Here is a 57,671-nt window from a genome sequence, read left to right as displayed (position 1 = left end):
TATGGAGCCTATAAGATGCGTGAGACCTCTCCCAGACGGCACAACATTGCCGTGATACTGGTAATTGTAATTGCATTGATAGGTTTCAGTATCCCTACGCTGATAAAGATGGCTACCCCCAAACAGAAAGAAGTGATGACCGAAGTGACTACCCTTTCGCAGCTGGAAGAACCGGAAGTGAAGCAGGAAGAGATGAAGCGGATAGAGCCCGTGGCCCCACCGCCGCCTGCATTGAAAAGCTCCATTAAGTTTACCGCTCCCGTCATCAAAAAGGATGAGGAAGTGAGGGACGAGGATGAAATAAAAAGCCAGACAGAACTGACGGAAACGAAAGTTGCCATCTCCATTGCCGACGTGAAAGGTAATGACGAGGAACACGGCAAGGACATCGCCGACTTGAAACAAGTGGTGACGCAGGCCGAACCGGAACCTGAAAAGGTTTTCGATATGGTAGAGCAGATGCCCCAGTTCCCCGGTGGTCAGGCCGAGATGATGCAGTTCATCAGCAAGAATATGAAGTATCCGACCATTGCCCAGGAAAACGGTACGCAAGGGCGTGTAACCTGCCAGTTTGTGGTAGGTGCCGACGGCAAGGTGCGTGATGTGAAAGTGCTGAGAGGTGTAGACCCCTATCTGGATAAAGAAGCTGTCCGTGTGATTATGTCCATGCCCAAATGGATTCCCGGCAAGCAGAATGGTAAGGCCGTATCGGTGAAATATACGATACCGGTGATGTTTAGATTACAATAAGTGTGTGTGTTATGAAAACGGTGAAACAACTTCAGCTTTCAGGCTTGCTGGTGCTGCTGACTCTGCTGTCTGCCTGCCAAAGCAAGCCCAAGGACGGACAAACGGATACGTATACCTCCGGTGTGATTGCAATTGCTGCGGACGAAAGTTTCCAGCCTATTGTGCAGGAAGAAATTGACGTGTTCGAAGGACTGTTCCCCTTGGCAGGAATTGTGCCCCGTTATGTGACGGAAGTCGATGCCGTCAACCTCTTGCTCAAGGACAGTCTGCGGTTGGCAATAACCAGTCGCAGACTGACTCCCGAAGAGATGAATTCCTTCAATAGCCGGAAGTTTTTTCCGCAGGAGATAAAGATTGCTACGGACGGGCTGGCATTGATAACCCATCTTGGCAATCCAGATTCATTGATTAGTGTGAAGGACATCTGCCGCATCCTGACGGGTGATGCGAAGCAGTGGAAAGATATCTATCCGGCTTCCCGTCTGGGGGATATCAGTCTTGTGTTTGACAACAAGAACTCCAGTACCGTACGTTTTGCTGTCGATTCCATCTGTAAGGGTGTACCGCTTTCCAGTCAGTTGAAAGCGTTGAAAACCAATAGGGAGGTGATTGACTACGTGGCCCGCACGCCTGATGCCATCGGTATTATCGGCGTGAACTGGCTGAGCGACCGGAATGACAGTACGGGGCTCTCTTTCAGTAAAGAGGTGCGGCTGATGTCCGTCAGTGCTGCTGACAAGGCCATGCCGGACAACAGTTACAAACCCTATCAGGCGTATTTGTATTACGGTGATTATCCGTTGGCACGCAGCATCTATGCCTTGTTGAATGATCCGCGGAGCGCACTTCCGTGGGGATTTGCCTCTTTCCTCGCTTCCGACCGGGGACAGCGGATTATATTGAAGTCGGGATTGGTCCCCGCCACCCAACCGGTGCGCGTGGTGAACGTCAAGGATGAATAACTAAAATGAATGCTAACATGAAACGTAGATTTGTATTTTGTTTGGGAGCGATGCTGTTTGCAGGTACGCTCGCCGCACAAACGCCGGTGCCCGAATGGCAGGCGGGGGTGGATAAAGTAAAAAGTCTGATAAAGACGAATCCGGAGCAGGCTTCCGACGCAGCCGGAGAACTGCTGAAGGGCAAGAACAAGAAAAATGTGGAGCTTGTGACTTCCGTGGCCCGTGCCTATCTGGATGTAGGACAGCTGAAAGAGGCGGAAACCTATCTGGAGATGGCAAGAAAGGCCGACAACAAGGCTCCGGCAGTTTCTGTACTCGAGGGTGACATCGCTTTTGCCCGGAAAGATATCGGAAAGGCATGCCAGCTTTATGAGCAAGCCATCTATTTTGATTCGAATTATAAGGATGCGTATCTGAAATATGCGCAGGCATACAAGTCTGCCAGTCCTTCGCAGGCCATAGAGAAGCTGAACCAGCTGAAGGCCATAGCTCCGGATTGCCTGGAAGCAGACAAGGAGCTGGCGGAAGTGTATTACGCCACCAACCGTTTTGGCAAGGCTGCCGACACCTATGCCAAGTTCATCGATACTCCCGTGGCTACGGAAGATGACATCCTGAAATATGCTTTTGCACTATTCCTGAACCACGACTTCGAGAAATCCTTGGCGGTGGCGCAGAAAGGTTTGCAGAAGAATGCCCGCCATGCCGCATTCAACCGGCTTGTGATGTACAACAATGTCGACCTCAAGCGTTATGACGAGGCAGAGAAGGCTGCCGATGCTTTCTTCAATGCTTCGGATAATGCCGATTATTCATGCTTGGATTACCGCTATCACGGTGCTCTGTTGAGTGCTCTGAAGAAATATGACCAGGCCATTGAGGAATATGGTAAGGCATTGGAGAAGGATGAGAGTCAGGTGGATTTGTGGCGTGAGATTGCCGATGCTTATGAATTGAAAAACGACTATACCCAAGCCATTGCTGCTTATAAAAAGTACTATGACTCGCTGGCACAAGATAAAAAGACGTCCGAAAACTTATTCCAGTTAGGGCGTCTGTACTACGGAGAGGGTACGTCCTCGGACACTCTCTCCGTTCAGTCTGCCGACCGCATGGCGGCATTGCAGGCTGCCGACTCTGTGTTCGCACTTGTTGCCGAACAAGCTCCCGACAGTTATTTGGGAGATATGTGGCGCGCCCGCACACACTCTGCCATGGACCCCGAAACTACAGAGGGATTGGCGAAACCTTATTACGAGAAGGTGGTGGACGTACTGCTTGCCAAAAACGAACCGAGGTACAACTCTGCATTGATAGAGTGTTACAGTTATCTGGGCTACTACTATCTGTTGAAGAGTGACTATGCTACTTCGAAAGAGTACTGGAATAAAATTCTGGCTATCGACCCCACCAATGCCACAGCAAACAAGGCATTGGACGGCATCAAATAGCAATAATTTTAGTTGTTTGTCGTGTCGGGAGGAGTGGAGAGTGATTCTTAGCTCCTCCTTTTTTGTTGCAGGGTCCCCCTTGGAGGCAGTGATTGCTTGCGGTAGTCCGTGGGTGAAGTGCCTAAGTGTGTCTTCACATACTTCCCGAAAAAGGAGATGTTGGGGAAATCCTGATGCTCGGAAATCTCCTTGATAGACTTATTGGAATACTTCAGAAAATATTTGATGTCTTCGACCACATAATCGTTTATCCACTCGAAGGCTGTCTTTCCGCTGACCTTTTTGCAGACGGTGGAAAGATATTTGGGAGTAACACACAGCTTACCCGCATAATAGGAAATAGAACGTTTTTTCACCTCGGTGCAGGCCAGCAGGTCGAGGAATCTCTTGAATAGAATGTTGCTCCGCTTCACCATTTGGCTTTCGGGAGGGGTGCTCAACTGGTTTAAATCTGCCAGCAGCTCATACAGCATGGTGCGTATCAGCGACCTGATGACTTCTTTGTAGTAGGGCTGCTCCGCTTGTTTCATTCGGGCACGTATCACCTTATAGTATAAATCGAACAGTTGCACTCTGTCCTTGTCAATGCGTACTACCGGATTCTGGCTGATATAGAAAGCCTTGTTCCATATGTCACTACTTTTATGAAGGTACTTCTGTGTAATCTGGGTCGACAGACAGAACATGGCGCCCTTGAAGTCGGAACTGGTTGTGCAATTGCTCAGAATCATATTGGGCATACAAATCAGCATCTCACCGGGGTAGATAGCATATTTTTGGGTATTGATGTTTATCTGCAGTCTTCCTTTTACACAGACCACATAGATGTTTGCATTCAACTTGAAATACTTGTTGAAAAGCAAGTTCTTGAAATCTCCAAGTATAGCAATATCGTTGTCGGTATAGTCCGTACTTGTATATTCTGCTATATTGTATGTGTTAAGTTGGTAAATCTTTTCTTCGTTTTTCATATTCATGTCTTTAGCTCCTTTGCAAATGTAAAGCAAGTGGCAGGAAATATAGAGTCCTAAATGGATACAGAAGTGTCCTAATCTTCTTGCGTGTGAGGCTAATTTCGAACCAAAGAATAGAATTGTTCCTTTTTCTGAGCATTTTTTTTCTTGAAACGCTTGTCGTATTGAAAAGAATGTCTACTTTTGCGGTGTACTATTATACTAATACACATAAACAATAAGATATTTAATTCATCCAAGCGTATGTTACAAGTAGAAAACATTTCATTTAGTTATCGCAAGGGGCGGAAAGAAGTCCTGAGCGATTTTTCACTTTCGCTGGAAGCCGGCCGGGTTTACGGTCTGTTGGGTAAGAACGGAGCCGGCAAGTCTACGTTGCTCTATCTGATGAGCGGTTTGTTGGCTCCCAAACGTGGGAGAGTGATGTATCATGATACCGACATGCGCCGCCGGTTGCCCGTCACGTTGCAGGACATGTTTCTGGTACCCGAGGAGTTCGAGCTGCCTCCTATTTCCTTGGTCAGCTATATTGAACTGAACAGTAAGTTCTATCCCCGTTTCAGCAAGGAAGACATGGTGAAGTACCTGCATTTCTTCGAGATGGATATGGATGCTGATTTGGGAGCCTTGTCCATGGGGCAGAAAAAGAAAATCTTCATGAGCTTTGCGCTGGCCACCAATACTTCCCTGCTGCTGATGGATGAGCCTACCAATGGACTGGATATTCCGGGGAAGAGCCAGTTCCGTAAATTCCTGGCTTCGGGTATGTCGGACGACAAGACGATTGTTATCTCCACCCATCAGGTGCGTGACATTGACAAAGTACTGGACCATGTGCTGATTATGGACAACAGCCGCGTATTGCTGGACGAATCCACTGCCAGCATTTGCAGTAAGCTGTTCTTCTTGGAGAGTGACGACCGGGAGTTGGCTGCGACTGCCTTGTACACGCTTCCCTCCGTACAAGGCAATTTCTTGATGCTGCCCAATACGGAAGGTGAGGAATCGGAGATTAATCTTGAACTGCTGTTTGGCGCCGTGCTTGCAGAGCCTGGGAAGATAGCGGAAATGTTTCACACTAAAACAAATGAATAATGATACGCGATACCTTTTTTAGTTTGCATCGCTTTGTGAACGTATGCCGCAAAGAGATGGTGGAGAATTGGAAGACCTATATACTCCGCTCGGTGATGGTCTACGGAATGTTGGCCATAGTCTTTGTCTGGAATGGATACTATCAGTATCACAATCTGGAAGCGGGAGCTGTGGGCATGGACCCTATCTGGGAGTTTGAGTCCAGATTCTTTCTTTGGGGACTTGTCATTTGGGGATGCATTAGCGCCTCGTTTGCCATGGAAAGGATGAAAAGCAAGACGAGTCGTACCGTTGTGCTCATGACACCTGCCACCATGTTCGAGAAATTCTTTGCCCGCTGGCTGGTGGCTACCTGCGGCTTTATCTTGGTCTTTCTGATAGCTTTCAAGCTGGCGGACTTGACAAGAGTCGTCTTCTATCTTCTGGCCTACCCGGAGCTGCATGTCGTTCACTCCTTTCCGTTGTGGGAATTCTGCTGTAACACGAACTGTTTCTATGAGACGATAGGAAGCGGACCGGCTGTGGTGGGGATATTCCTGAGCTGCTACTTTTTCCTACAGTCTTTCTTCCTGCTGGGTAGTACGGTCTGGCCCAAAAATGCACTTATCAAGACTTTTGCGGCCGGTGTCTGCATCTTCGTTTCATATATCCTGATAGCTGTATTGTGCCTGAAGGCCATTCTGCCTAATAACTTCTTCATGACTGAGCCCTATATTGACAGAGAGGCATCGGGCGGCTGGCTGATTTTTATAACTTCGTTTTTCGCCCTTTTCAACTGGGTGCTTGCCTATTTCCGTTTCAAGGAGTCCGAAATCATTAATCGCTGGTAACTATGAACTTTAAGGAAAGCAAGGCCATCTACCTGCAAATAGCAGACCGCATTTGCGACGAGGTACTTCTCGGGCAATATCAGGAGGAAGAACGTATTCCTTCGGTACGGGAATATGCGGCTGTGGTAGAGGTCAACGCCAATACGGTGATGCGTTCGTACGACTACTTGCAGACGCAAGGAGTGATTTACAACAAGCGGGGTATCGGCTATTTTGTGTCGGTAGGTGCACGTAAGCTGATTCTTTCGTTGAGGAAAGAGTATTTTCTGAAGGAGGAAGTGGATTATTTCTTCAAGCAGATTTTCACGCTGGGCATCTCTGCCGAGGAGTTGTCCGGGATGTATCAGGAGTTTATCAAGAAACAAAAATAAAAGAAGACAGTTATGAAACGAACGACTTATATAATGATAGGAATGCTGGTTACCGGTGTGGCAATGGTATGCGGACTCATGTTCTATGTGGTGGACCGCAATGTCACTCAGAAAGATAATTTTATGGAAATCGGCGGAGAACGGAAAACGGTGCAGCTGCCCTCGTGCAGGGTGTTGAAGCTGACACAGCCTCCGGTGGTGTGGAAACAGAAAAAAGAAGGTATTGTGGAGGCAGAGCGTATGTTCTCGTTCGGGGAAGTGCCGTTGGAGGTAACTGCCGGAGACTCTTTGCAGCAGGGCAGTTTCTCCTATGCAGGGGATATGGAGGCTTTTATGTCGATGACTTCCGTTGGCGATACCCTGCTCGTCACCTTTGACTTTCCGGAGGATAAGCTGGAACAGCATCTTCAGAATGACATTTGGATAAGGGTTCGTTCAGAAGGGATGGAATTGCGGTTGCCTGCGGAGGTACAAGCGGTTGTGGTAGATGTGGAGGATATGGAAACCAATTTCTACGGACTCCGTTGCGATACGCTCTCTTTCCGCACGCGATACCTTGCCCGGCTGGAAGATTGCCATGTCACTGCGCTTGCGGCGCAGGCGCAGAGCTTGCATCTCAACAGCGGCACAGTGCGCAACCTTTATCTGAATCTGGACGAGATAGCCGACTGGGATGTCAATACCGGTTCCTTCCATATCGATACGGAGCATCTGTCCGGCAGTCGCTATCATCGTTGTCTTTTGCAGAAGAATGAATGCCGCCGGGTGTTCTGGACACCGTTAAAGGATGATGCCTCTTTGAGTGTGGAGTTAAAACAAGCAGTTAAAATAGAAGTAGGTGAGTAGCCATAATACGAAATGACTTATCTTTGCACATGAATCAAAAAGTGTAGAGTATATGGCCTTGCAATTGGCATTCGTATTGGTAGCTATCATTATAGGCGCCCGCTTGGGCGGCATTGGACTAGGTGTAATGGGAGGGATAGGTCTGGCAATTCTGACGTTTGGTTTCGGATTGCAGCCTACATCACCTCCCATTGACGTTATGTTGATGATAGCCGCCGTCATTTCTGCCGCATCCTGTATGCAGGCGGCTGGCGGACTGGATTATATGGTAAAGCTGGCAGAACGGTTGTTGCGGAAGAATCCTTCGCAGGTCACCATCTTGAGCCCTATTGTGACCTATTTGTTTACTTTTGTTGCCGGCACGGGACATGTGGCATATTCGGTGCTTCCCGTGATTGCCGAGGTTGCCACGGAGACCAAGATTCGTCCCGAGAGGCCACTGGGCATTGCGGTGATTGCTTCGCAGCAGGCTATTACGGCAAGTCCCATTTCGGCTGCCACCGTCGCACTGCTTGGGTTGCTGGCGGGATTTGATGTCACCTTGTTCGATATTCTGAAAATAACGATTCCTGCTACCATTATCGGGGTACTTGTGGGCGCCTTGTTCTCCATGAAGGTGGGCAAGGAGCTGGCAGACGACCCGGAGTACAGAAAGAGGTTGACCGAAGGCTATCTTGATGTCAAGAAGGTGGAGATAAAGGATATACACAATAAACGGCATGCCGTCTTGTCCGTGCTTATCTTTATCCTTGCCACTGTTTTTATCGTGTTCTTTGGTTCGTTCGACAGTTTGCGTCCTGCCTTCGTGATAGACGGCGAGACGGTGAGACTCGGCATGTCCGCCATTATCGAAATCGTGATGCTCTCTGCCGCCGCCCTCATCTTGCTGCTGACTCGCACCGACGGCATGAAGGCAACGCAAGGTTCCGTCTTCCCGGCAGGCATGCAGGCGGTGATTGCCATATTCGGCATTGCCTGGATGGGAGATACTTTTCTTCAGGGAAACATGCTTCAGTTGACCCAGTCCATCGAGGGAGTGGTGAGGCAAATGCCGTGGCTGTTCGGGATAGCCTTGTTTGCCATGTCGATTCTGCTTTATAGCCAGGCCGCCACTGTGCGCGCACTGATGCCTTTGGGCATCGCTTTGGGCATTTCGCCTATGATACTGGTTGCTCTGTTCCCCGCTGTAAACGGTTACTTCTTTATTCCCAATTATCCCACCGTAGTGGCAGCCATCAATTTCGACCGTACCGGGACTACCCGTATCGGCAAGTATGTGCTGAACCACTCGTTCATGCTTCCCGGACTTGTTTCGACTGGCGTTGCCATCGGGCTGGGGTTGCTTTTCATCAGGATATTCTAAGGGAAACCGCTGCTTTCAATCCGTTGTATATAGGGCTTTGTTTACTTGTGTATAGGGGAGTGTTCCCTTTTACTCATTGCCTTATCAGCGCCTAATGGTCGTGCGGCGATCTGCTGACGGCTGTTAAGCGGGTTGTTGATGGCCGTTAGGCGATTGCATCATGGCCGTTGCATACTGTTGATTCCTTATGTCCGACGTAATAAATACCTTCATTCTCTGAATAAAGCACAGAGGAAAACAGTATTGAAGTCTTGGCTTTGTGTGGCTGTACGCATTTGTTCTGATTGCATTTGAAGGGGGAGGAGATGGAATTAATACCGTGTTTGCAGGATATTGATTTCGTGCAGGTACGATATAAATAAGATGTGATACAAGAAATTAATAACTTGTGTTACTTCATGTTAGCTTCTTGTGTGTCAGTATTTCTGTTTGTGAAACGGTGTGGAAGCAAATTTTGCTTCCACACTTTTGAGTTGCTTCCACCGCATCTGTAATGCCGATGAATAAAGGGATGTGGAGAGGAGGTGGAAGTGTGGAAGCAATTTGCACAAACATTATTTGCGCAAACATTTTTTTCTGTCCTTGATGGGAATTAAAAAAATGAGGATAAACGGTCTTTAAACCTTTTATCCTCATTGTAGTTGCGGAGATCCGACTCGAACGAATGACCTTTGGGTTATGAGCCCAACGAGCTACCAACTGCTCCACTCCGCGATGTTATCGTTTTGTGGGTGCAAAGGTACGGCTTTTTATTTAATATGCAAATAAAATGCATGATATTTTTGAGGTTAAGTGGATTTTAATGAGTAATATGTTGATAAATAGAACGATAATAAGCCTACTTTTTTTCTTCCTTTTTAGGGCTGTTCATTAATAAAATGAATGTTTTCTTGTAAGATATGCGGAAATGTCTTACTTTTGCTCAAATAATAAAGCAATGTGCAATTAATCTATGACCGTATCGAAGACAAAAGCTAAATTAGTGGACGTTGCCCGTCAGCTGTTTGCAAAGATGGGCGTTGAGAATACCACGATGAATGATATTGCCCTCGCTTCGAAGAAAGGTAGGAGAACGCTCTATACCTATTTTAAGAGCAAGGAAGATATCTACTTGGCTGTTGTCGAGTCGGAGCTGGATATTCTTTCGGATATGATGAAGCACGTGGTAGAGAAAGATATTCAGCCGGACGAGAAACTGATGGAGATGATTTACACCCATCTGGATGCGGTAAAAGAGGTTGTCTTTCGAAATGGTACTCTTCGTGCCAATTTCTTTCGGGATATTTGGAGAGTGGAGAAAGTGCGCAAACGTTTCGATGCTACAGAGACCCAGCTTTTCAAGGAGGTTCTGCGTGAAGGTATGGAGAAGGGCGTTTTCCAGATAGATGACTTGGATATGACTGCCGAGATTGTGCATTACAGTGTCAAAGGTATTGAAACACCTTATATTCGCGGTCATATAGGAGCCAATCTGGATGATGCGGTACGCGATACTTACGTGACCCGTCTGGTACTTGGTGCATTGGGAAAGAAGTAAGAATACATTTTATAAATAATTTTAAAATAATATGGGATTATTAGATGGAAAAACAGCCATTGTGACAGGTGCTGCACGCGGCATCGGCAAGGCTATCGCTTTGAAGTTCGCTCAAGAAGGAGCAAACATCGCATTCACTGACTTGGTGATTGATGAAAATGCCGAGGCTACGGCAAAAGAATTGGAAGCTTTGGGAGTAAAGGCAAAAGCTTATGCCTCCAATGCAGCAAATTTTGAAGACACTGCCAATGTAGTGGCAGAAATCCATAAGGACTTTGGACGTATTGATATTCTGGTAAACAATGCCGGTATTACACGTGACGGTCTGATGATGCGTATGAGCGAACAGCAATGGGATATGGTTATCAATGTCAACCTGAAATCGGCATTTAACTTTATCCATGCCTGCACACCCATCATGATGCGCCAGAAGGCGGGTAGCATTATCAATATGGCATCTGTGGTAGGTGTTCACGGCAATGCCGGCCAGGCCAACTATTCTGCTTCCAAAGCCGGTATGATTGCTTTGGCCAAGTCTATCGCTCAGGAGCTGGGTTCTCGTGGAATCCGTGCCAATGCCATTGCTCCGGGCTTCATCATGACAGCCATGACCGACGCCTTGTCTGAAGAGGTGAAGGCTGAATGGTGCAAGAAGATTCCTTTGCGTCGTGGCGGCACACCCGAAGACGTGGCAAATATCGCTACTTTCCTGGCTTCTGATATGTCTTCTTATGTATCCGGTCAGGTTATTCAGGTAGATGGTGGGATGAATATGTAATTTAATGATTAATGATTAGTGATTAATGTTTAATGAGAAGTTGGGTGTTAGTCATTAATCATTAATCACTAATCATTAAACATTAACAACCGATGACTGTCGTATACGAAGACAATCATATCATTATAGTCAACAAGACCGCTTCCGAGATAGTTCAGGGAGACAAAACGGGTGATACACCGCTTTCGGAAACTGTAAAGCAGTACCTGAAAGAGAAGTACAGCAAGCCTGGAAATGTCTTTATCGGTGTCGCTCACCGGCTGGACCGCCCCGTGAGCGGTCTTGTTGTTTTTGCCAAGACCAGTAAGGCACTGTCGCGTCTGAACGAGATGTTCAAGAATAGCGAGGTGAAGAAGACTTACTGGGCAGTAGTGAAGAACTTGCCCCGCGAGGAAGAGGGGGAATTGGTGAACTATCTGGTGCGAAATGAGAAACAGAACAAGAGTTATGCATACGACAAGGAGGTGCCGGGCAGCAAGAAAGCGATTTTGCATTACCGGCTCATCGGGCGGTCGCAGAACTATTATCTGTTGGAAATAGATTTGAAAACCGGACGCCATCACCAGATACGTTGTCAGTTGGCAAAGATGGGCTGTCCCATCAAGGGAGATTTGAAGTATGGTTCGCCCCGCTCCAATCCCGACGGCAGCATCTGTCTGCATGCGCGGTATATCCGTTTTGTGCATCCGGTGTCCAAAGAACTGATAGAAGTGGAGGCGCCCGTTCCTCCCGGAAATTTATGGAATGGTTTTGAAACGATTTAATCTTACAGTAATGAAGAAAATCACAGTTTTGTCGGGTTTGCTGCTCCTTGCGGGATTGGCTGCCCAAGCTCAGGAAAGAGTTGCTGAGTATAACGTGCGTCCGGCCGTTACGGTGCGCACTCCCCTCCAGGGCGATAGTATCAACTTCAAGGGAGACAAGTTTACTACCGGCAATCTTCTGAAGACGAAGGTCAGTCTCGACTTCGACGGAGGTCGGTACGAACGTATGGTTGCTGATACGGCTGGATATGTAACTGTGGCAAAGGCGGACAAGGACAATCTGTTCTATCTGTTTGCTACCAATCTGCGTGCGGAGCGTTTCATGAAGGGCAAGCTGAATGTATATTCTCCTGCCCGTTTTGAGGTGTTTGTAAACGGTGAATCCAAGCAAGTCAAGGAGACAGCGGAGGACAGCTTGTCGCAAGTCCGTCCTACGGCTGTCAGTTTGCGTATGGACCCCGAAGCGGATTATGAGATTGTCATCAAGTTGCTTTCAAGCGCGGACGACAAGATGCAGCCGATGCTGAAATGCGAATTTGAAAAGGAAAAGGACTTTGCCGATGTAGCCTGCCGGATGGCACCGGACATGAAGAGACGTTTCTCTTTGTTCAACACCAATTTCGGCTCCCGAGCGAGCAGGGTTTCTCTTTCGCCCAACGGCAAGTATCTGCTGACCCGCTATTCGGACAATTACGACGTGAAGCGTTCCAGGACCCGTTGTGAGCTGACCGAGGTAAAGACCGGCCGGGTGATATTGCCCAATGCCAATGAAAAGATGAACTGGATGCCCAACAGCAACAAGCTCTATTATACGGTTATGGGCGAGGAGCAGAATGACCTGGTTGTGTTCGATCCTGCCACGATGCGTGAGGAAGTGCTGCTGAAGAATGTTCCCGAAGGATATTTCAGCTGGTCTCCTACAGAAGACTATCTTATTTATATGCTCACGGACGAGGGCGAAAAGGTGAGTGGCCCGTTGAAACGTCTCTTGCATCCGGACGACCGTATCCCCAATTCTCGTGACCGCTATTATCTCATGAAATACGATGTGGCGACGGGACTTTCCGAGCGTCTGACCTACGGTAGTCACAACGTCTATCTGAATGATATTTCCCCGGATGGCAAGAAACTGTTGTGCAGCACTTCCAAGCCGGACATCACTCGATGCCCTTTCTCCCTCTCTTCTCTTTTCGAGATTGATTTGGCCACCTTGCAGGCAGATACGCTGGTCGCCTGGGATGCTTATCTGGGAAGTGCCTCCTACTCGCCGGACGGGAAACAGCTTCTGGTGACCGGCAGTCCGTCCGCCTTCGGAGGCATCGGCAAGAACTGCGGTGAACATCCCATTGCCAATGACTTTGATACCCAAGCATTCATTATGGATTTGGCTACAAAGAAAGTGCAGGCTATCACGCGCGATTTCAATCCTACGGTGTCTCCCGTGCAGTGGAACCGTGTGGACGGATGTATCTATTTCGATACGACCGATGGGGATTGCAGGCATATCTACCGTTATGTTCCGAAGACGGGAAGCTTTGAAATGCTTCCGCTTGAAGAGGATGTGATTACTTCTTTCACGCTGGCAAACGATAATCCGGCAGTGGCTGCCTATGTGGGTGGCGGGAATACCAGTACGGGCGTAGCTTATACGTATGACACGAAGAAGAAAGTCTCTACTTTGCTGGCTGATCCGATGAAACCTGTTCTCGATAAGATTGAATTGGGGCAGATGGAGGAGTGGAATTTCACAGCTTCGGACGGTACGGAGATAAAGGGAATGGTTTGTCTGCCGCCGTCTTTTGACCCGAACAAGAAGTATCCGCTTATCGTATACTATTATGGAGGAACGACTCCTACAACCCGCGGTATAACTTCCCCGTACTGTGCACAGTTGTTTGCGTCACGTGACTATGTGGTTTATGTTATCCAGCCCAGTGGTGCCATCGGGTACGGCCAGGAGTTCTCTGCACGCCATGTCAATGCATGGGGTGAGCGTACGGCCGATGAGATCATTGAAGGTACGAAGAAATTCTGTGCAGCCCATCCGTTTGTCAACGATAAACGTATCGGATGCCTGGGTGCCTCTTATGGAGGATTCATGACGATGTATCTGCAGACTAAGACGGACATGTTTGCTGCCGCTGCCTCGCATGCTGGCATCAGCAATGTGACGAGCTATTGGGGCGAGGGTTTCTGGGGATATTCCTATAACTCTGTTGCGGCAGCCGATAGCTATCCTTGGAATAATCCCGATTTGTTTACGAAACATGGAGCGCTGTTCAATGCAGACAAGATTAAGACTCCTCTGTTGTTGCTGCATGGCACGGTGGATACGAATGTACCTATCGGTGAAAGTATCCAATTGTATAATGCGCTGAAGATATTGGGTAAGCCGGTGGAATTCATTACTGTGGATGGTGAGAACCATTTTGTGCTTGATTATGCAAAGCGTGAATTGTGGCACAATTCAATCATGGCTTGGTTTGCCCGTTGGTTGCAGGATAGCCCGGCATGGTGGAATGACCTTTATCCGGAAAGACACTGGTAATCCGGTTCCTCCCGAATTTGAATAGGTGATAGGCTGCGGAACTGTTTTGATGCTTCGCAGCCTATCTTGCGCCATAACGTGTTTATAATGAATGGGATGCTGCTTTATTTTCTCTTTACTCGTTTTAAAGTTCCACTTTATCGCTGATAAAGCGACACTTTAGTCGCGATAAAGTGATGCTTTAATGGTGATAAAGTACTGCTTTATCCGCGATAAAGTGGCACTTTAATGCCGATAAAGAAAAATAAAGTTCCTTCCTGTTGGTAATGAGTAGCTTAGGAAGATGAAATGAAAAAAGCCGTTTCCCAGAATAGACAAGGGGGAAACGGCTTTTTTGTTGTAGTGTGCTTACTGTTATTGGGCCACTTTTGCTGTGTCTTGGACGTTCTCGGCTTTCTGCAAAGTATCCGTTACCACAGTGTCGTTAGACAAGGTGGTTGTCTTACTCGGCTGTTCTACCGGAGCCTTAGCTTGAGCCAAGAACGATCCGCCACAAACAAACATAAACAGGGCTGCTACTAATACTAATTTTTTCATAATTCATTTGCTTTAGGTTGATAATATATTGTTGTTAAGTCTAAGTGCTTGCTTGTTGTAGCGCTTGTGGCTTACGCTTAATATAGGTCAAATGATGTGCCAAAAGATGTGCGTGCTGATTAAGATGTTGAAGATTAGCTGCATACGCTTTTGCGCGCTGTGTGGTATAGTGTGGAAAAGTGTGGAATGTGTGGAGGGGAGTGTGGAATAATTCTACGCTTTTTGTTTTTATAACTGAAGAAGAGAGGAGAATAGCGGAATTACCGGCTTATATTCCCCTCTCTCTCAGAGGCTTTTAATAATATCAGTCTTTGTTCATAGTAAAGAAATAGAAGGCATCAGTGAAACCTTCATTATTGGCTCCATTGATTTTTGAACCTTCTTTAAAGAGAGATAATTGGAAAGCTATTTGTGTATAGTTTTTCCATTCACCGGTGTCTATCATATTCATAGAGAGACTGGAAGTGACTTCATCCCATTCAATGGCGAAAACTATTTCATATTTGGCCAGATAGCTTGTGGCAATCAATCCGCTTTTACCCTGTGCCACGGTGATGGCGCGCATTTCATGGCGCTTTCCGCTTTCATCGACTATCATGTCGACAAAGGTTGTATTCCCGATTTTCATGATACGCTTGTTCTCGTCGTATACCAATGGAACCTTTATGCCTTTTATACGACTCAAATCCTCAAAGTAATAGAGGGTGGGGTTGTCATCGTCGCGAGTCAGTCGTACCCCACTTTGTACACGTTCCTCACGTTCTTTGGCGTTTGTGCCGATAGGCCGTTCATATTTGGCTGTATAGGTGCCGGCATAACCGTGGGGACCTAATTGTACGAATATATACTTTTTGTCTCCCAGTACTGATTTGAAGGTGATGCTCCCGCTGCGCAGGTCACCGGTATTCTGCCCTATGGATACGGTGTAGGTATCACCCTTCAATTCTCCGTTCATCCAGGAAGGGGCACTGAAGTCTGTGTCATACTCACAACTGATTTTGGCAGGTATCTGTACCTCGTTGGCTTCGGCAGGGACAAAATAGAGTCTCTCGCCTTGAAGCCCCCAAATGATGCCTGCTTGGTGGACGGTGACTTGAGCTTTCTTTACGCCATCGCTAAGGGTGATAAGAGCACTTCTGCCTTCACGGGCAATCAAGGACTCGACATGAACGGTTACTATATTTCCTGATATACTGGTGGTACACCATTCCTCGCTTGAAGTGGCATTCAGAGTACGGTCGGTTTTCACTTCAATGACGCCTTGGGAGGCTTCGGCAGAGAAGTTCACATCGGATTTTACTATTTCCAGTTTTTGGGAGCTTGTCAGTTCTGAATAATCCTCTTCACTGCAGCCGGTTGCTAGTGTGAGGAGTCCAGCAAGCAACCATAATAGATGTATTTTTTTCATTATTGTTCAATTTCTATGGTTAATACTTCTTATCGGGCAATCTTGAACCAGGTATTGCTGTCGGATATACTGCTCATGACTGCTGATGTGGGGTTGTCTATGTCGTCAAATTCCACTTTGTAAGGGCTGTGCTCTTCGATGAATGTAGCGAGGGGTTGCATGAAATTGTATAACTCGAAATCATAACCGGGACCCAGCAGAATGATGCTCACCTGATTGTCCGTCCCGTCAATGGGGCGCATGTCAATACCGTAGGAAATATCGTAGTCATCCATGAACCAGCTGCTTGTCCATCCTATACAGATAGGATAGGTGTCACCTGCCGGGTAGCTGGGATTCTTTCCTATGAACATGCTTGTAATGTCTTCTCCCATTTCGTCCCTATCTTTTTCGTTGATCTCCTGAAGCAATGTCCATAAATTGTCACTCATTTCGGCTTTTTCATCATCAAAGTCGAAACTGAAAGACCACTTCATAGTACCGGCGCAGAACACCTCCATTTGATTAGGACGCGGAAAACTGACATTGGAATCCACTGCTTTCAGTTGCATATCCTCTTCCAGTATAAATTCTTGGAAAGTGCTGCCGTCAATGCTCACCGGCTCATAGAGACGGATGCCCTTATCCGTGAAGAGGTAAGGTCTGTTGGTGCGTTGGGTAACATTGTCTTGTTCGGGGTAATAGGTGAACTGTTTGGCATTCAGCAGGCATGCATGTGTATTGCCATTTACTTCAAGTCTCAAACGTGGACTGGCAGACAGACGGTCGCTCATATCCAACACTTTCTTTATATAAGTACTGGCGGGCTCTCTGAGACGGGTCAGCATCATGCGATTGCCGTGTTTTTTCCCTTTCAGTAGAATGATGTCTTGTCCTACTTCCTTAAAGGAAAATTCATAGTCGCCTTCAAAGCCGGTTGGGTTGTCACTGTCAGTCGGCTCCGACCAATAGTGCAGAAGTGGGTTGTAGGAATCGAAAGTAAGGATTACTTCCTGCTCGGCTTTTACTTGATAGAGTGAGGTGACCTCAGTGCCTGCCGGCCAACTTTCTCCACTGTCGTTGGCATAGGATATCTCGGAAGCAATGGCAGATTTCCCATTTTTGAACACGACGGTGAGGGTATAGCCACCCAGGGAACCGTCAGAAGGATAATAATCCATAATCCAGCCGTTTTCACTGTTCTCAAGCAGGTCGGTATACTCTGTCACTGCTTGGTTGAGTCGTTGGGCAGCTGAAGAGTCGAATAAGTCTGCCTCTTCATTTACGCATGAGCAGATGCAGGCCAAGTTGCATAGTAAATAGAATGTATATATAAACTTCTTCATATTTTTCATAACGATTGATAGTAATTAATCAGTTTCATCAAGTGTAGCGACGGGGCTTAGGTCTAATGTCCCATCGGTAACGTCACTCAGACGTCGCTGGGTGACGTTGCGAAGCTCGTCAAGGTTGATATTCCATGTTTCGCTCATATACTGTCTTGCCATGTTAAGCTTGCGGACGATGAGGCTTGCTCCGTTTTCGCCTGCTTTGGATAACAGTTCTTTCCACTCCGTGGGTTTTATGGAAACGTATATGGCAATTGTTTCTGCAAAATCTTCGTCAGGCTGGCTGCTGGCGTATGCATTGACAAAACCTTTTGCTTGTGCTTCTTCATCATCGGATAGGTACCAGTCATTGTCTACGTAATTGCCTTCGGAGATACGCTGGAACTCTGTATCATAGTTCTTTGTCTGATGAAGGATGTGGACAAATTCGTGGTGCATGGTTTCAAAATAGAGTGAGTTCAGGGTAGCGGCATCGAGAGTAAAGTAGTTCACCATGTAGAGTGTAATCTTCAATCCTCCTTCTGCTTGACCCAGTACGACAGACCCTGTCTCTTCATAGGCAGGAGAGCCTACCATATGAATGATTTTAGGAACATAAGTACAAGTGAAGTCCAGTCCTGCTACTTCGTCATACGCTTCTAGCCAAGTGTACTTCACCACTTTGGCCAATTTCTGTGCCATAATGAAATCGGCAGGTGCAAGTGTATAGTTGAAGTCGGTTTCCATATCTTCCAGCCGATATATCAGCTTGATATTATAGGTATCTGTATAGTTCTTTTTCAGCCATTGGTCGAAGCTGTTCTTTTCCGTGGTCGGTTCGTCGGTGAAAATACTGTTACGGTCCAGTTCTTCTTCCTGGCAGGAAGTGAATTGTAGTAATGCGAACGCCATGGCAATGATATAAAAGTAGATTCTCATAATGTTCAATATCTAGTTGTAAAGGTTATTAATTGCGAGGATTGGGTTCCATGCCAGCGTTGATAACACTTTGTGGCAGTTGGATGGCCCTGCGTGGGTCGTCGGTTTTCAGCTCATCGGTAATAGTGATTTGACTGCCCAATACGGTACGGCGGTAGATTTCAATGCCGTAGCGCTTGATGTCAAACCAACGTTTGCCTTCGTGCAGCAGTAGGATACGGCGTGCATGCAGAATGGCATGGATGAAATTCTCTTGCGTACCCGCTGCCACAGTAAAGTCGGGATGAAGTCGTTTTTTGGGAGTGGCAACTTTCGAAGTATAGTATTCCATACCCGAAATAAGTTTACCTTTGGAGTCGTATACCGGAGTACCGTAAAAGGTATTGATGTCTTCTACTGTAACGTCAGAGGTGGATTCATAGAAAGCCTTTCCCCAAATGTTGAGATCTGCCAGTGCCTTGTCATATTCTCCCTTCATGGCATAGGCTTCGGCACGTGTCAGCAAGATTTCATCAGTGGTAAGTGCCGGATACATGACATGAAGATAACCGATTCCGTTAGTCATGTCCGTAAGTTCCATGTATTCGGCCATTTTAGCCATAATCACTTTGGGTATAGCCGGATAAGACGGGATTCGGAAATAGAATTCTTCGCGGTTTCCCCAGGGGGTGTCGGCGCACGATTCAGAAGAGGCAATGGTTACATTGTGCGTGTAGCGTGAACCGGTTTTATAGGGCCCATAGGTACGCGCCCATACCGAAAAGGTGGAATAAAGCAGGAGGTTGGCCCTATCCTTGACGTCTGCATAGGCTTTGGCACGTACGGAGTTGTTACTTTCTTTAGCGCCTATGGTAGCCCAGTCACGCAATACTTCTGCAGGGGTATTGCCTAAAACTTCACCGGCATATTGAATTACTTTGTCATAGTTTGATTTGTCTTTTTGAACGTAGAACAAATAGAAGCGTGCAGCAAAGGCATAAGCAGCTTTGCGGTTGAAGTGGTATTTGGGAACGGAGAGATGTTCATCATTCATTAGGGGCAGTGCCTCTTCTATATCATCTGCCATTCTTTGATAGTCTTCCGCTACTGTGCCGCGGCTGTAGTGGGGAGATACAGCACTTTCTGATTCCGTCATGTAAGGAATGCCAAGATCGGTAGTGCTGCTTTGAGAGTTATAATTCAGGCAAAAAATATTGGTAAGTACCCAATGAGCATAGGCACGGCACATTAGTGCTTCTCCTTTTTGTGGGAGTAAGGATGAGGGAGTTCCCATTTCTTCAATGGCTTGCAGTGCAAGGTTGGCAGACGCTATAGCCTTGTAGCAGTCATTCCATAGGTCATATGGACTATCCATCTCCTTTTCGGTGATGTCTTCCCATAGAGCTGCCTGTTCTTGTAATTTGTTGATGGCGGTATAGGAGGAAAGTCCGTTTTTATCTGTGTTGTCCGAAGACATTTCGGCTATCAGTGCATAATGGCTGTTGGGATATGCCGATACCAATAGGCTGGTAATTTTCTCTTCGGTGTCAACGGTTGCCCGGTTGTCCGGCATTTTGTCCAGATAGTCGCTGCAGGAAGTACATAGGGCGGTACAGATGGCTGCTGCTGTATAAAGTATGATATGTTTCTTTTTCATGCCTAGTATTCTGATAAAGTTTTTCATTAAAAATTAAATACCGAATTTCAGTGTCAGTGTAAACTGTTTGGGTACGGGAGCGGATACACCACCAGTGCGGAAGAATTCCGGGTCTTGTCCATTCAGTTTGTCATCTGCATAAATCAGGAAAAGGTTGGTTCCTTGCAATTTCATGGAAAGGTCGCTTATTCCTATTTTACTGGTCCATCTTTTGGGAAAGTCATAGGAGAACGATATTTCTTTCATGCGGATAAAGTCTCCTTTGGCTACACGCGCTGTGGAATAGTTGTAGGCGTTATAGAGTACTTTCAAATAGCGATCATTGGTGTTCTGGCCATTGGATACAATAACCGGAACTTGGGTCACGGTTTCGTTTCCGGCGGCAATCCAGCGGTTTTTGAACTCTTTTGGCATGGCATCCAAGTCGGAATAGGAGCTGCTGAATACTGGATCAAGACGGATAACATTTCCCATGGAGTAGGTCATGAAGACATTCAACTTGAAACCTTTGTAGCTGAATATATTGCCGAAACTTCCGGTTATGGTAGGGTCTGTAGGTCCTTCGTATACCAGATGTTCCAGATTTTGACTTTGAAAATTAATATCTTCTCCGTTACAAGTCAAATTACCGTCTTGGTCGATAAATGTAGGTAGACCATCTTGGTTCAGTCCTTGGAAATTGTAGGAAAACAGACTTCTTACCGGATATCCTTTCAAGGCAAATCCGCTGCCGGATACTACGGACATGACCTCTGTTTCGGAATCGAGTTTGGTGACTTCGTTTTTGGCATGCGAGAAGATGAAATTTGTGTTCCAGGAGAAATCACGCGTCTTGATGTTGCGGGTAGAAAGGGTGAATTCTACACCATGTGATTTCATGCTGGCCACATTGGCAAATTTGCTGATTTGTCCACCCACACCTTCTGTTTGGATAATTCCTATTAAGTCATAGTTGTTACGTTTATACCAGTCTGCAGCCAAGTTGATTCGGTTATCTAAAAAACCGACTTCCATACCGATATTCAGTTCATGCTTCTTTTCGTAGGTCAGTTCGTCGTTGGCCAGGTTCAGTATCTGGAGTCCGCTTTCCTGGATATTTGTTCCTGGTCGGTAAGGTTTGTAACTGTTAATTTCAATCAGAGAATTGCTGACTGATGATGGGCCCGGGTCACCGGTCAACGAATAGGAAGCTTTGAGGGAAAGGTGGGAGATGGAGTTGCGCAGTGATTCCCAAAAGACCTCTTCGTGTACATTATAGGCACCGGATATATTCCAGGTAGGTAACCAACGGGCAGTCCGGCTTTTTCCCAGACGGTTGGTCCCCTCGTATCGAATGGTTCCATTTACAGTATATTTCCCTTTATAGGAGTAAGTGGCATTCCCGAAGAAAGCAGTTGAACGGCTGGCTGTATTGGCAAGTGAATAATAGTCTGCACCATCTTCAATGCTTTTTTTGAAGAACTGGTAGACGTAGAAAGGAATTTCTCCCATGGAATATTGCATACCCCATCCATTAAAGTAGGTCTTGTTGCGGTCAATGGAATTGGCCTCAGTACCGGCAAATAAATTAATGATATGATCTTCACCGAAGTTGGTATTGTAGTTCGCTGTAGCCCGGAAGTCATAACTTAGCATTTTGTAGGTGGTTTTTTGGTATATACCTCCTTGTGGCAAAACAGAGATAGGTAAGTCATAATCATAATCCGGGTCGTCGTATAGGAACGGATTGTTGTCACGAATGGTAGCATCGTCCATAGCCCGGTAAGCCATAGCTTGATTGGCGTCATCCTTTATGATATGTTCATTGCCGGTTTCTGAAAATTTGGCGGCTCCTAACACTCCGAGTTCCAGTCCCTTTATGGGTTTCCATTTCAGTTCGCCTTGGAATTTAAGGTCTACCACATCCAGGTTCATGTAATTATTATCCAATTCGTGCCGGATGTTGAAATCTGCATAGTTACGGGTATAGAAGGTGTGTGCATCCAGTGTACGCGATGTATTCATGGAATAGGAGTAAGGGTTGATGTCAAAATCGCGTCTTACTTCACCGGACACAGGGTCTATACTCTGACTTAATGTGCCAGGGGCTTTCTGCTTACGGTAGGAAGCTGAGGATATCAGATTCAAACTCAGTTGTTGGGAAATAGTGTAAGTTGTGTTTACATTAGCGGTATAACGGTTTACTTTGCTTTGTTGGTACCATCCCGGGTCGTTCATGACACTCAATGAAGCATAGAACGAGACCTTGTCTGTACCGGTTGAAACGCTGACCGAATGATTTTGTGTGAAGTTGCTGTTAAAGAGCTCGTCGAACCAGTTTGTATTCCGGTATTCTGCGGAGCGTAGGTATTCATTTTCTGCGGCGGGAGTATTGGCCAATGCAAAGGTACCGGTTATCGGGTCGTAGCTATTCTGGAGCTGGTACATTTTACCATAGACGCCGCTTTGGGAGGCACGGTAGGTTTCGGCGAAATTCAGCCAGCCTTTTTGCCTCATTTCCTTGTAGACACCCATCTGTTCTTGTGAATTCATGATGTTGAACTCGGAATAACTTGGAATCAAGCGGAGGGAGAATTCACCGGTATAACTGATTCTGCTCTTTCCGGCCATACCTTTCTTGGTAGTGACAACAATCACACCGGCCATGGCTCGTGCTCCGTAAATGGAGGTTGCTGAACCGTCTTTCAGAATCTGAAAGCTTTCAATATCATCGGAATTCAATCCTGCAATGGCTGAGCTGATTAGTGTTTCTGCATCTCCTGATGAGAGATCGTCGGCGCTGACTTCTGTCACATCTTCCATAATCACACCGTCCACTACCCAGAGTGGCTTGCTGTTACCATATATGGAGGTGGCACCGCGTACGCGGATTTTAGGAGCTGTACCGAATGTGCCGGATACATTCTGTACAGATACACCGGCTGCCCTGCCCTCAAGCGAACGGCTGATGTCAGGCAAGCCGCTTAATTTCATCTCTTCGCTTTTCAAACGGGTGGAAGCGCCGGTAAATAGACGTTTGTCCATTTTCTGCATGCCAGTAACAACCACTTCTTGCAGTTCTTGGGCATCTTCGTGCATCACCAGATTCATGAACTGCTCGGAGGCCTTAACCATTAATGGCTGCATACCTACATAGGTAAGGTTGATAGAGGTTGCTCCGGCTGGCAACTGAAGTTTGAAGTAGCCGTCTATGTTTGTGATGACTCCTGTTGTGTTGTCGGGGGTACTTACGGCCACACCGGGTAATGGTTGGCTGTTCTCATCTGTGACCCGCCCCGTGACCGTACGCGTTTGCTTGTCTTTTTTGTTATCAGTGGAAATGATGCTGATAAAATTCCCGTTTTGTGTATACGTGAACGGTTCATTGCCAATGATTGCTTTGATAGCTTCTCCTACTGAGGTAGTCTTGATGGAGCAAGTTGCCTTGCGGTTTTTGACATCGTCGTAGGTAAATAGGATTTTGTACCCAAAGGCTTTGCCTACCTTTTTCAATGCGTCCGACCATTCTTCGTTGTCGAAAGTGAGCTGAATGGTTTCTTTTTGTCTCTCTTGTGCGGTCGCTTGTGAAATTGCCAGCGACAATAACAAGACAAATAGAAACAAAAATCTTTTTCTCATTGCACTTTTGATTTTAAAATTATACTTTATGATTCATTTAGCTGTTTGGGACCCGGCTATATATAAAGTACGATTGAAATCAAAAAACGGGTATGCTTTTTTAAGAAAAAGTAAAAAATAAAAGGAATAATGGGTGTCAGAGCCGATTATTCAATGATAACTTTATTTTCTTTCACACTTGCTTTTACCTTATTCAAGCTGTTCAACAAAGTAATGGCTTGCTCTAATGTTTCATGGCGTTTGGCAAGGAAGTGCAGGCGGATGTTCTTGTCTGAAGGGTGGATAAAGATGATGTCTACATTGTACCATCTTCCTAGGTCACGCATAATTTCTACCAAGGGCTTGTTGTCGAAATAGAAGTAGCCATCTTTCCATTCCACATATTCATCCGCATCAATATGGCTGATGGAGAAGTCTCCTTCTTTGTTCAGACAAGCTTGCTCTCCCGGAGCAAGTAGCTTACTTAGGTTATTCTGGCGATTTTTAACCTTTACTTGGCCATTGATGAGCGTGACTAGAGCCTCGCTTGAGGGATAATTGCGGATGTTGAATTCTGTACCGAGTACCTGTGTGTGCAGATTCTCTGTGTAGACAATGAAAGGGTGTTGCTTGTCGTGTGCTACCTTGAAATAGGCTTCTCCTTGCAGATGGACTATTCTTTCGTTTCCTTTGAAACGGGAAGGATAAGATAGCTGGCTTTCAGCATTGAGCCAGACCTCAGTCCCGTCTGATAAGGTCAGTTTGAATTCCTTCTTGCGTGGAGTACTGACTGTTTGCATAGAAACCTCTTGCCGGATGTTGTTTCGGTAGTCCAGCCTGCCTTGTTCGTCATTTTGTGCACCGAATATGCCGGACAATTCATCTGCAGATGTCTGCTGATTGAGTTCTATGTGGTTTCCTTCTTGGTTCTGCAATGTAATTTCTGTCAAGCTGTTATCGGCCAGAAAGATTGTTTCTGGTAATTCCTTCTCTTTTGAATTATTCGGGCCAGAAAGAACTTGGAATAACCATATGCATCCAAGTAATACGGCAGCTGTTATTGCATTGCTGACTATTATCAGTTGTCTGGTTGATAGGCGTTGCTGCTTTTGTTTGAAACGCTTCAATTCTGCCTCCACATCCGGTTGCTTCGTGTTCGTCAAGAGGAAATGATGTCGTAGGGCAACTTCCTCTTTTGTTGTCATCTTTTCACTTTCCGTCGGAAGTGGTTGATTGTTGGTATGTAGTGAATGCTCTTCCATGATGAATATTTATATTATATACGTTTCAGTAGTGAAATCCGGTCCGTTCGGCAAGTCTTTTTCACTGCCGAATAACTCTTTTAGCATTTTTAAAGACTTGGAGATGTGTTTCTTCACCGTGTTGGGGCTGATATTCATCTCGTCTGCCACTTGCTGGTAAGTCTTTCTGGCTAAATAGCATTCCTCCAGAATATGTCGTGTCATAGCAGGTAGTTTATCCAGCATTTTACTTATCAGGATGTCTTGCCTCATAGCTTCTGTATAGTCTGTATAGAATGTATCGACTTCTGCAAAATATTCCTTGGTGTATTGTATCTCTACTTGTTGATGACGGAAATGGTCTATGCACCGGTTACGTACCGTTGTGGTGAGATAACCAGATACATTTTCCTGCTTGATATGCTTGATGTCTTCCCACAATTTGGCAAATACGTCACTTACAATGTCACGGCTTGCTTCCGCATCGTTGGTCAGATGATAGGCGTATAAATATAAGCGTGTATAGTGTTGTGTGAAAATCTGGTTGAAGGTGTTTTCGTATAGTAGTTTTTTTAGCATACTTGTGCTTTCTGTATTGAAATAAAAAGATTAACTGTCGGATATGTTATAAAGCTTCAACTTGTTGTACAGCGTTTTGCGGTCAATGCCCAACAGTTGTGCAGCGCGGCTCTTGTTGTTTCCCGTCTGCCGCAAGGCTTCGATGATTTGATGCTTCTCTGCCTCCTCATTGCGGAGAGGGATACCGATGATGGCCGGTGCGGGTTCTTTCAGTTCATTCAGTTCGTTGATAGTAATGAATTTGCCTTGTGCCAGCAAGGTTGCACGGCGTACCATATTCTTCATTTGGCGTAGATTGCCGGGCCAGGGATATTCCAATAGGGCGCGGGATGCCTTGTCATCAAAGCCGGTCAGTTGCTTGTCCATTTCGCGGTTGGCCTGGTCCAGAAAGAAATTGGCAAAGAGCAGGATGTCTTCACGGCGGTCTTTGAGTTGCGGCATGCGTAGGGTGAATTCATTGATACGGTGATATAAATCTTCACGGAACGCCCCTTTTTCGATGGCTTGCTCCAGATTTTCGTTGGTGGCGGATACCAGACGTATGTCCACGCTTATCTCTTTGTTTGAACCTACCGGACGTATCTTGCGCTCTTGCAAAGCACGCAGCAACTGTATTTGCACTTCATAGCTCAGATTACCTATCTCATCCAGGAAGATGGTACCGCCGTTGGCTTCGACGAAAGCGCCCGTTTTGTCGGTCAGTGCGCCGGTAAAGGCGCCCTTTATGTGCCCGAAGAACTCCGAAGCGGCCAATTCTTTGGGAATAGAACCGCAATCGATGGCTACAAACGGCTGGTCGGCACGCTTGCTGAGCTGGTGGATGCGGTGAGCTACGTATTCTTTGCCCGTTCCGCTGGCACCATTGATGAGTACAGACATATTGGTAGGTGAAACCAGTTTCACATAATTGTAGAGTTGTTTGGCTGCGTCGCTCTCTCCCTCAAGGAAGTCGGAGGAGAACAATGAGCCTTCTGCACCCTTCAGAGGCTGATTTTTCATCTTGTCGGAATGCATCGTCTGTTTGGGTGAAACGGATGGTCTGTTTGGGGTAAACGCATCATCTGTTCGGGACGAATGCATCATCTGTTTCAAAGCGGAGGATGATGCATTCAAGGCTTCGCCTATTTTTTTCAGTAATTCGTCCGGGTTCACAGGCTTGGCAATGTAATCGCAGGCTCCCAGTTTCATGGTTTGGACGGCCGACTGTATGTCAGCGTATCCTGTCATGATGATAAGCGGTATTTGCAGGCCGTGTTCGCCCAGCCATTTCAATAAGTCAATGCCATCCTTGTCGGGCAGGCGCAGGTCAGACAATATCAAATCTACGGTTTCCGACTCAATATGTTTTTGAGCACGGGCAATGTTGCTGGCAGAGGTTACTTGGAAACCTTTTTTGCCGAGCCATGTTTTTAGCATCATGCCGTAAGTAATATCATCTTCTACAATTAATATGGATGTCATTGCTTTAGCCTTTTATCTCTTTTATGTAGGCAAAGGTAAGTGCTTTTGTCTGATTTTAGTATATTTGCAAACTTAAATTAAATAAAAAACAAAATGAAAAGAAATCTTATTGTATTATTAACTATACTGGTTTGCGGTCTGACTGCTTGCAAGCCGGGACAAAAGAAAGAGGAAGATATGGAAAAAGAAACGAAGCTGAAGATTGAAACAAGTGCGGGTGACATCACCGTGAAACTGTATAATGAAACCCCGAAACACCGTGATAACTTTATCAAGCTGGTGGAAGACGGCACGTATGAAGGTACGCTGTTCCACCGTGTCATCAAGGACTTTATGATACAAGCAGGTGACCCGGAATCGAAGAAGGCTCCGAAAGGCAAGATGCTGGGGGCAGGCGACGTGGGTTATACCGTTCCTGCCGAATTTGTTTATCCGAAGTATTTTCACAAAAAAGGTGCTTTGTCGGCTGCACGCCAGGGTGATGAGGTGAACCCTGACAAGGCATCATCCGGCTGCCAGTTCTACATTGTGACCGGAAAAGTGTATAATGACTCTACCTTGTTGGGGATGGAACAGCAGATGAATCAGATGCGCTTGAACAATGCTTTCAACGCGTTGGCGCAGAAACACATGAAGGAAATCTACAAGATGCGCAAGAATAATGACCAGGACGGTCTGATGGATTTGCAAGATTCCTTGATTGCGCAGGCAGAGGCTCAGGTTGCCAAGGAACCGGAGTTCAAGTTTACCCCCGAGCAGGTGAAGGCTTATACTACCGTGGGCGGTACTCCACATTTGGACGGTGCATATACCGTGTTCGGTGAAGTGCTGGAAGGTATGGATATTGTTGATAAAATACAGAAGGTCAAGACTGACCGTAACGACCGTCCCGAAGAGGATGTGGTTATTAAAAAAGTGACAGTGATAGATTGATGATAGATTCTGTCATTCCATTTTATGAAAATAAACAAAAAGATATTTGACAACGGTCTGCGGTTGGTGCACAATGAGGACACCAGCACGCAGATGGTTGCCTTGAATATTGTTTATGACGTGGGTGCCCGTGACGAACATCCCGAGCATACGGGCTTTGCCCATCTGTTCGAGCATCTGATGTTCGGAGGTTCGGTGCATATTCCTGATTATGACGCTCCTTTGCAATTGGCAGGCGGAGAGAATAATGCATGGACCAATAATGATATAACCAATTACTACTTGACGGTTCCAAAATCGAATGTGGAAATCGGCTTCTGGCTGGAGTCCGACCGCATGCTGGAACTGGCATTCAGTGAGCAAAGTCTTGAAGTGCAGCGTGCGGTAGTGATGGAGGAATTTAAACAACGTTGCTTGAACCAGCCGTATGGTGATGTGGGACATCTGCTTCGTCCTTTGGCTTATCAAACGCATCCTTATCGCTGGCCTACTATCGGGAAAGACCTCTCTCACATTGCCAATGCCACGCTGGACGAGGTAAAGGAATTCTTTTTTCGTTTTTATGCACCTAATAATGCAGTGCTGGCCGTTACCGGAAATATTTCGTGGGAAGAAACGGTTAGGCTGACAGAAAAATGGTTTGCTCCCATTCCCCGTAGGAATGTGCCCGTAAGGCAATTACCGCAAGAAGTTGTACAGACGGCAGAACGCCGGCAGACGGTGGAACGGAATGTTCCTCTGGATGCTTTGTTCATGGCTTATCACATGTGCAGCCGTGAGGATGCCGATTATTATGCCTTCGATATTCTGTCGGATATTCTGAGCAATGGACGTTCCAGTCGCTTGACCCGCAGGCTGGTGCAGGAGCAGAAGTTCTTTTCCAGTCTCGATGCCTATATCTCCGGTACACGGGATGCCGGCCTGCTGCATATCAGTGGAAAACCATCTGCAGGCGTATCTTTGGAACAAGCCGAGGCTGCTGTCCGGAAAGAGTTGGAAGAGTTGAAATCCGGGTTTGTTGGAGAACAAGAATTGGAGAAAGTAAAGAACAAGTTTGAGTCTACACAGATATTCGGCAACATCAATTATCTGAATGTTGCCACGAATCTTGCCTGGTTTGAACTGACCGGGCAGGCGGAAGACATAGACCGTGAAGTGGACAATTACCGCTCTGTGACGGCAGAACAGCTTCATAGGGTCGCCCAACAGACCTTCCGCGATGAAAACGGGATTGTGCTTTATTACCAAAAAGAAAACCTTTAGTATGAAAAAATTATTTGATACGTATAAGCAGCACTATAAAGCATTGCTTCTCCTGGGGCTACCCATTGTGGTGGGGCAGTTGGGAGTCATTGTGCTTGGTTTTGCCGATACGCTGATGATTGGGCATCACAGCACGGAGGAACTGGGTGCCGCTTCTTTCGTAAACAATCTGTTTACTCTCTGTATTATTTTCAGTACGGGGTTCAGCTACGGGCTGACTCCGGTTGTGGGAGGCTTCTACGGTAACCGCCGTTTTGCCGAGGCAGGGCAGGCGTTGCGGTGTAGCCTGGTTGCCAATGTGCTGGTGGCTTTGTTGCTGACTCTTGTCATGGCTGTTCTCTATTTCAATGTGGAGCGGCTGGGACAGCCCGAAGAATTACTGCCTCTGATTAAGCCTTATTATCTAGTGCTGCTTGCTTCACTGGTTTTTGTCATGTTGTTCAACGGCTTTAAACAGTTTACGGATGGCATCACCGACACCAAGACGGCCATGTGGATTCTGCTTGGAGGGAATGCGCTTAACATCGTAGGAAACTATATTCTGATCAATGGAAAATTGGGTTTCCCGGAGATGGGATTGCTTGGTGCGGGTGTAAGTACCTTGTTCTCTCGCATTGTGATGGTCGTGGTCTTTGCGGTGATTGTGCTTCGTAGTCGCCGTTTTATCCGTTATAGACTCGGATTTATGAGGCTGGGATGGTCGACACCGATGTTCAGGAAACTCAATGCTTTGGGCTGGCCTGTCGGTATGCAGATGGGAATGGAGACCGCTTCCTTCAGCCTCAGTGTTGTCATGGTGGGGTGGCTGGGGACACTTGCTCTGGCATCACATCAGATAATGCTCACTATCTCTCAGTTCACCTTCATGATGTATTATGGCATGGGTGCTGCAGTTGCTGTGCGTGTCAGTAACTTTAAGGGGCAGGGCGACGGGCAAAATGTGCGCCGTTCGGCGTATGCTGGCCTTCACGTCATCTTATGCATGGAAGTGGTGCTGTTGAGTATTGTCTTTGCACTTCGCGGTCAGGTCGGAGGATGGTTTACAGATAATATGGAAGTGTCCGGTATGGTAGCCGCTCTCTTCTTTCCGTTCCTGATTTACCAGTTCGGTGACGGATTGCAGATTAATTTTGCCAATGCCCTGCGTGGTATCTCGGATGTGAAACCGATGATGATTATTGCATTTATATCCTATTTTGTTATATCTTTGCCCGTAGGGTACCTCTGCGGTTTCATCTTCGGCTGGGGACTGACGGGGGTCTGGATGGCTTTCCCGTTCGGACTGACCAGTGCGGGAGTGATGCTGTGGTTGAGGTTCCGTAAACAGACCAGGGAAAGGATTTGATAGTATGAATAATGTCTCCAAAGTAAAGATTGCCGTAGGCTACACTTTGTTGCTGGCGGTATTGTTCTTTTCCTTGTTTTTCGTACACCGGGAAATGGAGAACCTTATTCTTACTGATGACCGCGATGTACAATGGACAGACAGCGTGCTTGCCTTGATACGCGAGAAGGATACCAATACGATAAAAATGCTGCGCACGCTGAGTGAGGCGAATGACAGCATGGTATCCACCAGTGACATTGAGCAGATAATTGCCCAGCAGGACTCGGTAGTGACCCAGCAGCGTGTGCAGCACCGTATCATTACACATCGGGATACCGTCGTGACACGCCCTCGGAAGAAGGGGTTTTTCCGTCGTTTGGGTGAAGTGTTTGTCCCCCCAAAGAAAGATACGGCTATCCAGGTAAAGACCTCCCTTGAATTTGCAACGGATACGGTGATTGAACCCTATAATCCGGCCGATTCTTTGCATGAGAAACTGCGTGCCGTGGCCCAGCAGAAAAAAGCTGTAAACACTGTTATACAGCGACGTAAACGCTATCTGCAACGCTTGGACCATATGCTGACCGCTCGTATTGACAGCTTGCTGAAAGATTACGAGACGGAAACTCTGCTGCGTGCACGGACGGAAGCCGAGTATCAACAAGCGGTCCGACGCCGTTCGGCCAAGATTATCAGTGGCATTGCCGTAGGTGCGGTGTTGCTTTCCGCTTTTTTTCTTATTATCATCGGCCGCGACATAACCCGAAGCAACCGTTACCGTCGTGAGTTGGAAGAGGCCCGTCGTCGTGCCGAGGATTTACTCGCTGTCCGTGAAAAACTGATGCTTGCCATTACCCATGATTTCAAAGCCCCGCTCGGTTCTATTATGGGCTATGCCGACTTGCTTTCCCGTCTGACGGTGGATGAGCGTCAGCGGTTCTATCTGGACAATATGAAAACCTCATCGGAACATCTGCTGAAGCTGGTCGTTGATTTGCTCGACTTCCATCGTCTTGATTTGAACAAGGCCGAAATCAACCGGGTCACCTTTCATCCTTCCCGCCTGCTTGAAGAGATACACGTCAGTTTTGAACCACTTACGGCTGCCAAAGGACTGGCGCTTCATTGCGACATTGCCCCGGAGCTGGGCGGTACCTATATTTGCGACCCCTTGCGTCTGCGCCAGATTATCAACAATTTGCTGTCCAATGCCGTGAAGTTTACGGACCAAGGCAGTGTTACCATGACTGCCCGTTACGAGGACCGTCGACTGGTAGTTGCCATTGCTGATACCGGTAAAGGTATGGAACCTGCCGACCGGGAACGTATCTTCCAGGAGTTTACCCGCTTACCGGGTGCTCAGGGTAAAGAGGGGTTTGGACTTGGACTTTCCATTGTCCGTATGCTGGTACAGTTGCTTGAAGGCACGATTGATGTAGACAGTGTGCCAGGCAAGGGAAGCACTTTCACCATATATATTCCTATCTATCCCGTAAGGAGTGAAGGACGGAGAATGAAGGATGAAGAATCGGGATGTGCTGCCACGCCGAATGGCAATTCTTCATTCCCCGTTCCTCATTCTTCACTGAAGAATGTCCTCCTTATCGATGATGACCGTATTCAGCTTACCCTTACTGCCGCCATGCTTCAGCAGAGTGGTATAAATTCTGTCTCTTGTTTACAACTGGATGAACTGCTGGATGCCTTGCGCACTGCAACCTTTGATGTTCTGCTTACTGATGTGCAGATGCCTGCTATTAATGGTTTTGATTTACTGAAACTGCTTCGTGCTTCGAACATACCGCAGGCACAGTCTGTTCCGGTGATTGCTGTCACTGCCCGCAGTGACATGCAGCGTGAGGAATTTACGGTGCATGGATTTGCCGGATGCCTGCATAAGCCGTTTACCGTCAGTGAATTGCTACATGAATTGAATATGGAGGACAAAGGGATGGAGGTTATGGAAGTTTCGGAAACTTCGGCTTGCCCGGGGTATAAATTCTTTTCGCTCACTGCTTTTTCGGTCGATGACCCCGAGGCGGCAAAGTCCATTCTGGAAAGTTTTGTGGCTGAAACCCGCCTCAATGCGGAGCGTTTGCAGAAGGCTGTGGAGAATGAGGATGTGGACGAGATGGCTGCTGTCTCCCACAAAATGATTCCCCTCTTTACTTTAATTGGAGCAGCGGAACTGGTTGCATTGCTGAAACTGTTGGAAACTTCTCATGGAGTGCCTTTTACCGGAGAGTTGAAAGAACACGCCCTTGCCGCCCTCGTTTTGATAGAGGATGTCATTACTCAGGCAACAGCTTTTCCGTAATGGGGGAACAGAGAAGAATACGTGATTTTTTTCTGTCGGGAACCAAATGTCGAAAGAAATTGTTTACTTTGTAGGACTTTTAAATACGATGAAAGATTGACGTTCCGATGAGAAGAAAATGGTTGAGAACAGCACTGTGGGTGTTGCTTACTCCTATTATACTGTTTATAATATTGATGATATTGCTTTATGTGCCTCCCGTACAGAATTTGATACGGAAGCAGGCTACGGCAATTGCATCAGGTGCTACGGGTATGGACATATCCGTGGAGCGGATTGACCTTCGCTTTCCTTTGAATTTGTTGGTCCGCGGTGTATTGGTGGTACAGCCTGCCGACAGTGCTGTTGATGTGCAGCATCCCGATACCTTGCTGAATCTTGGAAGTTTGAACGTACGGGTACAGGCATGGCCTTTACTCAAAGGGAAAGTGGAGGTGGATGACATTACCTTGAAACAAGTTGCTGTCAACTCCTCCAATTTAATGGAAGGTATGTGCATCAAAGGAGTACTGGGGCATTTCTTTTTCGAAAGCCATGGCATAGACCTTACAAAAGAAGATGCCATCCTCAATAATATAGAATTGAGCGATACCCATGTGCAGGTGATGCTTGCAGATACCACTGAGACTCCCAAGGACACTACTGACACTGCGTTAAACTGGAAAGTCACACTCCATACTCTGAAGTTGAAGAACGTCTCGGTCGATTTACAGATGCCATTGGACTCCATGGGGCTGAAAGCCCATATAGGAGATGCTGAGATTGCGGACGCTGCTGCCGACCTGAAACACCAGTTCTATGGCTGGAGAAAATTCCTGCTGACTGGAACTTCTGTCAATTATGATACCGGTGGCCCGGGGAGTGCGATAGGCTTCGACCCCTCGCACATTGCTCTTCGCGACATTCGCCTGGGCATTGATTCTGTGATGTACTACGGCAGAGATATGAATGCCGTTATCCGGGAATTTTCCATGTATGAGCGTTCCGGTTTGAGTGTAACTTCCCTGACCGGGCGGTTGTTTGCCGATTCTACCGTTATCCGTATCCCTTCTTTGAAGTTGCTGACACCTCATAGTGAGATGAACCTTACGGCACAGACTTACTGGGAACTGATAAATATACCTACCACCGGCCGTCTGACAGCCCGTTTCAATGCCCGTATCGGCAAACAGGATGTACTGCTTTTTGCCGGTGGCTTGCCGGAAGCTTTCAAGGAAGCCTATCCGTTCCGTCCGTTGGTGATTCATGCCGGTACGGAAGGAAACCTGAAGCAGATGCAGATTTCCCGTTTTACGGCTGAGCTGCCCGGAGCCTTTTCGTTGAGTGGGGGAGGAGAATTCTGGAGCTTGACCGACAGTGTGAAACGTAATGGAAGCATGGACTTCGAAATGCATACGCAGAACTTGAACTTCCTGACCGGACTAGCTGACATTGCTCCCGATGGCTCCATCATTGTGCCGGACAGTATGCACCTTGCGGCACGTCTCGGTATGGAGGGGGCGCAGTGCACTGCCGCCCTGAAACTGAAGGAGAAGGAAGGCGCCTTGAATTTGGACGCCGCCTATAATCTTGCTACGGAAGCCTACCATGCCGACCTTGCCATCAACAACTTGCAGGTGCATCACTTCCTGCCCAAGGACTCTATCTATACTCTTACGGCAAAGATGTCCGCTAAGGGGCAAGGGGTGGATGTGGCATCACGAAAAACTGTGGCCGCTTTGAATGCCTCCTTGGAAAAACTACAGTATGGCCATTGGGACATTTCCGGTGTAGATGTGCATGCCGGACTCAAGTCATCCGTTGCTACCGTCCGTCTTGCCAGCGATAATGTCCTTCTCAAGATGCAGGGAAATGCGGATATGCGTCTTGACCGCAGCTATCTGGATGGCGCTTTGGATTTAAATGTGGAAGAGGTGAATCTGCATAAGCTGGGTTTGGTGCCCCGACCATTGAAACACCCGTTTGCCTTTACAATGGGAGCGGAGGCACGTCATGATTCTCTCAAGTTGAGGCTTGATGCCGGTGACTTGAATCTGCGTTTCCGCGCTCACAGCACGTTGAAGAAGTTGATGGAACAGTCGGATAAATTTGTCTCTATCCTGACAAAGCAGATTGATGAACGGCGTTTGGACCATGCCGCTTTGCGCCAAGTCCTTCCTTCAGCGGGCATGCATCTGGAAGCCGGTAACCAGAATCCCGTCAGCTATTTCCTGGCTGCAAAGGGTATTTCCTATAATGATTTCAAACTGAGCTTCGGATTTACTCCGCAAGTCGGCATCAATGGACGTACAGCTGTTCACGGATTGCGCATGGACTCCTTGCAGCTCGATACGATATTTTTTACAGTAAAGCAGGATACTGCCCGCATGAAGTTGCAAGGTGGTGTCATAAACGGTCCCAAGAACCCGCAGTTTGTGTTCCGTAGCACACTGACGGGTGAAGTCCGTAATGAAGATGCGGAACTGACTGTGGATTATGTGAATGGAAAAGGGCAGACCGGTGTTCTATTCGGTATTAATGCCCGTCCGTTGACCGAAGGACACGGTCGCGGTAATGGTGTGCTGCTGAACCTTATTCCTGCCGAGCCGATTATCGCTTTCCGTAAATTCCACTTTGCGGACAATAGTAACTGGATTTATCTGCATAAGAATATGCGCGTCTATGCCAATATTGATATGGACAGCGACGATGGTCTGTGTTTCCGTATGCAATCCGACAAGAATGATACCCTTTCCTTGCAGAATATAAACGTAGAACTGAGCCGATTGCGCTTGGATGAACTTACGGAGGTACTTCCTTATATGCCCCGGCTTACGGGATTGTTCTCCGCCGAAGCAAATTATATACAGACTGCCACTTCCCTGCAGGTGTCCGCCGAAGCCAATGTAGAGAAACTGACCTACGAACGCCAACCGGTTGGAGACATCGGCCTGGGGGCTACCTGGTTGCCGGGCGACAAGAATACGCACTATCTGAATACCTATTTTACATATGATAATGAAGAAGTGATGACCGCCGACGGTATCTTGACGCAGAAGAACGGAAAGGATACCCTGGAAGTGTCCACCCGTTTCGAGCATTTTCCATTGAAGATGGCCAATGCATTCATCCCTGACCAAACGGTGGCCTTTACCGGAGATATTGATGGAGGGCTTTATATTTATGGTTCGCTGGACAAGCCTCAAATGCATGGTGATATTGTTTTGGACAGTGTGTCTGTCTATGCACGCCAGGCGGGAGCACGTTACTGGTTCGACAACCGTCCGGTACAGATAAAGGACAATCAGTTGATATTTGATAAGTTTGCCATTTATACCACCAGCAAGAATCCGTTTACGATTGACGGTAAGGTTGATTTCCGGAATATGGAGCGTCCTACTGCCAACCTCAATCTGCTGGCAGAGAACTATACGTTGCTGGATGCACCGCGTACCCGCGAAAGTCTGGTGTATGGAAAGGTGTTCGTCGACTTGCATGCCACGGTGAAGGGGCCGCTTGACGGGCTCACGATGCGTGGAAACATGAATTTGCTGGGCAATACCAACGTAACCTACGTGTTGACCGATTCCCCTTTAACGGTGGAAGACCGTCTCAGTGGGCTGGTTACCTTTACCTCGTTCACCGATACGACGTCGGTAAAAGCAGATGAGGTTCCTGCCATGTCTTTGGGAGGATTGGAAATGTATATGTCCGTCCATATTGACGATGCTGTCCGTCTTCGTGCTGACTTGAGTCCCGACCGCAGCAAATACATCGAACTGGAAGGTGGCGGTGATTTGAATATGCAGTATACTCCCCAAGGGGATATGAGCCTTACCGGACGCTATACCCTTTCGGGTGGCGTCATGAAATATTCGCTGCCTATCATCCCGTTGAAGGAGTTCCAGTTCAATCCCGGCAGTTATGTGGATTGGCGGGGGAATATTATGAATCCTACGCTGAGCCTGAAGGCTACGGAACGTATGCGTGCTTCTGTGGCCGATGGTGACGGGGACGGTTCGCGCATGGTGAACTTCGATGTTTCCATTTCCATCAAGAACAGGCTTGACGCTCCCGATTTGATATTCGATATTTCGGCGCCCGAAGATGCCGCAGTAGAGAATGAGCTGCAGGCAATGGGTGCAGAAGAGCGTAGCAAGCAGGCCATTGCCATGCTTGCCACGGGTATTTACCTGAACAGTGGTGCCAAAGGAGGAGGTTTGTCAATGGGAGCCGCCTTGAACTCAGTGCTTCAGAGCCAGATAAACTCCTTGGCGGGAGGTATAAAAGGGGCCAATATCAGTGTAGGTGTGGAAGACCGTACCTCTGCTGAAACGGGTGACACGCAGAAAGACTTCAGTTTTCGTTATTCCCAGCGTTTCTTCAACGACCGCGTACAGATAGTCATCGGTGGAAAAGTGTCCACCGGGGCCAATGCCACGAACGATGCGGAATCATTCATTGACAATATATCGCTGGAATACCGTCTTGATGCGTCGGGTACTCGATATGTCCGTGTATTCCATAATAAAAACTACGAAAGCATACTCGACGGTGAGATAACCGAAACGGGTGTCGGCCTTGTGCTGCGCCGGAAGATGGACCGATTGAGTGAACTCTTCATCTTCAGGAAGAAAAAGATAAAACCGGAGGCTGAAAATAGCGATATGAAAAAGTAGGAATGTGATATGAAACGACTGATATTATATATTGCAGGATTGATATTTCTGGCAGGTTGCTCCACCACGAAGCACTTGCCCGAGGGGGAGATACTCTATACCGGCCAAAAGCCGATGATTGTATTGAACCGCAGTGAAACGTCTGTTGGTGAGATTGCTATGGAAGAGGTGGAAGCCGCCCTTGCTACGGCACCGAACAATTCGTTGCTGGGAAGCTCTACTATCCGCTATCCCTTTCCTTTCGGACTGTGGATTTACAATGGTTTCCAGAAGTATGAGAAGGGATTCGGAAAGTGGATATTCAATAAATTTGCCGCCACTCCGGTGCTTATGTCTACGGTGAATCCCGATATACGCCAGAAGGCGGCGGTTAACTTGCTGCGCGATTATGGCTATTTCAACGGAAGCGTCAGCTACAAGACATTTATCGACCCGAAGGACTCGCTGAAGGCAAAGTTGCAATATACGGTGAACATGCGTAACCCCTACTTTATAGATACGGTATATTATCGTGGTTTCAGCGAGCGTACCACTCGCATTATGGAGCTGGGACGCCGACGTTCCCTTATCAGTTCGGGAGAACAATTCAATGTGGCTGATCTGGATGGGGAGCGTACCCGTATCAGTACCCTGCTGCGTAATGTGGGCTGTTATTATTTCCGTCCCGACTACCTGACCTATCAGGCCGATACCATGATGGTTCCCAATGGGCATGTCCAGATGCGCTTGATTCCCGTTCCCGGTATGCCAAAGGTAGCCGAGAAGCAGTTCCGTGTGGGGCGTAAATCCGTCTATCTTCTTGGAAAGCAGGGGCAGGAACCCAATGACAGCATGGATTACAAAGGCTTGACCATACATTACTACAACAAACCTCCGGTACGTCCCAACATGCTTTACCGTTGGTTGAACTATCAAGGTTATCGGCGGAAACGTCAGATACAGGACAGCGCAGGTATTGCCCGCCAGCGTTCTATGCAGAGTTTGTATAGTTTGTACCGTCAGACCCGTATTCAGGAGCGTCTGGCAAGCGTCGGTATTTTCCGTTATGCGGAGATGCAGTATATACCGCGTGATACGGCGTTTGTGTCTGATACATTGGATGTGAGGGTCATTGCCGCGCTCGATAAACCCTACGATGCGGAGTTGGATTTTAATGTCACCATGAAGAGCAATAACCAGACGGGACCGGGTGCCGCTTTTACGGTGACGAAGAACAATGTCTTCGGTGGCGGTGAAAGCTGGAATGTGAAGTTGAACGGTTCGTACGAATGGCAGACGGGCAAGGCAAGTTCTTCCTTGATGAACAGTTATGAACTGGGTATCTCCACTTCGCTTATCTTTCCGCGCGTGGTGTTTCCTAGGATGGGCGACCGTGAGTATGACTTCCCGGCTACAACGACTTTCCGTTTATATGCCGACCAGATGAACCGTGCCAAGTATTATAAGCTGTTGGCTTTTGGCGGTAATGTCACTTATGACTTCCAGCCCAAATCGACTTCCAGGCACAGTATAACTCCTTTCCGGTTGACATTCAATGTACTGCGCAATCCTACTGCCGCTTTCGATACGTTGCGTGCCGAGAATCCGGCACTCTACGTTAGTTTGCGCGACCAGTTCATTCCTGCCATGGAGTACACCTATACTTATGACAACGCTTCCGTGCGCGGCAAGCGTAACCCCATCTGGTGGCAGACCACCGTTGCGTCGGCCGGTAACCTGACTTCTGCCGTCTACCGTATTTTCGGCAAGCCGTTCAGTGAGGAAGGAAAGAAGCTTTTCGGGGTACCTTTTGCACAGTTCTTGAAGCTGAACTCGGAATTCAGGTACCATTACCGGATAGACAAGAACCAGATGATAGCCTCGCGTATTGCCGGAGGGGTGATATGGTCGTATGGCAACGCTACGACCGCACCTTATACGGAACAGTTCTATATCGGCGGTGCCAACAGTGTGCGCGCCTTTTCTGCACGCAGTATAGGTCCGGGCGGCTATCCTCCCGAGACGGATAGGAAATATACCTATATCAACCACGTGGGTGATATTCGCATAGAAGCCAATATCGAGTATCGCTTCCGTATGATTGCCGACTTGCATGGAGCGGTGTTTCTGGATGCCGGCAATGTATGGCTGATGCGTAAGGACGAAAATCGCCCGAACGGTGAGTTCACCTTGAAGAATTTCCCGAAACAGATTGCTTTGGGTACGGGATTCGGCTTACGCTATGACCTGGACTTCCTTGTTTTCCGTCTGGATTTGGGTATCGGGCTTCACGACCCGTATGATACCGGAAAGTCGGGATATTACAATATTCCTAAGTTCAAGGATAGTATGGCACTGCATTTTGCCATCGGTTATCCGTTCTAAATGTACGTTTTTGAACGGATAGTGGTAAAGAATGAACTAAAACTCCCTTCTGTCAGCCATAAATTTTTGTACATTTGCAACCGTTATCAACTGTGATACACTAACCTTTTTAAATAATAACTAATATGAAACCAACTTTATTCTTATTGGCAGCCGGTATGGGCAGCCGTTATGGTGGCTTGAAACAATTGGACGGATTGGGACCGAATGGCGAAACTATCATGGATTATTCTATTTACGATGCCATCAATGCCGGTTTTGGCAAGCTCGTTTTCGTAATCCGTAAAGATTTTGAACAGGACTTCCGCGACAAGATTATTTCCAAATACGAAGGCCATATTCCCTGCGAACTGGTATTCCAGTCCATAGATGACCTTCCTGAAGGCTTCACCTGCCCCGAAGGCCGTACCAAACCTTGGGGAACCAACCATGCTGTAATGATGGGTGCCGATGTAATAAAGGAACCGTTTGCTGTTATCAATTGCGACGATTTCTACGGTCGTGACTCCTTCCAGGTAATGGGCAAATTCCTTGCAGCCCTTCCCGAAGGCTCCAAAAACGTATATTCCATGGTAGGCTTCCGCATCGGCAATACGTTGAGCGAGAGCGGTACCGTATCCCGTGGATTGTGTGGAACGGATGCGAACAACCTGCTGACTTCCGTAGTGGAACGTACCAAGATTCAGCGCATGGACGGTGAGGTGAAGTACATCGACGATAACGGTGAATGGACTGCCACTCCCGAGACGACTCCGGTCAGCATGAACTTCTGGGGTTTCACTCCCGATTACTTTGCTTACAGTGCAGAGTTTTTCAAGAGCTTCCTGAGCGACCCGAAGAATATGGAGAATCTGAAAAGCGAATTCTTCATCCCGCTGATGGTGGATAAGCTGATTAACAATGGCACTGCTACCTGCGAAGTGCTCGATACAACCGGCAAGTGGTTCGGTGTGACTTATCCCGAAGACCGTCAGAGTGTAGTCGACAAGATTCAGGCTTTGGTGGATGCGGGTGAGTATCCTGCGAAGCTGTTCTAAAGTAAGACGGAAGGATAACTTGATTCGCATTAATTTATTTGGGTAAAAGAACAAAAGGACAAATATGGGGAAGGCGTTTGCCAGAGCTATATTTGTTCTTCTGTTTTCTGTTCACGAGGTGTCTGGTGCAAGCATACTGAAATGTTGGAACAGAACCCTGCATTGGGCTCACCGATATTGGAACCTTTGAAATCAGATTACTCCAAGTATGTCCGGAACAGCGTAGGGAATTGGTTAAATGATGCAAGTAAGACGCAATCCGGATTTGTAAGGAAGCTTTGCAGGCGTTGGGAAAGTGAAACGAAAGAGACCAAGTATATCGTTAAGAAAGCGCTGAGGACTGTCGGTAAATGAGTGTCTGTTCCAAGGTATGGGGTGAGTTTTGGGCTTACTGAATCGATGTGCGGGAAAAAGGGCATTATATCCTCAAACATAAATCGTTATAACCAAGTGATGAAACAATTAATTGCATGTTGCGGGTTGGATTGCGAAAATTGCGCCGCCCGTATAGCCACTGTCAATAATGACGATGAGCTGAGAGAGAAAACTGCCAAAGAGTGGAGTGTGCTGAACAATACGCCGGAAATTACGCCGGAAACCATCCATTGTATGGGGTGCCGTGCAGACGGGGTGAAGTTTGCCTATTGCAGCGATTATTGTGCTATCCGCAAATGTGTGTACGAAAAAGGTTTCAATACTTGTGGCGACTGTAAGGAACTGGATACTTGCCAGGTGGTAGGTGCGGTTCTTCAGCATGCGCCCGGTGCAAGGGAAAATCTTTATTAACCGTAAAATCTTTGATTAAATAAAATATTGCGTATCTTTGCAGTATGACAAAGACATTTAAATCGGATTTGGTTTTGTAAACAATCTGTGTTCCCTGCACAGATTGTCCCCCCTTCGTTTACTCTCGGATAACTTCTTTCGAGAGTGTTTTTTTATTGTTATAATTCAAGTTTAATCCGCATATTATGCTGAAGGTATTGTGATACTTTCCGTATATGCAAAATATAGTAAGAAAATGAGTAACGAAAATAAAACTATCCACGATTTCGAACTTAATTTAATCTGTGACTTTTTCTCCAATATGGAACGACAAGGCCCTGGCAGTCCTGAAGCGACGTTGAAGGCATTGAGCTTTGTAGACGGTCTTACCGATGAATCCTTTATTGCCGATATCGGCTGTGGAACGGGTGGCCAGACAATGGTAGTAGCTGGCCATGTGCCGGGGCGGATTACAGGAATTGACCTTTTTCCCGGCTTTATTGATATCTTCAACCGTAATGCAAGGCAGTTAGGCTTGCAGGACAGAGTAAAAGGAATTGTCGGTTCAATGGATGCCCTTCCTTTCGGTGAGGAGGAGCTGGATATGATTTGGTGTGAAGGTGCTATCTATAACATTGGCTTTGAACGTGGCTTGAAGGAGTGGCGTAAGTATCTGAAACCGGGAGGGTATATTGCCGTCTCCGAGAGTTCATGGTTTACGGACGAACGCCCTGCGGAAATCAATGACTTCTGGATGGACGCTTACTCTGAAATGGATACACTTCCCAATCAGGTGACCAAGTTGTACAAGGCGGGTTATCTCCCCGTTGCTACATTCATTCTGCCGGAGAATTGCTGGACAGAGCATTACTTTGCTTCAAAGGTTGCGGCCCAGGAGATTTTCCGTAAGAAATATGCCGGTAATAAAATTGCCGAAGAGTTCAGCTCACTCCAAATGATTGAGGATGAACTATACGGCAAATATAAGGAATTCTACGGTTATGTGTTTTTTATTGCTAAGAAGGTAGATTGATGGCAGACTTCTCTTATTGAGGAATGCGGGTATTCTCATGGCAGAATATCCGCATTTTGTGTTTTGAGTGGATTTTATTGTTTTGAGGATGTGCGGAACTTCTGAGGAGGTATTCCCGTATGACGTTTAAAGAATTTGTTGAAGAAGGCCGCATTATTAAAACCTAGACTCACGGCTATATCCTTTATCGGAGTGTTGGCGGTACAAAGTTGTGCTTTGGCATCCATGATGATAGTATTGTTGATGATTTCCATGGCTGTATGTCCTGATTCCTTTTTGACAAGGCGGCAAAGAGCTGCCGGTCTCATATTCATTTTCAATGCATAATAGGACACTTGATGCTCCCGGACATAGTCTGTGTGTACCAATCGGATAAAAATGCGGTATTGGTTGAAATGCCTGCTGCCCGGAGTCTCTTTTATTCTAGGGCGTTCCGGACAGAGTTCGGATATACCTTGTAACAGATAGGTCAGTAGAGTTTGCAATGAAACTAGACTTGAGGGGCTTTCTGTTCTTTGGTAGAGGTGTGACAAATAGGTCATGAACTCGGCATAAAGCTGGAAGTCCGTTTTCGATAGAGGAAAAATATAGTGTTTGCCTATAATGTGAAACTTATCCATCATGACCTTGCCGGCCCCTGAACTCTGGATAAGTTGTTGGGAAAATATGACGACATATATTTCAGCATCGTCTGACGTGTGTAGCAATTGTACGAAGGTCTCGGGAGGAATAACTAGGAGGGTGTTAGCTTCAACCCTGAATTGAGTATGGTTTATGATGGTTTTCAGAACTCCTTTGGTGCATAGAGCGAAGATACTGGCCTTGGTGTGGTATGGCTTTTCCACTAGCGGATTCAGTTCATTGGTTGTGATATGATTGCAGGCAATGAACTCGGCATTTATATTGAATTCGGATATATTCATGTTGGAGATTTTAAGACACAAAAATGGGGGATAATAATGTATAAATGACAGAGATAACAGTTAAAATCAATATTACGCTCAATTTGTCTCTGTTAAATAAGGTAAAGTTGTGAATAATAGAATATATACATGCTAAAACGGAATATTGATTTATAAGGGTTTGTTTGTGGCATAAGCATTTTAGCCCGAACTTTGCTCCTTGTATGATAAAACAATTCTGATGAATCCGAATGTTCCTCAAGAAGTACGTATAATAAATGCCATCTCCGAGCAGTTGTTCAACTCATGGCCCGTCAGCATTATTATGATTGATTTGGAAGATTGTATCTGGCGTCTGAATCAGCAGGTGATGAATGAACTCCATTTGAATGAGTATGTGATAGGGCGGCGTATCACTGACTTATTGGAAGTGGTATGTGATAAAAAGAATGTGTTAGAAGACCTTTTGCTGCAACTTCGGGAGAGGGATGTGCGGATTATTCCCTTAGATATCAATTGCTTTATACGTGAATTGAAGAGTGGTATCAGTTTTCTGATACAAGGTGCTATGGTGGGAATTCATGAAGATGGACAATTGGTGAGGATTGTACTCTATTTCAGGAATGTGTTGGAAGAACGGACACAGAAGCATTTGCTGAATATTGCGCTGAGCCGCACCCAGATATTTCAATGGTCTTTCGACATGGAACATAATCTGATGATTATAGAACCGCGTTATTTTGAATATTTGGGGATTCCTACGCGTGACTATACGCTGACGCCTGAGGAATTCGCATTTCTGATTCATCCGGACGACCGGAAGGGAGTGTTTGATGCTTTGGCTTTACAGTTGCATGGTAATTTGTACGAACGCCCAGTGGAATACCGTCTACGGAGGGGAGACGGCAAGTGGGAGTGGTTTGAGGCGCAATCTACCTATGTGGGGCAATTGACGGATTTGCCGTTCCGTATCATCGGTATTTGCATGAGTACGCAGAAATACAAGGATACGGAGAATAAATTGAACGAGGCTTTGCAGAAAGCGCAACGTAGCGATGAGTTGAAGAGCGTATTTCTTGCTAATATGAGCCACGAGATACGTACGCCACTAAATGCCATTGTGGGCTTCTCTACACTACTGGCTTGTGGGGATGCCGACTTGTCGCGGCAGGAGATTATGGAATTTACGTCTTTGATTGAAAAGAACAGCCAGTTGTTAATGGTGTTGATTTCAGATATTCTGGATTTGTCCAAGATAGAATCGAACACGATGGAATTCCATTTTGAGAAGGTTTCTTTAAATGGCATATTGGAAAGCATTTACAGTGCGCAGAAGATGAATCTTCGGAAAGGAGTGGAGTTACTGCTAGACCTTCCGGACCGGGCGGCAGTTATCTATACAGATCCTACGCGTTTGGGGCAAGTTGTCAACAATCTTATCAATAATGCGGTGAAGTTCACTGCTGAAGGACGCATAACCATAGGGTATAGGCTGAAGGACTTTGCTACATTGGAAGTCTTTGTGGAAGATACGGGAACCGGCATGTCGGAAGAAGTTCTGGCGCACATTTTTGAACGTTTCTATAAGGGAGATGCTTTTGTGCAGGGCACGGGATTGGGATTGGCCATTTGCAGGACTATCGTTGAAAGGTTTCATGGAAAAATAGAAGTGGCCTCAACTCTTGGCAAGGGGAGCCGCTTTGCAATTGTCCTTCCGCAGGAAATGCGGGAGTAGTGTTCTCTTTCTTGGATATTTGATGTAATTATGTGAGCGTATGATATTGTATAACGTTGAAAATCGCTACCTTTGCAGTCTTGAACGATAAATTCATTGACACTATGATATCTGTAGAAGGACTGAAGGTAGAATTTAATGCCACTCCTCTGTTCGAAGACGTCTCTTATGTTATCAATAAGAAAGACCGTATAGCTCTTGTCGGCAAGAATGGTGCCGGTAAGTCCACCATGCTCAAGATATTGGCTGGCATTCAGCAGCCCACTGCCGGCGTTGTTGCCGTTCCCCGTGAATGTACTATCGGGTATTTGCCCCAAGTGATGATACTCAGTGACAAGCGCACCGTAATGCAGGAGGCTGAACTTGCCTTCGAGCATATTTTTGAGATGCAGGCGGGCATCGAACGCATGAATCGGCAACTTGCCGAACGTACCGATTACGACAGCGAGGATTACCAGAAACTGATTGACCGCTTCACTCACGAAAACGAACGTTTTCTGATGATGGGCGGCACCAACTACCGTGCCGAAATAGAGCGCACGCTCCAAGGGCTGGGCTTCAGCCGCGAGGACTTTGACCGCTCTACAAGCGAGTTTTCCGGTGGTTGGCGTATGCGTATAGAGCTTGCCAAGCTGTTGCTTCGCCGTCCGGATGTGTTGCTGCTCGACGAGCCTACCAACCACCTTGACATCGAGAGTATCCAGTGGTTGGAGAACTTCCTTTCCACCCGTGCCAATGCGGTGGTGCTTGTCAGCCACGACCGCGCCTTTTTGAACAATGTCACTACGCGTACCATCGAAATAACTTGTGGACGCATTTACGACTATAAAGTGAAATACGATGAGTTCGTGGTGCTTCGCAAGGAGCGCCGGGAGCAGCAACTGCGTGCTTACGAGAATCAGCAGAAGCAGATACAAGATACGGAAGACTTTATCGAGCGTTTCCGGTACAAAGCTACCAAGGCTGTGCAGGTGCAAAGTCGCATCAAGCAACTTGAAAAGATAGAACGTATCGAGGTGGATGAGGAAGACAACTCCTCTTTGCGCCTGAAGTTTGTTTGCAGCAGCCGTAGCGGTAATTATCCCGTCATCTGCGAGGATATGGAGAAATCCTACGGTGAGCACATTGTTTTCCATGATGTGAATTTGACCATCAACCGAGGAGAGAAGGTTGCTTTTGTCGGTAAGAACGGCGAAGGAAAGTCTACGCTTGTAAAGTGTATTATGGGTGAGATTACGGATTATACCGGAAAACTTACACTGGGACATAATGTGCAGATTGGATATTTTGCCCAGAACCAGGCACAACTTTTGGATGAGAACCTAACTGTATTCGATACGATTGACCACGTGGCCGTAGGGGATATCCGCCTCAAAATTCGTGATATTCTGGGTGCTTTCATGTTCGGCGGTGAGGCTTCGGATAAAAGGGTGAAGGTGCTCAGCGGTGGAGAGCGTACCCGGCTTGCCATGATAAAACTGCTGTTGGAGCCGGTGAATTTCCTGATTCTCGACGAACCTACGAATCATCTTGACATGCGTTCCAAAGATGTGTTGAAGGAGGCTATCCGCGATTTTGACGGAACGGTGATAATAGTCAGCCATGACCGTGATTTTCTGGACGGACTTGCGACTAAAGTGTACGAGTTTGGTGGCGGACTGGTGAAGGAACATCTGGGAGGAATTTATGATTTCCTGCAAAAGAAGCAGATAGAGAGCCTGAATGAGTTACAGAAATCCCCTTCACTTTCCGCTTCGCCCACTGCCGGTAAGGCGGCATCAGGAAATGCTGGTGCAGAACCGGTTCAACCCTCGGCAGCCAAACTCTCTTATGAGGAGCAGAAGGAGCTTAATAAGAAGCTCAAGAAACTGGAACGTCGCGTTGCCGATTGTGAAGCGGAGATAGAGCAGACGGAGGCTGCCATTGCCATTCTTGAGGCCAGGATGGCCACACCGGAAGGTGCTTCGGACATGTCGCTTTATGAGCAGCACCAAAAACTGAAAGAGCAGCTTGACCGCGTGATGGAAGAGTGGGACGCGGCTACTGTAGAGTTGGAGAATCACTAACTATTATATTTTATATGTTTATGAAAGCAAATCATTTGTTACCCATTGCAGCATTCTGTCTGATGACGGCTTCCTGCAACACCGGCAAGCAGCAGGCTGAACTTACAGCAGGCATCCAGCTCGCCAATCTTGACACAACGGCTCTACCCGGAACTGACTTTTACCAATACGCATGTGGCGGTTGGATGAAGAACAATCCGATTCCTGCTGAATACTCACAGTACGGTTCTTTTACTATCCTTGCAGAAAACAACCGCAAGCAGATTCAAGGACTGATTGAAGAGCTTGCCGCCACCCAGCACGAAGCCGGCAGCGTGGCACAAAAAATCGGTGACTTGTACAAAATCGTGATGGACAGCGTGAAGCTGAACAAGGACGGTGTAGCCCCCATCAAGGCTGAACTCGACCAGCTGGCTGCTTTGAAGGACAAGAAGGAGCTTTATGCCTTGCTGGGCGATATGCAGAAGAAGGGTATCATCGCCTACAACGTGCTGTATGTTGGCGCTGACGAAATGAACAGTAGCATGAATGCTGTACAGACCTATCAGACCGGGCTGAGCATGGGCGAACGTGAATACTATCTGGAGAATGATGAGGCTACTGCCAAAATTCGTGATGCTTTCCGTACACATGTACAGAAGATGTATCAGTTGGCTGGTTTCGACGAGGCTACTGCCAAGAAAGGTATGGAGGTGGTGATGGATGTGGAAACACGTCTTGCCAAGGCTTTCCGCTCTCGTACGGAGTTGCGTGACCCGCATGCCAATTATAACAAGATGAGCATGGAAGAGTTGAAGAAGAATTATCCTACTTTCGATTGGGATGCTTATTTGTCTGCCATGGGCTTGAAGGATGTGAAGGAAATCATCGTAGGCCAGCCCGCTTCACTGAAAGCTGCTGCCGATATTCTGGATACGCTGCCCATTGAACAGCAGAGCCTTTATCTGCAATGGAAATTGATTGATTCTGCCGCAAGCTTGCTGAACGATGCTATGGCAGAACAGAACTTCGACTTCTACAGCCGCACCATGAGCGGTACACAAGAGATGCAGCCCCGCTGGAAGAGAGCGGTAAGCACTGTAAGCGGCGCGCTGGGCGAAGCTGTAGGTCAGATGTACGTGGAGAAATATTTCCCTGCTGCTGCCAAGGAGCGTATGGTGACTTTGGTGAAGAACTTGCAGGAAAGCCTGGGCGAACGTATCCAGAATCTTGCTTGGATGGGTGATTCCACTAAGGTGAAAGCTCTGGAGAAACTGGCTACCTTCCATGTGAAGATTGGTTATCCCGACACTTGGAAAGACTACTCCACACTGGAAATCAAAAACGACTCTTACTGGGCAAACATGGAACGTGCCAACGAGTGGAGCCATGCCGAAATGATAGCCAAGGCCGGCAAGCCGGTGGATAAGGACGAATGGCTGATGACTCCGCAGACCGTCAACGCTTACTATAACCCGACTACGAACGAAATCTGTTTCCCCGCCGGTATCCTGCAATATCCTTTCTTCGATATGAATGCGGATGATGCCTTCAACTATGGTGCCATCGGTGTGGTAATCGGTCATGAGATGACTCACGGATTCGACGACCAGGGTCGCCAGTACGACAAGGACGGTAACCTGAAAGACTGGTGGACTGCTGAAGATGCCAAGAACTTTGACGAGCGTGCTCAGGTGATGGTGAACTTCTTCGATAGCATCGAGGTTGCTCCGGGCGTATATGCCAACGGACGCATGACATTGGGTGAGAATATTGCCGACCACGGTGGTCTGCAGGTTTCTTATCAGGCATTCAAGAAAGCTACGGCTGCCAATCCGCTGCCGGTGCTGGATGGTCTTACTCCCGAACAACGTTTCTTCCTGGCATACGCAGGTGTATGGGCCAATGATATCCGTCCCGAAGAAGTGCTGAACCGCACGAAGAGTGATGTGCACTCATTGGGCGAATGGCGCGTAAACGGTGCATTGCCGCAAATCGGTGCTTGGTATGAGGCATTCAACGTGACAGAAAAAGACCCGATGTTCTTGCCGGTAGAAAAACGTGTATCTATTTGGTAAACCAACAAAATAACCCTTAAAAAAAGGCGGCAGACTGGAAACAGATGCCGCCTTTTTTAATTATACCTAATTTATTGTGTATGAATGTATGTATGAATAAACAAAATTTGTAACTTTGCGCATCAAATACTAATATACGCATACTTTAATACGCAAATCCATGTCTGAAACAAAAAGAATCAAAACAGCTCTGGTATCTGTTTACCATAAGGAAGGTTTGGACGAAATCATTACCAAACTGCATGAAGAAGGTGTAGAGTTCCTCTCAACCGGTGGAACCCGTCAGTTTATAGAATCCCTGGGTTATCCCTGCAAGGCAGTGGAAGACCTCACTACATACCCTTCCATCCTGGGCGGACGCGTGAAGACTTTGCATCCGAAGGTTTTTGGAGGTATTCTTTGCCGCCGCGGATTGGAGCAAGACATGCAACAGATTGAAAAATATGAAATCCCCGAAATAGACCTCGTCATTGTTGACCTCTATCCGTTTGAGGCTACCGTTGCCAGTGGTGCCGAAGAACCTGCCATCATCGAAAAGATTGACATAGGCGGTATCTCTCTGATTCGTGCCGCAGCCAAGAACTATAACGACGTGGTTATCATCGCTTCGCAAGCACAATATCAGCCGTTCCGCGACATGCTGATGGAACACGGAGCCACTACTACCATCGAAGAACGCCGTTGGTTTGCCAAAGAGGCTTTCGGAGTGTCTTCACACTATGATTCTGCCATCTTCAACTATTTCGATGGCGAGGAAGGTTCCGCTTTCCGTTGCTCTGCCAACAGCCAGAAGACTTTACGCTATGGCGAGAATCCGCATCAGAAAGGTTATTTCTATGGCAATATTGATGCTATGTTCGACCAGATTCACGGTAAGGAAATCTCTTATAACAACCTGCTCGACATCAATGCTGCCGTTGACTTGATTGACGAATTCAAGGATACGACTTTCGCTATCCTGAAGCATAATAATGCTTGTGGACTGGCTTCACGTCCCACTGTGCTCGAAGCATGGAACGATGCGCTTGCCGGTGACCCGGTATCCGCTTTTGGTGGTGTGCTCATCACTAATGCCGTGATTGACAAGGCTGCTGCCGAAGAAATCAATAAAATTTTCTTTGAGGTGATTATCGCTCCCGATTATGATGTGGATGCGTTGGAAATCCTCGGTCAGAAGAAGAACCGTATTATCCTGGTCCGCAAGCCGGCAGCTTTGCCTAAGAAGCAGTTCCGTTCTTTGCTGAATGGCGTATTGGTTCAGGACCGCGACCTTAAGGTGGAAACTCCAGAAGAATTGAAGACTGTAACTACGAAGGCTCCCACTGCACAGGAAATTGAGGATATGCTCTTTGCAAACAAGATTGTGAAGAACAGTAAGTCGAATGCCATTGTGCTGGCAAAAGGAAAGCAGTTGTTGGCAAGTGGTGTAGGTCAGACCAGCCGTGTGGATGCTTTGAAGCAGGCTATCGAGAAAGCCAAAAACTTCGGTTTCGACTTGAATGGCGCTGTAATGGCAAGTGACGCATTCTTCCCTTTCCCCGACTGCGTGGAAATTGCCGGCAATGAAGGCGTAACAGCCGTCATCCAGCCGGGTGGAAGCATCAAGGATGAACTCTCGTTTGAATATTGCAACGAGCATGGCATTGCCATGGTGACTACGGGATTCCGTCACTTTAAACACTAATTCGGATTTACGATTTGACGATTTACGATTTACGATTGAAGTTACATCGTAAGTCTGAATCTCAAATTGTAAACAAGAGGAATATCAATCGTAAATCGTAAATAGTTAAATCGTAAATATTAATGGGATTATTCTCCTTTACACAAGAAATAGCGATGGACCTTGGCACAGCCAATACCATCATCACCACGAATGGCAAGATTGTGGTGGATGAGCCTTCGGTGGTGGCTTTGGACCGTCGTACCGATAAGATGATTGCCGTGGGTGACAAGGCAAAGATGATGCACGAAAAGACCCACGAAAACATACGTACCATCCGTCCGTTGCGCGATGGTGTGATTGCCGACTTCTATGCCTGCGAGCAGATGATACGTGGACTTATCAAGATGGTGAACAACCGTAACCGTCTTTTCTCTCCGTCACTCCGCATGGTGATTGGTGTTCCTTCGGGCAGTACCGAAGTGGAGCTGCGTGCCGTGCGCGACTCTGCCGAGCATGCCGGCGGGCGCGACGTTTATTTGATTTTCGAGCCGATGGCTGCTGCCATCGGTATCGGTATCGATGTAGAGGCTCCCGAAGGCAACATGATTGTTGACATAGGTGGTGGTTCTACGGAAATTGCCGTAATCTCTTTGGGAGGTATCGTAAGTAACAATTCCATCCGCATTGCCGGTGACGACCTGACTGCCGATATTCAGGAATACATGAGCCGCCAGCACAACGTGAAGGTCAGCGAGCGTATGGCTGAGCGTATTAAGATTAATGTGGGTGCTGCCTTGACGGAACTCGGTGAGGATGCTCCTGAAGACTATATCGTTCATGGTCCGAACCGCATCACGGCATTGCCCATGGAAGTGCCGGTATGCTATCAGGAAGTGGCGCATTGCTTGGAGAAGTCTATCTCTAAGATTGAGACAGCCATCTTGAGCGCATTGGAAAATACGCCTCCCGAATTGTATGCCGACATCGTTCACAACGGTATCTATCTTGCCGGTGGCGGTGCATTGCTTCGTGGACTGGATAAGCGTCTGACTGATAAAATAAACATACCGTTCCACATTGCGGAAGACCCCTTGCATGCCGTTGCCAAAGGTACGGGCGTGGCATTGAAGAACGTTGACCGCTTCTCATTCTTGATGCGGTAATGCGAAATTTATTAAACTTTCTCATTAAATATAATTACTGGTTCCTCTTTCTTCTGTTAGAGGTTGCCAGTTTTATTTTATTATTTCGCTTTAATCATTACCAGCAGAGTGTGTATTTCACCTCTGCCAATGGCGTGGCGGGGAAGGTTTATGAAATATCGGGTGGCATCACTTCCTATTTCCACTTGAAGACGGCCAACGAAGACCTGCTCGACCGCAACATGTGGCTGGAGCAGCGGCTTTCGTTTCTGGAAAATGTCCTGAAGGAGAAAGGATTGGACTCCGCCAGGTTGTACAGCATGGAACGGCTTGCTCCTACGGAGTATCAGATATTCAAGGCGAATGTCATAAAGAACAGCTTGAACAAGGCTGACAATTATATCACTTTAGACCGTGGAACAACAGAAGGTATCCGTCCTGAGATGGGAGTTGTAGATGCCAATGGCGTGGTGGGTATTGTGTATAAGACCTCTCCCCATTACTCGTTGGTCATTCCGTTGCTGAACAGCAAGTCGAGCATCAGCTGTAAGATTGTGGGCAGTGATTATTTCGGTTATTTGAAGTGGGAGGGAGGTAATTCCCGTTTTGCCTATCTGAAGGATTTGCCCCGGCATGCTGAATTCAATCTGGGAGATACAGTAGTGACCAGCGGCTATTCCACCGTGTTTCCAGAAGGTGTCATGGTGGGGACGGTGGATGACATGTCTGACTCGCACGACGGGCTTTCGTATCTGTTGAAGATAAAGCTGGCTACGGACTTTGGAAAGGTGAGCAATGTGCGCGTCATTTCCCGCAACGGGCAGGATGAACAAAAGGCATTGGAGTCGAGGGCAGACGAGAAGTGACTAAGAAATTAGGGATTAGGGGTTAAGGATTAGGGATTAATCATCTTTATATCTTATAACTTATACACTCAATAACTTGTAACTCGTAACTTATAACTCATTAGCGTTGTTAATTAATTATCTGCATAAAATAGGATGGTTCATAGGCTTGGTACTGTTGCAGGTGCTGATATTGAACAATGTGCATATTGCAGGATATGCCACTCCATTTCTGTATATCTACTTGATACTGAAGTTTGAGTCGGACACTCCCCGCAATGCGTTGATGTTGTGGGCATTCTTTTTAGGGCTGGCTGTCGACGTCTTTTCCGACACACCGGGGATGAACGCTGCCGCTACGGTGTTGCTAGCTTTCTTGCGCCCCACTTTCCTGCGGCTGTTCGTGCCTCGTGACACGCTGGATACACTGGTTCCGGCCATCCGTACAATGGGGATTCTTCCTTTCCTGAAATATCTGGTTGTGAGTGTGCTGATACATCACGGCTTGTTGCTTACCCTCGAATTCTTCTCTTTTGCCCATATTGGTACGCTGTTGTTGAGAATTGCGGCAAGTACCCTGCTTACTGTGACCTGCATTATGGCTGTTGAGGGAATAAGAAAGAAAGGATAAAGGGATTAAGGATTAGGAATTGATGAAAGACTATACACTGGAAAAGCGGAAATATGTAATTGGAGCGGCGGCTATTGTCATCGTTCTTATTTACGTGTTCCGGCTGTTCGACCTGCAAATCATGACTGATGACTACAAGAAAAACGCGGACAGCAACGCTTTTCTGAACAAGATACAATATCCATCACGGGGGGCTATCTACGACCGTAACGGTAAGTTGCTCGTGTTTAACCAGCCTGCCTATGATATTACGTTTGTGCCTCGGGAGGTGACGCAGCTGGATACACTCGACCTTTGCAGTGCCTTGAACATTACCCGTGAACAGTTTGACAAACGGATGAAGGACGTCAAGAACCGCTGGATGAACCCCGGTTATTCCAAATACACCCATCAGGTGTTCATGACGCAGCTTTCTGCCGAAGAGTGCGGTGTGTTTCAGGAGAAGCTGTTCAAATTTCCAGGTTTCTATATTCAGCGGCGTACTATCCGCCAATATACCTATAACTCTGCCGGCCATTTGCTGGGAGACATCGGCGAAGTGTCCAAGAAAGACATTGAGAACGATGACTATTATATTCGCGGAGACTATATAGGCAAGCAAGGCATCGAGAAATCCTATGAAAAGTATCTGCGTGGAGAGAAGGGGGTGGAGATTCTGCTTCGTGACGCTCACGGGCGCATCCAGGGACACTACATGGACGGACAGTTGGACCGTTCCTCCGTACCCGGCAAGAACCTGACGTTGGGCATCGACATTGACCTCCAGATGTTGGGCGAACGGCTGCTTCAACACAAAATCGGTGCCATTGTGGCCATCGAACCGGCTACGGGTGAGATACTATGTATGGTTTCCTCGCCTACCTTTGACCCTCATCTGATGATAGGGCGCCAGCGGGGAAAGAACCACCGTCTGCTGCAGATGGACAAGCGGAAGCCTTTGCTGAACCGTGCCATCATGGGAGCTTATCCGCCGGGCTCCACCTTCAAGACGGCGCAGGCGCTGACCTTCCTTCAGGAAGGGATTATCCACGAAGATTATCCGACTTTCCCTTGTGCGCATGGCTTCAATCATAAAGGCCTTCATGTGGGATGTCACGGACATGGTTCGCCTCTGTCGCTGATTCCTGCCATCGCTACCTCTTGTAATTCCTATTTCTGTTGGGGATTGTATCGCATGTTCGGTGATAAAAAATACGGTTCGCCGCAGAATGCCATTACCGTATGGAAAGACCACATGGTATCGCAGGGCTTCGGCTATCGGCTCGGTACCGACCTCCCCGGCGAACAGCGTGGACTGATACCGAATGCAAAGTTCTACGACAAGCCCTATCGGGGTTCGTGGAACGGTCTGACGGTGATTAGTATCTCCATCGGGCAGGGAGAGATTCTTGCCACCCCGTTGCAGATAGCCAATCTGGGTGCCACCATTGCCAACCGGGGGCATTTCATTACTCCGCACATCGTGAAGGAGATAGAAGACAATGAACTGGACAGCATCTATCGCAATCCCCGTTATCCCACCATCGACCGCGAATATTATGAAATGGTGGTGAAAGGCATGCGTGCCGCTGTAGACGGAAGTACGGGTAGCGCCACTTGCCGCATGGCGGGAGCCATCCTGCCGGGTGTGGAGGTCTGCGGAAAGACGGGCACGGCACAGAACCGCGGCAAGGACCATTCTGTCTTTATGGGCTTTGCCCCGATGGACAACCCTAAGATAGCCATTGCCGTCTATGTGGAGAACGGTGGTTTCGGTGCCACGTATGGCGTACCTATCGGTGCCATGATGATGGACCAGTATCTGCATGGAAAGCTGTCGCCCGAGAATGAGATACGGGCGGAAGAATTCAGTAACCGGGTGATACTTTACGGAGATGAGGAGAGATGATGATGAGGGGTTGGGGATTAAGGATTAGGGGTTAGGGATGAACGGTGAGTGACTTCAATAGTAAATAGTAAATCGTAAAATCGTAAATAAATTGGTGACAAGGAGAGATAGCATATGGAAATCATTGGACTGGGTGACGATTGTCGTTTACCTGCTGCTGATTGTATTCGGCTGGTTCAGTGTCTGTGGGGCGAGTTATGATTATGGTGACCGTGACTTTCTGGACTTCTCTACGCGTGCCGGCAAGCAGTTTGTCTGGATTATATGTTCCTTCGGGCTGGGGTTTGTGCTGCTGATGCTGGATGATTCCCTCTATGACATGTTCTCCTACCTTATATATATAGGGCTGATGCTGTTGCTGATTGTCACGATATTCATTGCGCCCGACACGAAAGGGTCGCGGTCGTGGCTCATCCTGGGGCCGGTCAGTTTGCAGCCGGCGGAGTTTGCCAAGTTTGCCACGGCGCTGGCGCTTGCCAAGTATATGAGCGCCTACTCGTTTACGATGAAGAATTGGAAAAGCTCCCTTATGTTGGCTTTCCTGATTCTCTTCCCCATGTTGCTGATTATCCTACAGCGGGAGACGGGTTCGGCATTGGTGTACTCTGCATTTTTCCTGATGCTTTATCGGGAGGGAATGCCGGGCGTGGTACTGTTCTCGGGTATATGTGCAGTGGCCTACTTTGTGGTGGGCATCCGTTTTGATGCGGTGATGATTGCCGATACACCGACGCCTATCGGAGAATTTGCCGTACTGCTGATGGTACTGCTCTTTGCCGGAGGTATGGTGTGGGTTTATAAAAAGCGCTGGGAACCCACACGGAATATTATCGGCGGTTCGCTGGGAGTGCTGCTCGTGGCTTATCTGATTTCGGAATACGTGGTACCCTTCAACTTGGTGTGGGTGCAGTGGGGGCTTTGTGCACTTGTTGTCGGGTATCTTGTCTTTCTTTCTTTAAGCGAGCGCCATTTATCTTATTTTCTGATTGGGCTGTTTGCTTTGGGTTCGATAGGTTTCCTCTACTCCAGCGACTACTTCTTCAATAAAGTGCTGGAGCCCCATCAACAGATACGTATCAAGGTGGTGCTTGGTATGGAAGAGGACCTTGCTGGTGCCGGCTATAACGTGAACCAGTCGAAGATAGCCATCGGCTCCGGGGGGCTGACCGGCAAAGGTTTCTTGAATGGTACGCAGACAAAGCTGAAGTATGTGCCGGAGCAAGATACGGACTTCATTTTTTGCACCGTGGGTGAGGAGGAAGGATTCGTAGGGTCTACGGCTGTACTGTTACTGTTCCTTATTCTTATTTTACGGCTGATTGTCGTGGCCGAGCGGCAGCAATCTCCCTTTGGCCGGGTGTATGGTTATTCTGTGCTTAGTATATTCTTGTTCCATCTATTCATCAATATAGGCATGGTGCTGGGGCTGACCCCCGTCATCGGTATCCCGTTGCCTTTCTTCAGTTACGGAGGTTCTTCTCTCTGGGGATTCACAATCCTGCTGTTTATCTTTCTGCGGATTGATGCGGGACGTAATCGTCGAATTTAGTTATGACCGTTTCCTTGTGGGACATACGAATGGACTTGATTATCATTACATTGCATTTACACATTGTTTACATCGTAATGTAACGGCCGTTACACCGCATTGTAACGTCCTTTACGCTGTATCGTAACGACTTTTACGCTATATTGTAACGCCCTTTACATGCTGGTGTAACGGTCGTTACATCCTGGCGTAAAAGACGTTACGCTATGAGGTAAGAGGGCAAGTTATGATACCCCGCCCGTTTCCGCTTCAAGGAGACGTGAGTGGGAGACTGAGGTGGTTGTTAGAAGAAGGTAATAAAGAACAATAGGGAGTTCCTATCTCTTCAGTTTGATGCCGATGTCATTGATTCCTTGCAGCCTTTCGTCCGGTAGCGTATAGGCCACTTTAAAGAGGTAGGTGCCGGGTTTGCCGATTCGAACGCTTCCTGCGGAGACGGCAGTCTGATAGAGACCTCCCCAGCCGTCACCTTTCCAGATTCCTTCTTTGTCCGCGAGGATTAGCTGTATGGTGTCCGTG

Annotated in this window: 42 protein-coding genes and 1 tRNA gene (2 of these 43 cut by a window edge); 30 read left to right on the top strand and 13 right to left on the bottom strand. The window is 47.3% G+C overall.

Translation table 11 applies throughout. The features are described from left to right. The 3 genes in view from DXD78_RS16055 to DXD78_RS16045 are tightly spaced (at most 11 nt apart) and all read left to right on the top strand, a layout consistent with a single transcriptional unit that may run on beyond the window. Positions 1–750, top strand: partial view of an energy transducer TonB gene (locus tag DXD78_RS16055; RefSeq protein WP_005828639.1) — the 3' portion only. It extends 66 nt beyond the left edge of the window; only the last 750 of its 816 coding nucleotides appear in the window; the start codon falls outside the window, past its left edge; it ends in the stop codon at positions 748–750. Positions 751–761: 11 nt separating this feature from the next. Beyond that, entirely contained in the window at positions 762–1,712 is a 951-nt protein-coding gene (locus tag DXD78_RS16050; RefSeq protein WP_009037283.1) for a PstS family phosphate ABC transporter substrate-binding protein, read from the top strand. Between the two features lie 5 nt (positions 1,713–1,717). After that, on the top strand, positions 1,718–3,163 hold the full coding sequence (locus DXD78_RS16045) for a lipopolysaccharide assembly protein LapB (protein WP_009037282.1): 1,446 nt from the start codon (positions 1,718–1,720) through the stop codon (positions 3,161–3,163). Positions 3,164–3,210: 47 nt separating this feature from the next. Here the strand turns inward: DXD78_RS16045 and DXD78_RS16040 are convergent, their stop codons facing one another. After that, a complete protein-coding gene (locus DXD78_RS16040; protein WP_008665930.1) occupies positions 3,211–4,134 on the bottom strand; it encodes an AraC family transcriptional regulator in 924 nt (307 codons plus the stop codon). 246 nt (positions 4,135–4,380) lie between these two features. On the opposite strand from DXD78_RS16040, the gene DXD78_RS16035 reads away from it, so the two are divergent. Genes DXD78_RS16035 through DXD78_RS16015 form a run of 5 tightly spaced genes read left to right on the top strand, consistent with a single transcriptional unit; the run spans position 4,381 to position 8,642 of the window. Next, a complete protein-coding gene (locus DXD78_RS16035; RefSeq protein WP_005828621.1) occupies positions 4,381–5,232 on the top strand; it encodes an ATP-binding cassette domain-containing protein in 852 nt (283 codons plus the stop codon). Next, positions 5,232–6,062, top strand: coding sequence for a hypothetical protein (locus DXD78_RS16030; RefSeq protein WP_009037280.1), 831 nt, complete (start codon positions 5,232–5,234; stop codon positions 6,060–6,062). The genes DXD78_RS16035 and DXD78_RS16030 overlap by 1 nt, the downstream gene beginning before the upstream one ends. A gap of 2 nt (positions 6,063–6,064) precedes the next feature. Next, positions 6,065–6,433 (top strand): GntR family transcriptional regulator, encoded by a 369-nt coding sequence (locus DXD78_RS16025; RefSeq protein WP_005828614.1) that lies wholly within the window; start codon positions 6,065–6,067, stop codon positions 6,431–6,433. Positions 6,434–6,445: 12 nt separating this feature from the next. Next, entirely contained in the window at positions 6,446–7,279 is an 834-nt protein-coding gene (locus DXD78_RS16020; RefSeq protein WP_005834894.1) for a hypothetical protein, read from the top strand. 52 nt (positions 7,280–7,331) lie between these two features. Further along, a complete protein-coding gene (locus DXD78_RS16015; protein ID WP_008665936.1) occupies positions 7,332–8,642 on the top strand; it encodes an anaerobic C4-dicarboxylate transporter family protein in 1,311 nt (436 codons plus the stop codon). Between the two features lie 641 nt (positions 8,643–9,283). Here the strand turns inward: DXD78_RS16015 and DXD78_RS16010 are convergent. Then, a tRNA-Met gene (locus tag DXD78_RS16010) sits at positions 9,284–9,356 on the bottom strand. A gap of 238 nt (positions 9,357–9,594) precedes the next feature. Here DXD78_RS16010 and DXD78_RS16005 point away from each other — a divergent pair. The 4 genes from DXD78_RS16005 (at position 9,595) to DXD78_RS15990 (ending at position 14,269) form a co-directional block, all read left to right on the top strand. Beyond that, entirely contained in the window at positions 9,595–10,179 is a 585-nt protein-coding gene (locus DXD78_RS16005) for a TetR/AcrR family transcriptional regulator (RefSeq protein WP_005828604.1), read from the top strand. Positions 10,180–10,210: 31 nt separating this feature from the next. After that, entirely contained in the window at positions 10,211–10,957 is a 747-nt protein-coding gene (fabG, locus tag DXD78_RS16000; RefSeq protein ID WP_005828602.1) for a 3-oxoacyl-[acyl-carrier-protein] reductase, read from the top strand. Positions 10,958–11,049: 92 nt separating this feature from the next. After that, on the top strand, positions 11,050–11,721 hold the full coding sequence (locus tag DXD78_RS15995) for an RluA family pseudouridine synthase (protein WP_005828600.1): 672 nt from the start codon (positions 11,050–11,052) through the stop codon (positions 11,719–11,721). 10 nt (positions 11,722–11,731) lie between these two features. Further along, positions 11,732–14,269 (top strand): prolyl oligopeptidase family serine peptidase, encoded by a 2,538-nt coding sequence (locus tag DXD78_RS15990; RefSeq protein ID WP_034528905.1) that lies wholly within the window; start codon positions 11,732–11,734, stop codon positions 14,267–14,269. A gap of 354 nt (positions 14,270–14,623) precedes the next feature. On the opposite strand, the gene DXD78_RS15985 is transcribed toward DXD78_RS15990, so the two are convergent. From DXD78_RS15985 to DXD78_RS15945, 9 genes are all read right to left on the bottom strand, one after another. Continuing rightward, a complete protein-coding gene (locus tag DXD78_RS15985; protein ID WP_009037277.1) occupies positions 14,624–14,806 on the bottom strand; it encodes a hypothetical protein in 183 nt (60 codons plus the stop codon). A 304-nt stretch (positions 14,807–15,110) separates the two neighbouring features. After that, a complete protein-coding gene (locus DXD78_RS15980; RefSeq protein ID WP_009037276.1) occupies positions 15,111–16,214 on the bottom strand; it encodes a BACON domain-containing protein in 1,104 nt (367 codons plus the stop codon). A gap of 29 nt (positions 16,215–16,243) precedes the next feature. After that, positions 16,244–17,539, bottom strand: a complete 1,296-nt coding sequence (locus DXD78_RS15975; protein ID WP_227741016.1) for a DUF4302 domain-containing protein — start codon at positions 17,537–17,539, stop codon at positions 16,244–16,246. Between the two features lie 24 nt (positions 17,540–17,563). After that, positions 17,564–18,460, bottom strand: a complete 897-nt coding sequence (locus tag DXD78_RS15970) for a putative zinc-binding metallopeptidase (RefSeq protein ID WP_034528903.1) — start codon at positions 18,458–18,460, stop codon at positions 17,564–17,566. A 28-nt stretch (positions 18,461–18,488) separates the two neighbouring features. Beyond that, a complete protein-coding gene (locus DXD78_RS15965) occupies positions 18,489–20,096 on the bottom strand; it encodes a RagB/SusD family nutrient uptake outer membrane protein (RefSeq protein WP_009037273.1) in 1,608 nt (535 codons plus the stop codon). A gap of 33 nt (positions 20,097–20,129) precedes the next feature. Then, positions 20,130–23,714, bottom strand: a complete 3,585-nt coding sequence (locus DXD78_RS15960; protein WP_034528901.1) for a SusC/RagA family TonB-linked outer membrane protein — start codon at positions 23,712–23,714, stop codon at positions 20,130–20,132. Between the two features lie 146 nt (positions 23,715–23,860). Beyond that, entirely contained in the window at positions 23,861–24,955 is a 1,095-nt protein-coding gene (locus DXD78_RS15955) for a FecR family protein (protein WP_009037271.1), read from the bottom strand. 9 nt (positions 24,956–24,964) lie between these two features. After that, positions 24,965–25,513: an RNA polymerase sigma factor gene (locus DXD78_RS15950; protein ID WP_009037270.1), complete on the bottom strand. Its 549-nt coding sequence runs from the start codon at positions 25,511–25,513 to the stop codon at positions 24,965–24,967. Between the two features lie 30 nt (positions 25,514–25,543). Beyond that, positions 25,544–26,974 carry a sigma-54 dependent transcriptional regulator gene (locus DXD78_RS15945; protein ID WP_009037269.1) on the bottom strand — a complete coding sequence of 477 codons (1,431 nt, stop codon included), beginning with the start codon at positions 26,972–26,974 and terminating at the stop codon, positions 25,544–25,546. A 93-nt stretch (positions 26,975–27,067) separates the two neighbouring features. On the opposite strand from DXD78_RS15945, the gene DXD78_RS15940 reads away from it, so the two are divergent. The 9 genes from DXD78_RS15940 (at position 27,068) to DXD78_RS15895 (ending at position 42,671) form a co-directional block, all read left to right on the top strand. After that, complete coding sequence (locus DXD78_RS15940) at positions 27,068–27,907, top strand: peptidylprolyl isomerase (protein ID WP_009037268.1); 840 nt, start codon at positions 27,068–27,070, stop codon at positions 27,905–27,907. A 24-nt stretch (positions 27,908–27,931) separates the two neighbouring features. Further along, positions 27,932–29,170 (top strand): pitrilysin family protein, encoded by a 1,239-nt coding sequence (locus DXD78_RS15935; RefSeq protein WP_005834912.1) that lies wholly within the window; start codon positions 27,932–27,934, stop codon positions 29,168–29,170. Position 29,171: 1 nt separating this feature from the next. Continuing rightward, entirely contained in the window at positions 29,172–30,515 is a 1,344-nt protein-coding gene (locus DXD78_RS15930; protein ID WP_009037267.1) for an MATE family efflux transporter, read from the top strand. A 4-nt stretch (positions 30,516–30,519) separates the two neighbouring features. Further along, entirely contained in the window at positions 30,520–32,814 is a 2,295-nt protein-coding gene (locus tag DXD78_RS15925; protein ID WP_009037266.1) for a hybrid sensor histidine kinase/response regulator, read from the top strand. Positions 32,815–32,921: 107 nt separating this feature from the next. After that, positions 32,922–37,472 carry a translocation/assembly module TamB domain-containing protein gene (locus tag DXD78_RS15920; RefSeq protein ID WP_009037265.1) on the top strand — a complete coding sequence of 1,517 codons (4,551 nt, stop codon included), beginning with the start codon at positions 32,922–32,924 and terminating at the stop codon, positions 37,470–37,472. A gap of 9 nt (positions 37,473–37,481) precedes the next feature. Beyond that, complete coding sequence (locus DXD78_RS15915; RefSeq protein ID WP_009037264.1) at positions 37,482–39,836, top strand: BamA/TamA family outer membrane protein; 2,355 nt, start codon at positions 37,482–37,484, stop codon at positions 39,834–39,836. Between the two features lie 125 nt (positions 39,837–39,961). After that, positions 39,962–40,873, top strand: coding sequence for a nucleotidyltransferase (locus tag DXD78_RS15910; RefSeq protein ID WP_117652819.1), 912 nt, complete (start codon positions 39,962–39,964; stop codon positions 40,871–40,873). A gap of 453 nt (positions 40,874–41,326) precedes the next feature. Beyond that, positions 41,327–41,659, top strand: coding sequence for a DUF3795 domain-containing protein (locus DXD78_RS15900; RefSeq protein ID WP_034528899.1), 333 nt, complete (start codon positions 41,327–41,329; stop codon positions 41,657–41,659). 235 nt (positions 41,660–41,894) lie between these two features. Then, positions 41,895–42,671, top strand: coding sequence for a class I SAM-dependent methyltransferase (locus DXD78_RS15895; protein ID WP_034528898.1), 777 nt, complete (start codon positions 41,895–41,897; stop codon positions 42,669–42,671). A 74-nt stretch (positions 42,672–42,745) separates the two neighbouring features. Here DXD78_RS15895 and DXD78_RS15890 read toward each other — a convergent pair whose 3' ends face one another. Further along, the gene (locus DXD78_RS15890; RefSeq protein WP_005828555.1) at positions 42,746–43,594 is read right to left on the bottom strand and encodes an AraC family transcriptional regulator; all 849 of its coding nucleotides are present in this window, start codon (positions 43,592–43,594) and stop codon (positions 42,746–42,748) included. Positions 43,595–43,814: 220 nt separating this feature from the next. Here DXD78_RS15890 and DXD78_RS15885 point away from each other — a divergent pair, with 220 nt between their 5' ends. From DXD78_RS15885 to rodA, 9 genes are all read left to right on the top strand, one after another. Further along, positions 43,815–45,308 carry an ATP-binding protein gene (locus DXD78_RS15885; RefSeq protein WP_005828554.1) on the top strand — a complete coding sequence of 498 codons (1,494 nt, stop codon included), beginning with the start codon at positions 43,815–43,817 and terminating at the stop codon, positions 45,306–45,308. A 104-nt stretch (positions 45,309–45,412) separates the two neighbouring features. Then, positions 45,413–47,374, top strand: a complete 1,962-nt coding sequence (gene abc-f / locus DXD78_RS15880; RefSeq protein ID WP_009037260.1) for a ribosomal protection-like ABC-F family protein — start codon at positions 45,413–45,415, stop codon at positions 47,372–47,374. Positions 47,375–47,394: 20 nt separating this feature from the next. After that, complete coding sequence (locus tag DXD78_RS15875) at positions 47,395–49,431, top strand: M13 family metallopeptidase (protein WP_009037259.1); 2,037 nt, start codon at positions 47,395–47,397, stop codon at positions 49,429–49,431. A gap of 160 nt (positions 49,432–49,591) precedes the next feature. Continuing rightward, positions 49,592–51,115: a bifunctional phosphoribosylaminoimidazolecarboxamide formyltransferase/IMP cyclohydrolase gene (purH, locus tag DXD78_RS15870; RefSeq protein WP_009037258.1), complete on the top strand. Its 1,524-nt coding sequence runs from the start codon at positions 49,592–49,594 to the stop codon at positions 51,113–51,115. A gap of 122 nt (positions 51,116–51,237) precedes the next feature. Further along, entirely contained in the window at positions 51,238–52,260 is a 1,023-nt protein-coding gene (locus DXD78_RS15865) for a rod shape-determining protein (RefSeq protein WP_005828544.1), read from the top strand. Continuing rightward, positions 52,260–53,105: a rod shape-determining protein MreC gene (gene mreC / locus DXD78_RS15860; RefSeq protein WP_005828542.1), complete on the top strand. Its 846-nt coding sequence runs from the start codon at positions 52,260–52,262 to the stop codon at positions 53,103–53,105. Before DXD78_RS15865 ends, mreC begins: the two co-directional genes overlap by 1 nt. A 106-nt stretch (positions 53,106–53,211) precedes the next feature. After that, positions 53,212–53,715, top strand: coding sequence for a rod shape-determining protein MreD (mreD, locus tag DXD78_RS15855; RefSeq protein WP_005828540.1), 504 nt, complete (start codon positions 53,212–53,214; stop codon positions 53,713–53,715). 19 nt (positions 53,716–53,734) lie between these two features. Next, on the top strand, positions 53,735–55,603 hold the full coding sequence (mrdA, locus tag DXD78_RS15850; RefSeq protein WP_034525656.1) for a penicillin-binding protein 2: 1,869 nt from the start codon (positions 53,735–53,737) through the stop codon (positions 55,601–55,603). A gap of 91 nt (positions 55,604–55,694) precedes the next feature. Then, entirely contained in the window at positions 55,695–57,152 is a 1,458-nt protein-coding gene (gene rodA / locus DXD78_RS15845; protein ID WP_009037257.1) for a rod shape-determining protein RodA, read from the top strand. 317 nt (positions 57,153–57,469) lie between these two features. Here rodA and DXD78_RS15840 read toward each other — a convergent pair whose 3' ends face one another. Beyond that, on the bottom strand, positions 57,470–57,671 hold the end of the coding sequence (locus DXD78_RS15840) for a gliding motility lipoprotein GldH (RefSeq protein ID WP_009037256.1). The gene runs 284 nt beyond the window's last position; 202 of the gene's 486 nt are visible here — the last part of the coding sequence; the start codon falls outside the window, past its right edge — the gene reads right to left on this strand; the stop codon is at positions 57,470–57,472.

The sequence above is a fragment of the Bacteroides sp. D20 genome (genome assembly GCF_003436255.1).
GTDB lineage: Bacteria > Bacteroidota > Bacteroidia > Bacteroidales > Bacteroidaceae > Bacteroides > Bacteroides uniformis.
This window is presented reverse-complemented; position numbering and strand designations above follow the sequence as displayed.

Bases quoted from the DNA above. Each gene is read 5' to 3' on its own strand.
- DXD78_RS16050 (WP_009037283.1), top strand. From the start codon at position 762: ATGAAAACGGTGAAACAACTTCAGCTTTCAGGCTTGCTGGTGCTGCTG.
- DXD78_RS16045 (WP_009037282.1), top strand. From the start codon at position 1,718: ATGAATGCTAACATGAAACGTAGATTTGTATTTTGTTTGGGAGCGATG.
- DXD78_RS16040 (WP_008665930.1), bottom strand. From the start codon at position 4,134: ATGAAAAACGAAGAAAAGATTTACCAACTTAACACATACAATATAGCA.
- DXD78_RS16035 (WP_005828621.1), top strand. From the start codon at position 4,381: ATGTTACAAGTAGAAAACATTTCATTTAGTTATCGCAAGGGGCGGAAA.
- DXD78_RS16030 (WP_009037280.1), top strand. From the start codon at position 5,232: ATGATACGCGATACCTTTTTTAGTTTGCATCGCTTTGTGAACGTATGC.
- DXD78_RS16025 (WP_005828614.1), top strand. From the start codon at position 6,065: ATGAACTTTAAGGAAAGCAAGGCCATCTACCTGCAAATAGCAGACCGC.
- DXD78_RS16020 (WP_005834894.1), top strand. From the start codon at position 6,446: ATGAAACGAACGACTTATATAATGATAGGAATGCTGGTTACCGGTGTG.
- DXD78_RS16015 (WP_008665936.1), top strand. From the start codon at position 7,332: ATGGCCTTGCAATTGGCATTCGTATTGGTAGCTATCATTATAGGCGCC.
- DXD78_RS16005 (WP_005828604.1), top strand. From the start codon at position 9,595: ATGACCGTATCGAAGACAAAAGCTAAATTAGTGGACGTTGCCCGTCAG.
- fabG (WP_005828602.1), top strand. From the start codon at position 10,211: ATGGGATTATTAGATGGAAAAACAGCCATTGTGACAGGTGCTGCACGC.
- DXD78_RS15995 (WP_005828600.1), top strand. From the start codon at position 11,050: ATGACTGTCGTATACGAAGACAATCATATCATTATAGTCAACAAGACC.
- DXD78_RS15990 (WP_034528905.1), top strand. From the start codon at position 11,732: ATGAAGAAAATCACAGTTTTGTCGGGTTTGCTGCTCCTTGCGGGATTG.
- DXD78_RS15985 (WP_009037277.1), bottom strand. From the start codon at position 14,806: ATGAAAAAATTAGTATTAGTAGCAGCCCTGTTTATGTTTGTTTGTGGC.
- DXD78_RS15980 (WP_009037276.1), bottom strand. From the start codon at position 16,214: ATGAAAAAAATACATCTATTATGGTTGCTTGCTGGACTCCTCACACTA.
- DXD78_RS15975 (WP_227741016.1), bottom strand. From the start codon at position 17,539: ATGAAGAAGTTTATATATACATTCTATTTACTATGCAACTTGGCCTGC.
- DXD78_RS15970 (WP_034528903.1), bottom strand. From the start codon at position 18,460: ATGAGAATCTACTTTTATATCATTGCCATGGCGTTCGCATTACTACAA.
- DXD78_RS15965 (WP_009037273.1), bottom strand. From the start codon at position 20,096: ATGAAAAAGAAACATATCATACTTTATACAGCAGCAGCCATCTGTACC.
- DXD78_RS15960 (WP_034528901.1), bottom strand. From the start codon at position 23,714: ATGAGAAAAAGATTTTTGTTTCTATTTGTCTTGTTATTGTCGCTGGCA.
- DXD78_RS15955 (WP_009037271.1), bottom strand. From the start codon at position 24,955: ATGGAAGAGCATTCACTACATACCAACAATCAACCACTTCCGACGGAA.
- DXD78_RS15950 (WP_009037270.1), bottom strand. From the start codon at position 25,513: ATGCTAAAAAAACTACTATACGAAAACACCTTCAACCAGATTTTCACA.
- DXD78_RS15945 (WP_009037269.1), bottom strand. From the start codon at position 26,974: ATGACATCCATATTAATTGTAGAAGATGATATTACTTACGGCATGATG.
- DXD78_RS15940 (WP_009037268.1), top strand. From the start codon at position 27,068: ATGAAAAGAAATCTTATTGTATTATTAACTATACTGGTTTGCGGTCTG.
- DXD78_RS15935 (WP_005834912.1), top strand. From the start codon at position 27,932: ATGAAAATAAACAAAAAGATATTTGACAACGGTCTGCGGTTGGTGCAC.
- DXD78_RS15930 (WP_009037267.1), top strand. From the start codon at position 29,172: ATGAAAAAATTATTTGATACGTATAAGCAGCACTATAAAGCATTGCTT.
- DXD78_RS15925 (WP_009037266.1), top strand. From the start codon at position 30,520: ATGAATAATGTCTCCAAAGTAAAGATTGCCGTAGGCTACACTTTGTTG.
- DXD78_RS15920 (WP_009037265.1), top strand. From the start codon at position 32,922: ATGAGAAGAAAATGGTTGAGAACAGCACTGTGGGTGTTGCTTACTCCT.
- DXD78_RS15915 (WP_009037264.1), top strand. From the start codon at position 37,482: ATGAAACGACTGATATTATATATTGCAGGATTGATATTTCTGGCAGGT.
- DXD78_RS15910 (WP_117652819.1), top strand. From the start codon at position 39,962: ATGAAACCAACTTTATTCTTATTGGCAGCCGGTATGGGCAGCCGTTAT.
- DXD78_RS15900 (WP_034528899.1), top strand. From the start codon at position 41,327: ATGAAACAATTAATTGCATGTTGCGGGTTGGATTGCGAAAATTGCGCC.
- DXD78_RS15895 (WP_034528898.1), top strand. From the start codon at position 41,895: ATGAGTAACGAAAATAAAACTATCCACGATTTCGAACTTAATTTAATC.
- DXD78_RS15890 (WP_005828555.1), bottom strand. From the start codon at position 43,594: ATGAATATATCCGAATTCAATATAAATGCCGAGTTCATTGCCTGCAAT.
- DXD78_RS15885 (WP_005828554.1), top strand. From the start codon at position 43,815: ATGAATCCGAATGTTCCTCAAGAAGTACGTATAATAAATGCCATCTCC.
- abc-f (WP_009037260.1), top strand. From the start codon at position 45,413: ATGATATCTGTAGAAGGACTGAAGGTAGAATTTAATGCCACTCCTCTG.
- DXD78_RS15875 (WP_009037259.1), top strand. From the start codon at position 47,395: ATGAAAGCAAATCATTTGTTACCCATTGCAGCATTCTGTCTGATGACG.
- purH (WP_009037258.1), top strand. From the start codon at position 49,592: ATGTCTGAAACAAAAAGAATCAAAACAGCTCTGGTATCTGTTTACCAT.
- DXD78_RS15865 (WP_005828544.1), top strand. From the start codon at position 51,238: ATGGGATTATTCTCCTTTACACAAGAAATAGCGATGGACCTTGGCACA.
- mreC (WP_005828542.1), top strand. From the start codon at position 52,260: ATGCGAAATTTATTAAACTTTCTCATTAAATATAATTACTGGTTCCTC.